This window comes from Streptomyces sp. NPDC013187, from assembly GCF_042899705.1.
Classification (GTDB): domain Bacteria; phylum Actinomycetota; class Actinomycetes; order Streptomycetales; family Streptomycetaceae; genus Streptomyces; species Streptomyces hawaiiensis_A.
Genome location: NZ_JBIBAF010000029.1, coordinates 1 through 48,445 on the forward strand (window position 1 = coordinate 1; position 48,445 = coordinate 48,445).

Annotated in this window: 26 protein-coding genes; 6 read left to right on the top strand and 20 right to left on the bottom strand. The window is 71.5% G+C overall.

Features of this window, described 5'->3' with window-relative positions:
• The 6 genes from ACFY5B_RS38095 to ACFY5B_RS38120 all read right to left on the bottom strand — a co-directional run.
• The coding region (locus tag ACFY5B_RS38095) for a type I polyketide synthase (protein ID WP_389979384.1) at nt 1–8,444 on the bottom strand (8,444 nt) is incomplete at its 3' end.
• Nucleotides 8,445–8,780: 336 nt separating this feature from the next.
• Nucleotides 8,781–10,367, bottom strand: a complete 1,587-nt coding sequence (locus ACFY5B_RS38100) for an aspartate aminotransferase family protein (protein WP_389979387.1) — start codon at nt 10,365–10,367, stop codon at nt 8,781–8,783.
• A gap of 175 nt (nt 10,368–10,542) precedes the next feature.
• Nucleotides 10,543–12,795 (bottom strand): BTAD domain-containing putative transcriptional regulator, encoded by a 2,253-nt coding sequence (locus tag ACFY5B_RS38105; RefSeq protein WP_389979390.1) that lies wholly within the window; start codon nt 12,793–12,795, stop codon nt 10,543–10,545.
• Between the two features lie 343 nt (nt 12,796–13,138).
• The gene (locus ACFY5B_RS38110; protein ID WP_389979393.1) at nt 13,139–14,002 is read right to left on the bottom strand and encodes a BTAD domain-containing putative transcriptional regulator; all 864 of its coding nucleotides are present in this window, start codon (nt 14,000–14,002) and stop codon (nt 13,139–13,141) included.
• 234 nt (nt 14,003–14,236) lie between these two features.
• The gene (locus tag ACFY5B_RS38115; protein ID WP_389979396.1) at nt 14,237–15,421 is read right to left on the bottom strand and encodes an IS701 family transposase; all 1,185 of its coding nucleotides are present in this window, start codon (nt 15,419–15,421) and stop codon (nt 14,237–14,239) included.
• Nucleotides 15,422–15,778: 357 nt separating this feature from the next.
• Nucleotides 15,779–16,561 carry a thioesterase II family protein gene (locus ACFY5B_RS38120; RefSeq protein WP_389979399.1) on the bottom strand — a complete coding sequence of 261 codons (783 nt, stop codon included), beginning with the start codon at nt 16,559–16,561 and terminating at the stop codon, nt 15,779–15,781.
• 264 nt (nt 16,562–16,825) lie between these two features.
• Between ACFY5B_RS38120 and ACFY5B_RS38125 the strand changes: the two genes are divergently transcribed.
• Nucleotides 16,826–18,004: an acyl-CoA dehydrogenase family protein gene (locus tag ACFY5B_RS38125; protein ID WP_389979401.1), complete on the top strand. Its 1,179-nt coding sequence runs from the start codon at nt 16,826–16,828 to the stop codon at nt 18,002–18,004.
• Nucleotides 18,005–18,356: 352 nt separating this feature from the next.
• Nucleotides 18,357–19,289 (top strand): ScbA/BarX family gamma-butyrolactone biosynthesis protein, encoded by a 933-nt coding sequence (locus ACFY5B_RS38130; protein WP_389979404.1) that lies wholly within the window; start codon nt 18,357–18,359, stop codon nt 19,287–19,289.
• Nucleotides 19,290–19,649: 360 nt separating this feature from the next.
• Here the strand turns inward: ACFY5B_RS38130 and ACFY5B_RS38135 are convergent, their stop codons facing one another.
• Nucleotides 19,650–20,558 (bottom strand): zinc-binding alcohol dehydrogenase family protein, encoded by a 909-nt coding sequence (locus ACFY5B_RS38135; protein ID WP_389979407.1) that lies wholly within the window; start codon nt 20,556–20,558, stop codon nt 19,650–19,652.
• Between the two features lie 419 nt (nt 20,559–20,977).
• Here ACFY5B_RS38135 and ACFY5B_RS38140 point away from each other — a divergent pair, with 419 nt between their 5' ends.
• The 3 genes from ACFY5B_RS38140 to ACFY5B_RS38150 all read left to right on the top strand — a co-directional run bounded on the left by ACFY5B_RS38140 (nt 20,978) and on the right by ACFY5B_RS38150 (nt 23,780).
• Nucleotides 20,978–21,685: a ScbR family autoregulator-binding transcription factor gene (locus ACFY5B_RS38140; RefSeq protein ID WP_389979410.1), complete on the top strand. Its 708-nt coding sequence runs from the start codon at nt 20,978–20,980 to the stop codon at nt 21,683–21,685.
• Nucleotides 21,686–21,850: 165 nt separating this feature from the next.
• On the top strand, nt 21,851–22,558 hold the full coding sequence (locus ACFY5B_RS38145; RefSeq protein WP_389979413.1) for a ScbR family autoregulator-binding transcription factor: 708 nt from the start codon (nt 21,851–21,853) through the stop codon (nt 22,556–22,558).
• A gap of 1 nt (nt 22,559) precedes the next feature.
• Nucleotides 22,560–23,780: a metallophosphoesterase gene (locus ACFY5B_RS38150; RefSeq protein WP_389979416.1), complete on the top strand. Its 1,221-nt coding sequence runs from the start codon at nt 22,560–22,562 to the stop codon at nt 23,778–23,780.
• 157 nt (nt 23,781–23,937) lie between these two features.
• Here the strand turns inward: ACFY5B_RS38150 and ACFY5B_RS38155 are convergent, their stop codons facing one another.
• A complete protein-coding gene (locus ACFY5B_RS38155) occupies nt 23,938–25,368 on the bottom strand; it encodes an endo-1,4-beta-xylanase (protein WP_389979419.1) in 1,431 nt (476 codons plus the stop codon).
• Between the two features lie 646 nt (nt 25,369–26,014).
• Here ACFY5B_RS38155 and ACFY5B_RS38160 point away from each other — a divergent pair.
• Entirely contained in the window at nt 26,015–27,484 is a 1,470-nt protein-coding gene (locus ACFY5B_RS38160) for a non-reducing end alpha-L-arabinofuranosidase family hydrolase (RefSeq protein WP_389979422.1), read from the top strand.
• Between the two features lie 253 nt (nt 27,485–27,737).
• Here the strand turns inward: ACFY5B_RS38160 and ACFY5B_RS38165 are convergent, their stop codons facing one another.
• The 12 genes from ACFY5B_RS38165 to ACFY5B_RS38220 form a co-directional block, all read right to left on the bottom strand.
• Nucleotides 27,738–29,012 (bottom strand): cation:proton antiporter, encoded by a 1,275-nt coding sequence (locus ACFY5B_RS38165; protein WP_389979425.1) that lies wholly within the window; start codon nt 29,010–29,012, stop codon nt 27,738–27,740.
• Entirely contained in the window at nt 29,009–30,214 is a 1,206-nt protein-coding gene (locus tag ACFY5B_RS38170) for an acyl-CoA dehydrogenase family protein (protein WP_389979428.1), read from the bottom strand. Before ACFY5B_RS38170 ends, ACFY5B_RS38165 begins: the two co-directional genes overlap by 4 nt.
• Before the next feature lie 181 nt (nt 30,215–30,395).
• Nucleotides 30,396–31,880: an FkbM family methyltransferase gene (locus ACFY5B_RS38175; RefSeq protein WP_389979431.1), complete on the bottom strand. Its 1,485-nt coding sequence runs from the start codon at nt 31,878–31,880 to the stop codon at nt 30,396–30,398.
• Nucleotides 31,877–33,082, bottom strand: a complete 1,206-nt coding sequence (locus ACFY5B_RS38180) for an alpha/beta fold hydrolase (protein WP_389979434.1) — start codon at nt 33,080–33,082, stop codon at nt 31,877–31,879. Before ACFY5B_RS38180 ends, ACFY5B_RS38175 begins: the two co-directional genes overlap by 4 nt.
• Nucleotides 33,079–34,041, bottom strand: coding sequence for a chlorinating enzyme (locus ACFY5B_RS38185; protein WP_389979437.1), 963 nt, complete (start codon nt 34,039–34,041; stop codon nt 33,079–33,081). Before ACFY5B_RS38185 ends, ACFY5B_RS38180 begins: the two co-directional genes overlap by 4 nt.
• A complete protein-coding gene (locus ACFY5B_RS38190; RefSeq protein WP_389979440.1) occupies nt 34,038–35,864 on the bottom strand; it encodes an amino acid adenylation domain-containing protein in 1,827 nt (608 codons plus the stop codon). Before ACFY5B_RS38190 ends, ACFY5B_RS38185 begins: the two co-directional genes overlap by 4 nt.
• A gap of 103 nt (nt 35,865–35,967) precedes the next feature.
• Nucleotides 35,968–37,131, bottom strand: coding sequence for an MFS transporter (locus ACFY5B_RS38195; protein WP_389979443.1), 1,164 nt, complete (start codon nt 37,129–37,131; stop codon nt 35,968–35,970).
• Nucleotides 37,128–37,940, bottom strand: a complete 813-nt coding sequence (locus tag ACFY5B_RS38200) for a thioesterase II family protein (protein WP_389979446.1) — start codon at nt 37,938–37,940, stop codon at nt 37,128–37,130. The genes ACFY5B_RS38195 and ACFY5B_RS38200 overlap by 4 nt, the downstream gene beginning before the upstream one ends.
• A complete protein-coding gene (locus ACFY5B_RS38205) occupies nt 37,937–39,907 on the bottom strand; it encodes a non-ribosomal peptide synthetase (protein WP_389979449.1) in 1,971 nt (656 codons plus the stop codon). Before ACFY5B_RS38205 ends, ACFY5B_RS38200 begins: the two co-directional genes overlap by 4 nt.
• On the bottom strand, nt 39,892–40,689 hold the full coding sequence (locus ACFY5B_RS38210; protein ID WP_389979452.1) for a hypothetical protein: 798 nt from the start codon (nt 40,687–40,689) through the stop codon (nt 39,892–39,894). Before ACFY5B_RS38210 ends, ACFY5B_RS38205 begins: the two co-directional genes overlap by 16 nt.
• 20 nt (nt 40,690–40,709) lie before the next feature.
• Nucleotides 40,710–43,889: a beta-ketoacyl synthase N-terminal-like domain-containing protein gene (locus ACFY5B_RS38215; RefSeq protein WP_389979455.1), complete on the bottom strand. Its 3,180-nt coding sequence runs from the start codon at nt 43,887–43,889 to the stop codon at nt 40,710–40,712.
• A gap of 1 nt (nt 43,890) precedes the next feature.
• Nucleotides 43,891–48,087, bottom strand: coding sequence for a MupA/Atu3671 family FMN-dependent luciferase-like monooxygenase (locus tag ACFY5B_RS38220; protein ID WP_389979458.1), 4,197 nt, complete (start codon nt 48,085–48,087; stop codon nt 43,891–43,893).
• Nucleotides 48,088–48,445 lie beyond the last annotated feature (358 nt).

Consider the following 48,445-nt stretch of genomic DNA (forward strand, 5'->3'; position numbering starts at 1 on the left):
GCATCCACACCACCGGCCACCAGCCGCCACAGATCCTCCGGCGACGACACCCCACCCGGATAACGGCACGCCATCCCCACGATCGCGATCGGCTCGTCCGCCCTGGCCGTGCGCCGGGTGACCGCGGCCGGGGCCTTTAGGGCGACGGCGCGGCCGAGCAGGTAGGCGGCGAGGGGGGCCGGGGCGGGGTGGTCGAAGACGAGGGTGGTGGGCAGCCGCAGACCGGTGGCCCGGGCCAGCTCGTTGCGCAGTTCCACCCCGCTCATCGAGTCGAAGCCCAGGTCGTTGAAGGCGCGGTCGGGGGCGACGGCGTTGGCTCCGGAGTGGCCGAGGACCGCGGCGACCCTGGTGCGCACCAGGTCGAGCACGGTCTCCTTCCGCTCGTCCTCGGGGAGCGCGGCGATCTGCCGGGCCCAGGAGGACTCGCCCGCGGCGTCCGGTCCGGAGGCCCGGGCGACGCGGCGGAGGCGGGCGGGGACGAGACCCCTCAGGAGCGGGTGCGGCTCGGCGGCACCGGCCCGGGACAGCCGCAGCGGTACGGGGACCAGCAGCGGGGCGTCCGAGTTCAGGGCCTGGTCGAAGAGGGCGAGTCCCTGCTCGACGGTGAGCGGCGGCATCCCGGCCCGCTCCCAGCGGGCGATCTCGGCGGGCGTGAGTGTGGCGCCCATGCCGTGCGTGGCGTCCCACAGGCCCCAGGCGAGCGAGGTGGCGGGCAGTCCCTGGGCGCGGCGGTGCTGCGCCAGCGCGTCCACATAGGCGTTGGCGGCCGCGTAGTTGGCCTGTCCCGCGGTGCCGACGAGGCCGGACACCGAGGAGAACAGGACGAATGCGCGCAGGTCGAGGCCGCCGGTCAGTTCGTGCAGGTGCCGGGCCGCGTCCGCCTTGGGAGCGAGCACGGTGTGCAGGCGTTCCGGAGTCAGCGACAGGGCGGTCGCGTCGTCGAGGACACCGGCGGTGTGCACCACCGCGGTCAGTGGGTGGGCGCCGGGCACCGAATCGAGGAGCGCGGCGACGGCCTCCCGGTCGGCGATGTCGGCCGCCTCCACGCGGACGGTCGCGCCCTGTGAGGCGAGGTCGGTGACGAGTTCGGCCGCGCCGGGTGCGTCGAGACCGCGGCGGCTGACCAGCAGCAGGTGGCGTACGGAGTGGTCGGTGACCAGGTGGCGGGCGAAGAGTGCGCCGAGCCCTCCGGTGCCGCCGGTGACGAGAACGGTGCCGTCGGGTGCGAACCCGGGCTGCTCGCCGTCGGCGCGGACGGTGTCCGTGGTGGCCAGCCGGGGCGCGTGGAACGTCCCGTTGCGCAGCGCGAGCTGCGGTTCTCCGATGGCGAGGGCGGCGGTGAGCAGCCCGGCGGTGCCGGTCTCGGTCTCCGCGGCGGCGTCGGCGTCGAGGTCGACCAGGACGACACGGTCCGGGTGTTCGGACTGCACCGAGCGGAGCAGGCCCCATACGGGGGCCGCGTCGAGGTCGGTGACGTCCTCGCCGGGCAGGGCGCCGACCGCGCCCGACGTCAGGACGGCGAGGCGGGCTGCGGCGAACCGCTCGTCGGCCAGGAATTCCTGGACCAGGCGCAGGACCCGCAGGGTCGGGGCGTGCCGGCCGTCCGCCGCGGTGGTGCCGTGCGCCCCGTACTGCCGGACGAGGACGACGTCGGCCGCCGTCACGTCGCCGAGACCGTCCCGCGCCTCGGCGACGGTCGGTTCGGGGATGCCGGTGTCCCCCTGGGGCGCGGCGAGGGCCGGCCACTTGAGGTCGTAGAGCGTGTCGGCCGCCGTCGTACGGCCCGTCGCGGCCAGCTTCCGCCGGTCGACCGGGCGCAGGGTGAGGGATTCGACCTCGGCCACGGGCGCACCGGTGCCGGAGGCCAGGGTCATCCGGTACGCGTCGGTGCCGTGCGGGCTGATCCGGACGCGCAGGTCGGTGGCGCCGAGGGCGTGCAGGGTGACTCCGGACCAGGCGAAGGGCAGCCGGATGCTGTCGTGGTCGGTGGCGTCGGCCGCCGAGAGGACCAGGGGGTGCAGGGCTGCGTCGAGGAGCGCCGGGTGCAGGCTGTAGCTCTCCGCCGCCTCGGCGGGGCCGTCGGGCAGGCGTATCTCCGCGTAGAGGTCGTCCCCGTCGCGCCAGGCCGCGGCGAGGCCCTGGAAGGCGGGGCCGTAGTCGTAGCCGAGGGCGGCGAGGCGGTCGTAGGCGGCGGTGAGCGGTTCGGGCCGGGCGCCTTCGGGCGGCCAGACGGTCAGCTCCTCGCCGTTCGTCGCCGTGGGCGCCGGCGGGGCGAGGGTGCCGGAGGCGTGCCGGGTCCACTGGCGTGCGTCGTCGGGGGCGGTGTCGGGGCCGGCGTGGATGGTGAAGGACCGGGCCCCGGCGGGGTCGGGCGCGCCGACGGCGACCTGGACGCGGATCGCCTGGCTCTCCGGTACCACCAGCGGCGCTTCCAGGGTGAGTTCGTCGACCCGCGGGACGCCGAGGCGGCCGCCGGCGGCGACGGCCAGCTCGAGGAAGGCCGTGGCGGGCAGCAGGACGGTGCCGGTGATGGCGTGGTCGGCGAGCCACGGGTGGTCGCGCGGTGACAGCCGGCTGGTGAGGACCGTGCCCTCGTTCTCCGCCAGTTCGACCACGGTGGCGAGCAGGGGGTGGTCGGCGGTGTCCAGGCCGAGTCCCCGCGCGTCGACGGGCGCCTCGGGGGCGAGCCAGTAGTGCTCCCGCTGGAAGGCGTACGTCGGCGGTTCGAACAGGGGCGTGCCGGCGCCGGCCGGGTGGAGGGACCCGCCGTCCAGGGCGGCGCCGGCCGTGAAGGCGCGGGCGAGACCGCGGGCGAACGTGTCGGTCTCGGGGCGGCCCGGCCGCAGCAGCGTGACGTCGGTGGCGGCGGAGTCCTCGGCGAGGGCCTCCTGGGCCAGGGCGGTGAGGACGGCGTCGGGACCGACTTCCACGAGGACCGTGGCACCCTGGCGGTCCAGTTCCCGTACGGCGTCGAGGAAGCGGACGGTGGCCCGGATCTGCCCGGACCAGTAGTCGGGCGAGGCCAGTTCGTCGGCGGTGGCGAGCGCGCCGGTCACCGTGGACACCAGAGGAAGGGCCGGCGCCCGGAAGCTCAGGCCCGCCGCGGTCTCGCGGAACTCGTCGAGAACGGCGTCCATGTGCGGCGAGTGGAAGGCGTGGCTCACCTTCAGCCGGCTGGTCTTGCGGCCCTCGGCCCGCCAGCGGTCGGCGATCTCCTCGGCGGCCTCCGCGTCACCGGAGATCACCACCGAACGGGGGCCGTTGACGGCGGCGATGCTCACGGCACGCTCGTGGCCCCGGAGGGATCGCAGGATCTCGTCCTCCGTGGCCTGCACGGCGATCATGGCGCCGCCGGGGCGGGCGGACTGCATGAGCCGGGCGCGGGCGGCGACGAGGGTCGCGGCGTCGTCGAGGGAGAGCACGCCCGCGGCGTGGGCGGCGGCGAGTTCGCCGATGGAGTGCCCGGCGACCAGGTCGGGGGTGGTTCCGTGCTGGGCCAGCAGCCGGAACAGCGCGATCTCGACGGCGAACAGTGCGGGCTGGGTGAAGCTCGTCCGGTGGATCAGCTCGGCGTCCGGGCCGTCCGGGTCGGCGAACACGACCTCGCGCAACGGACGCTCCAGCTTTCCGTCGAACGCCGCGCACACGGTGTCGAAGGCGGCGGCGTAGACCGGTGAGGCCGCGTACAGTTCCCGTCCCATGCCGAGCCGTTGTGCGCCCTGCCCGGTGAAGAGGAAGGCGGTGCGGCCGGCGCCGGCGGCGCTGCCGGTGACGGCGTCCGGGACGTCCGTGTAGCGGGTGCCGGCGGCCAGTGCCTCCAGTGCGGAGAGCCGGTCGGCCACAGTGGCGCCGAAGACGGCGGCCCGTTCCTCGAAGAAGGTGCGGCGGGTGGCGAGGGCATGGCCCACCGCGGCGTTGCCGGTGCCGTCGGACACGCCGCTCTCGATGAGACTGTCGCGCAGCCGGGCGGCCTGGGCGCGCAGCGCGTTCTCGTCACGGCCGGACAGCAGCCAGGGCGCGGGCAGGCCCGTGGTGCCGGCGCCCACCTGCGTGCCGCGGGGGTCGGCGGGAGCCCTCGGCGGGGCCTCGGCGGGGTCGTGTTCGAGGATCACGTGGGCGTTGGTGCCGCTGATGCCGAAGGACGACACGGCGGCGCGCCTGGGGCGGGTGACGGCGGGCCAGTCGCGGGGCTCGGTGAGGAGTTCCACGGCGCCCGTGGACCAGTCCACGTGCGGCGACGGCCGGTCGACGTGCAGGGTCCGGGGCAGCGTCGCGTGCCGCATCGCCTGAACCATCTTGATCACGCCGCCGACACCGGCCGCGGCCTGCGCGTGTCCGATGTTGGACTTCAGCGAACCCAGGTACACGGGTTCCGCGCTGTCGCGGTCACTGCCGTACGTGGCGAGGATCGACTCGGCCTCGATGGGGTCGCCGAGCTTGGTGCCGGTGCCGTGGGCCTCGACCGCGTCGACGTCCGCCGCGGTCAGCCGCGCGTCGGCGAGGGCCTGGCGGATGACCCGCTGCTGTGCGAGGCCGCTGGGTGCGGTGAGGCCGTTGCTGGCGCCGTCCTGGTTGATCGCGGACCCGCGGACGACGGCGAGGACCTGGTGGCCGTTGCGGCGGGCGTCGGAGAGCCGCTCCACGAGGAGCATGCCGACGCCCTCGCCCCAGCCCGTGCCGTCGGCTCCCGCGGCGAACGACTTGCAGCGGCCGTCGGGGGCCAGGCCACGCTGCCGGGAGAACTCCACGAACATGCCGGGCGACGACATCACCGCGGCGCCGCCGGCCAGGGCCAGGTTGGTCTCGCCGGACCGCAGGGAGCGGATGGCCAGGTGCAGGGCGGTGAGGGAGGAGGAGCAGGCGGTGTCCACGGTGACGGCGGGGCCGACGAGGCCGAGCTGGTAGGCGACGCGGCCCGACATGACGCTGGCGGTGGAGCCGGTCAGCACGTTGCCCTGCACGTTCCGCGGCGCGTCCTGCATGCGCGGTCCGTACTCCAGCGACGTGGCGCCCACGAAGACGCCGGTCCGGGTGCCGTGCAGTGAGGCGGGCAGTACCCCGGCGCGTTCGATGGCCTCCCAGGACGTCTCTAGCAGCAGGCGCTGCTGGGGGTCCATGGCGAGGGCCTCGCGCGGTGAGATGCCGAAGAAGGCGGCGTCGAACTCACCGGCGTCGTGCAGGAATCCGCCGTGCCTCACGGAGCTCGTCCCCTGCCGGTCCGGGTCGGGGTCGTACAGCTCGCCGGACCAGCCGCGGCTGTCCGGGAAGGCGGAGACGGCGTCGGTGCCTTCGGCGACCAGGCGCCACAGGCTCTCCGGTGAGGAGACTCCGCCCGGGTAGCGGCAGGCCATGCCGATGATGGCGATCGGCTCGCCGTCCTCGGTCACGCCGGCCGTGTCGGTGCTCTCCGCGCCGTCGCCGAGCAGTTCGGCCTCGATGAAGCGGGCCAGCCTGCGGGGTGTCGGGTGGTCGAAGAGGAGACTCGTGGGCAGGCGCAGTCCGGTCGCCCGGGCCAGCGCCGAGCGGAGTTCGGTGGTCATGAGGGAGCTGAAGCCCAGCTCCTGGAACGGGGTGAGCGCGTCGACGCGCTCACCGTCCGTGTGGCCGAGGACGGCGGCGATGTGCTCGTCGACCAGTTCGCCGACGGCCTGCCTGCGGGCGGTGCCGGACAGTCCGGCCAGGCGTGCGCCCAGTTCGCCGCGCGGCTGCGCGGGGGCTTCCTCGTGCCCTGTGTCGTCCTCGTACGCGGCGGCGAGGTCCGGGCCCGCGGCGGGCGCGCTGCCCGTCCGGGCCGGTCCGTCGAGCCAGTACCGCCTGCGCTGGAAGGCGTAGGTGGGAAGGTCGACGCGGCGGACCCCGGGTCCGCCGGCGAGGGCGGCCCAGTCGATGTCGGCGCCCCGGGTGAAGGCGGTCGCGAGTGCGGTGAGCAGCGTCCGCGTCTCGCCCCGCTCGCGCCGCAGGGTCCCCACGGCCACGACGGCACCCGGGTCCTCGACGGTGTCCTCGGCGAGGGCTGACAGGACGCTGTCCGGACCGGCCTCGATCAGCGTGGTGACGCCCTCGGCCTCCAGGCGGCGCACGGAGTCGGCGAAGCGGACGGCCTGGCGGATCTGGCGGACCCAGTGGTCGGGCGAGGACAGTTCCTCGTCGGTGGCGAGGTCGCCGGTGACGTTGGAGACGACGGGGATGCGCGCCGGGTGGTAGGTGAGGCGCTCGGCGACGTGGCGGAACTCGTCCAGCACGCCGTCCATGTGCGGCGAGTGGAAGGCGTGGCTCACGGTGAGCCGTCTGGTCTTCCGGCCGCGCTCGCGCAGTCGCCGCGCCACCTCCCGCACGACGTCGGCGTCACCCGATATCACGGTGGAGGTGGGTGAGTTGAAGGCCGCGATGGCGGCCTGCCCCTCCAGTCCGGCGAGTTCGGCCGCGACCTCCTCCTCGCCCGCCTGTACGGAGATCATGGCGCCGTCGTCGCGGGCCTGCTGCATGAGCCGGCCGCGGGCCGCGACCAACCGGGCCGCGTCCGCGAGGTCGAGGACGCCGGCGACGTGGGCGGCGGCGAGCTCGCCGATGGAGTGCCCGGCCACGTAGTCGGGCCGCACGCCGAGGGATTCGAGCAGTCGGTACAGGGCGACCTCGACGGCGAACAGCGCGGGCTGCGCCCAGGCGGTGTCGTCCAGTCCCTCGCCGGTGGCGATGATCTGCGCGAGGGGACGGTGCAGGTGCGGGTCGAGGGCCGCCGCGACCTCGTCGAAGGCGGCCGCGTAAGCGGGGAACGCCTCGTAAAGCTCCTGCCCCATGCCGATCCGCTGGGCGCCCTGACCGGTGAACAGGACGGCCGTGCGGCCGCCGTCGGCGGTCCCGGTGATCACGTCGGCCGCCGGGCGGCCCGCGGCCAGGGCGGCCGTGCCGTCGAGCAGGCCCGCCAGGTCGGGGGCGAGGACCACGGCCCGGTGCCGGAGGACCGTGCGGGACGTGGCCAGGGACCAGCCGACGTTCCGGGCGGACGGCCCGGTCGCGCCCACGTGGGCGTGCAGCCGCGCGGCCTGGGCGCGCAGCGCGGCGTCACCGGCGGCGGAGACGACCCAGGGCAGCACGGCGGGGACGTCGGCGGGCGGCTCGTCCTCGGGGTGGCCGGCGTTCTCGGATGCCGGGGCTTCGGCGATCACGACGTGGCAGTTGGTGCCGCCCATGCCGAAGGAGCTGACGCCGGCCACCAGCGGGCGGTCGGGGTGCGGCCACTGGGCCAGTTCGCGCTGCACGTCGAGCCGGAGGTCCGCCAACGGGATCGCGGGGTTCGGCGTCGCGAAGTTGAGGCTGGGGGGAAGCTGCCGGTGGTGCAGGGCCAGGAGGGTCTTGATCAGCCCGGCGATGCCCGCCGCGCCTTCCAGGTGGCCGATGTTGGTCTTGACCGACCCGACCCGCAGCGGCTCGTGCTCGGGGCGCCCCGCGCCGAGCACGGCTCCGAGCGCGGCGGCCTCGACGGGGTCGCCGACGGGGGTGCCGGTGCCGTGCAGTTCCACGTACTGCACGGCACCGGTGGCGATCTCCGCCCGCTGGTAGGCGGTGCGCAGGACCTGCTCCTGAGCGGTCCGGCTCGGCACGGTGAGTCCGTCCGTGGCTCCGTCGTTGTTGACCGCGCTGCCCCGGACAACACCGTAGACGCGGTTGCCGTCGGCGACGGCCTGCCGCAGTGGCTTGAGAAGGACGACGCCGCCTCCTTCGCCGGGCACGAAGCCGTTGGCGCGGGCGTCGAAGGTGTAGGTGACACCGTCGGGCGACAGGGCCCCGAACCGCTGCTCGGTGACGGTGTTCTCGGCGAGGAGGTTGAGGTTGACGCCGGCGGCGATCGCGGTGGTGGACTCGCCGCTGCGCAGGCTCTCGCAGGCCAGGTGGACGGCGACCAGGGAGGAGGACTGGGCGGCGTCCACGGTCAGGCTCGGGCCGTGCAGTCCGAGGTGGTAGGAGATGCGGTTGGCGATGACGCCGCGGTTGACGCCGGTCATGGTGTGCTGGCCGATGGCGTCGGTGCCGCGCTGGTAGAGCAGGTTGGTGTAGTCGTCCCGGAGCGTGCCGACGAACACCGAGGTGGGCGTCGAGCGCAGGGAGGCGGGCAGGATGCCCGCGTCCTCGAGCGCTTCCCACACCAGTTCGAGAACGAGTCGCTGCTGGGGGTCCATCGCGGCGGCCTCACGCGGGGAGACCGCGAAGAACGAGGCGTCGAAGTCGGCCACGCCGTCGAGGAATCCGCCGCGCCGGACAGCGGACGGTGCCCCCGCCCCCCACCGGTCCTCCGGCACCTCCGTGATCCCGCTGGTGCCGCCGAGCAGCTCCCAGAAGGCGGCGGGTCCGTCCGCTCCCGGCAGCCGGCAGGCAAGTCCGACGACAGCGATCGGCTCATTGTCCCCGGTGTGGCTGTCGATCGCCGGAGCATGCTCATTCATCATGAACTTCCGCTGCCCTTCCATAAACCGAATTCCCATGGCGCGAGCCCGTTCCGCGCCTCGTGGCGCATGTCACGCATTTCGTCGGGCCCGGCTGTACACGCATGTCGTGGCGGGAATGTGACGCGATCCCGATAAGTCGACCCTACGGGCGCGACGGAATTCCTTCCCCAATGCCGGGCCACGGCCCAGTAATTGCTGAGCGTTGGGTTCACGGGCCCAGCCCGCTTTCCCGGACAGCGCGCTGCCCGGCCCGTGACGAGCACGGGCCGGGCAGCGTGTCCGGGGCAGTGGGGGAGCCGCCGCCGGATCGGAAAAGGAACAGTGCGGGCGGACGGCTCAGGAGGACGACAGGACGAGTCGTTCCCCGGCCTGCTCCCGGAGGATGACGCACACGTCGGTGAGGGCCTCCTCCAGCCGTCCGATCTCCTCGTCGGTGAGCAGCACCGACGGCTCGAAGCGCAGCGTGTTGACGGCGCTGGCGGTGGGGAACGTCCGGATGGAGTGCCGGTTCAGCAGGTGCCCGGCGACGACGTAACCGAAGAGTCCGCCGCCGGCCGCCTCGCGGATCGCCGGGTGCTCGGCCTCCGACTGGTCGTGGAACTCGAACCCGAGCATGAGGCCCCGGCCCCGGACGTCCTTGACCACGTCCGGGAAGGCGGTGCGGACCTTCTCCAGCGTCGCCTGCAGGGCGGCGCCGCGTTCGGTGGCCTGCCGGTAGGCCCGGCCGCCGTCCCGCTCCAGCATCTGGAGGACCTTGAGCGCGAGGTGGCAGGAGAAGGCGTCCTTGGCGAAGGTCGAGCTGTGCACCAGCTCGAACTGTGCGCGGTAGCGGGTCTGGCGCACGAGCATCACGGACGCCTTGGCCAGGCCGCCGCCCAGGGATTTGGCGAGCGTGTAGTAGTCGCCGCGCAGGCCCATCTGCGAGCTGGCGAGGAGGGTGCCGGTGCGGCCGAGACCGCTCTGGATCTCGTCGAGGATGAGCGGGCAGTCCGTGGCGTCGGCGAACTCCTGGATGATCCGGGCGTCCTCGTCGGACAGCGCCTGGATGCCGCCCTCGCCCTGGATCGGTTCCAGCAGGAAGGCGCAGAAGACGGGGTGTTCGCGCTCCACGACGCGGACCTCCCCGTCCTCGACGGCGAGGCCCAGCAGGACACCGCGCTCCTGTGCCAGCACCTGGTCGAGGGCCTCGGGCCTGCCCCGCGGCACGAACCTCGCCCGGGCGCCCAGCGCCGCGAACGGGGTGCGGTAGGCCTCGTTGTGGGTGAGCTGGACACTGCCCATCAGCTTGCCGTGGAAGCCGCCCTCCAGCGCGAGGAACACCGGGGCCTTGGCGGCGCGTTCCGCGTTCCTGCGGGTGATCTCGTCGATCAGCGGTGCCAGCGGGTCGCCGGCCGGGCGCTCGGTCGCCAGTTGCGCGTACACGGCGTCGGGGACGGTCGCGGAGCCGTCACCCACGGCGGCACGGGCCCGCTCCACCCCGGCCGCGAGCTCCTCCAGTGTCTCACTCACGCGCAGCACGCGGTCGAGTTCCGCGTGCTTGACCGCCGCCTCGATGGCCTCCGCTCCGCTGTTGGCGAAGGTGGCGTAGTACGGCTCGTCGGTGCCGAGTTCCCGGTGGATGATCCGGTTGAGCTCGGCCGCGAGCCGGTTGGCGTAGGGGTGGAAGGAGAACTGGGCGTGCACGGGCACGCTGCCGTCCAGCAGTTCCCTGGCCCGGGCCACGATCTCGGGGTTGTTGTGCCCGAAGATCAGCGAGCCGTATCCGCCGGCGTAGTCGAGTACGGGGGCCTCCTCCCCCTTCGCGTCGAGGCGGTAGAGCGTGTTGCCTTCGCCCCGTACGTACTCGACATCGAGGCCGGCCGAGGTCAACAGGCCGCGCAGATACGGCTCGGCGAGCTCGGCGACGGCCGATTCGGGATTCATGTCCAGCTCCTTTTCAGCGCGGAATGCGCGTTCACCGGCAGACCGTGCCGATATTCTCTTTCGGACGTTCCAGTGGGCGGTCACGCGTCGACCATTCCCGACCATCCCTCGAATTCCGGAAATGATGGGCGTCCGGTTACCCGCGGGTGAGTGCTGTCGAGGAGCGTCGCTTTTTTCAGGTGAGGGTCCGGGTGTCCTCGTTTCCGCTGGCCGACAGCAGCAGGCGTACGAGTTGCTCGTTGGTGACCCGCTCCGGACGGTCCAGGGTGACCGTCGTGGCGTGGCTCTTCCCCCCGGCCCAGCCCGGCCTTCGCAGCAGGAGTTCGGGACCTGCCCCGACGACCACGCACAGGGGACCCGACCCTGCCGTCTCCGCCAGTTCCTCCACGGCGTCGAGCACCGCGTCAGGGGCGCGGTGGAGGTCGTCTATGCACAGCACGAGCGGCTCATGGCACGCCGCCTGCTGGAACAGCTGGGCCCAGGCGCTCATGGTCTCGGTGACGGGAGGCCCTCCGAAGCGGTCGTCCACGCCGATGCCGGCGGTGGCCACGAGCGGGCGGAGCCGGGAGACCAATAGGGCGGAGGCCCGTTCACTGGGGAAGAGCTTGCGGACCGTACGGGTCAGCGCTCCGGTCGCGACCTCCCCGGGAGCCGCGCCGCAGTAGGCGGCCAGGATCTGGGCCGCCAGCCGGAGCCGGTGGCCGTCCTCGCCGGCCGCCGGGATCCGCCCGGTCAGGATGCGTGGTGCGTCGCTCTGCGCCCTCACCCACCGCTCGAAGTCGCGCAGCAACCGGGTCTTGCCGGTACCGCGCTCCCCGAGCACCGTCACCAGGTGGGGTACGCCACGGTGCCGGGTGCGTCGCACCAGCCCGCGCAGGAGGTCCTGTTCGTACATCTCGGCGCCGCTCTCCTCGGCGTGCCCCTCGTCGCGGGCGCCCAGCGCCTCCCAGCTCCCGGAGGCCGGGTCCGGCAGCCGGTAGCGCACGGCGTGCTCGCTCGTCAGCCGGACGGAGTCGGTGACGCGTACCTGCCCGGCCGGCACCTCGGCGAGCTGTGCCTGGCATTCGTCCAGGACGCTGCCGATGACGGTGGGGGTGTCCTCGTGGCTGCGTTGGCGCAGCAGTACCTCTCCGCTGGTGACGGCACACTGCACGGCCAGCCGCGGCGCCTCGGGATCGCCGTCGGCCGGGACCTCGAGGAGGTCGCGGATGGCGAGCGCCGCGAGGACGGCATGCCGGGCGTCAGCGTCGCTGGGCCCGTCCAGCCCGAACACGGCCAGCGACATCGAGCCGATCGACGCCGTCACGGTGCCGCCGAACCGTTCGACCTGCTCCGTGACCAGGTGGCAGGCCCTTTCCAGCAGGGCGTCGACGTCCTTGGGGGCCACGTCGGCGAGGGTCGGGGCGAGCCGGGCGCGTACGGACATCGCGGAGACCGTGCGGCGGGTGGAGTCGGTACGCCCCTCCGGTACGGCCGGTTCGGACACGCGCTGCTGCGGCATGGTGAGGCCCTCCGCCGGGGGGACCCGGGTGTCGAAGGGCAGGCCGTCCGGGGCTTCCGGGGAGGCGGCGGGAACCGGGGTGGCGGCGGGGGGTGCGGTGGAGCCGACGAGGTTGTCGGCCCGGACGGTCAAGGAGTCGGGCGTGCCGGGACGGGCGAGGGACAGGGCCGCGTCCTGGACGAGGATCGCCTGCTGGAGCTGCTGCAGGCCCCGGCCGGGCTCCAGGCCGAGGCTCTCGACGAGCACGGCCCGGACCCTGCTGTAGACGTGGAGAGCGTCCGCCTGCCGTCCGCAGCGGTAGAGGGCGAGCATGAGTTGACCGCACGACCGTTCGCGCAGCGGTTCGGACTGCACCATCCGCTCCAGCTCGGCGAGGACCGAGTGGTGGTTCCCGCAGGCGAGCTGCGCGTCGAAGTAGTCCTCCATGACGTCGAGCCGGGTGTTCTCGATCGTGGCCAGCTCGGGCCACTGGATGCCGCCTTCCACCAGGTCCGCGAGGGCCGGCCCGCGCCACAGCGCGAGGGCGTCGCGCAGGAGGGCGGAGGCGGGTTCCGCGGCGCCGCGCGCCAGTTGCTCCCTGCCCTGCGTGACCCACTTGTGGAACAGCTGGAGGTCCACCCGTTCGGGATCCACCCGCATCATGTAGCCGGGCGGCTGGGTGAGCAGGGCGGCGGCGCACGGGTCACCCTCGACCCGCCCGGTGGAAAGGATGTTGCGCAGGCCGTAGACCGCGTTCTGCAGGATCTTGCGTGCCGTGGCGGGGACGTCGTCGTAGCCCCACAGCGCGTTCATGAGGTGGCTGGTGGCCACTACCTTGTTCGTCTGGAGCAGGAGGAAACCGAGGGTGGCGCGCTGTTTGGTGCCACCGAGGGGCACCTGCTCGCCATGGTCGACAACTTCTATCGGACCCAGCATTCGGAACTGCATGACTCGCCCAACTCCATCCCCGTAAAGGCGGGATACACGGGCGGGACGCGGAGTGGTCGATCCACGGCAACCGCCCGAATCCGTCAAGATCCGTCACCATCGTGCAGGGCCGTGGTCCAAGATCACACAAATCTCGGGCACATGCCGCCGTCCCGTGCCACGTCGTTGTGGGCGGGTCCCCGTCGGGGTTCACGAAGGTCACCGCCTTTTCCTGTACCGGTGACAACAACGCCCGGCGGTACCGGCGTTCACCTTCTGTGTGGTCGGCAGGAAGACACATCGCCACGCCTGACGTGCCGCGGTCCGGGACCGGGACGCCAGGGGTCCGTGACGCCTGGGGTGGTCAGCCGAAACAGGCGACGGCGGTCGGACGCAGGCTCGGGATGGGCGACAGGTGCCGTCGCGTCGTCTCCGGTGCCTCCGTGCGCAACGGTCCGGACGGCTCCTCGTGGCTGGAGGAGCCGAGGATCTCGGCCTGGAGCCGCCGCAGATCCGCCGAGGGCTCCAGGCCGAGTTCCTTCTGGAGGATGCTGTAGAGCGTGTGGTAGGCCCGCAGGGCCTCGCTCCTGCGCCCCGCCTGGTGCAGCGTCGAGATGAGCTGTCCGTGGAACCACTCGTGCAGCGGGAACTCCTCGACCAGAGCCCGCAGGTCGGGCAGCAGCTCGCGCTGCCTGCCCAGCCTGCCGGCGATCTCGATGCGCAGTTCGAGAGCGTTGATCCGCAGCTCCTCGACGCGGGCGATCCGGCCGGCGAGCACGGTACCGACCGGCACGCCGCTCAGCACCGGGCCGCGCCACAGGGCGAGGGCGCCGTTCACCTGGTGGGCGGCCCTCTCCAACTGCCCGCTGCGGGACTCGTAGCGCGCCAGCCTCAGGTACTGCTCGAAGCTGCTGACGTCCACCTCGTCGTCGTTGACCCGGAACTCGTACCCGGGTGTTCTGGCCACGAGGAGATTCCGGCCGTCGGCCGTGACTCTCTCCTCCTGGAACATGCGGCGCGCATGGTAGACGTGCGTCTGCAGTGTCTTGGCCGCGCTGCGCGGAGGGTTCTGCCCCCACAGTTCCTGGATCAGTACGGCGGTGGGTACGGCCTCTCGCGGCTGGAGCGCGAGGACCGCCAGCATCCGGCCGATCTTCGGCGCGTTGGGTGTGTGTTCCCTGCCGTCGTCGGTGATGACTTGGAGTGGGCCGATCAGGTTCAACCGCACTGCGGATACTCCTATTCCGGGGGCGTTCGAGCTCGCGTTGGTGCGTCGCCCGCCGTGGTGGTGGCGTGATGGAGGCGTTCGTGGACAGCCCGCCGACGTCACGGGGAAGCCGATCCCCTTGGTACGCGACGCCGACCGGCGGGCCAGGAGGCCTGAGGGGCCAGGGGATGTCAGCCCCTGGTTCGGGCACGTGGTCGACGGACGGACCGGGGTGATGGCGCGCCGGGCACCGTGTCACGCTGCCTTGCAGGCAGCCGCGGTACAGGAGGGCGGCTCGGCGGCGAGCACGGTGGCGAGGTGGGCGATCGAGGCGAGCGTGACGTGGCGGTGCCAGCCGGAGAAGGAGCGTCCGACGAAGTCCCTCAGCCCGACCCTGTCGCCGATGTCCTCGGCGTCCCGCGCGACGAGGTCGCTCAGCCGCGTCAGCCGCAGCAGCGCGGATGCGGAGATGCCCGTGGCGTTGGTCAGCCACAGCCGGTTCGCACCCCGGCCCGGCGCGGGCCACTCCCCGATGAGACGCAAGCCTCTCACCACGCCGCCGTGCAGGGAAGCTGGAGCCTCCACCGGGATCACCGAGGCCACGGGCCGGTCCGGGTCAGGGCCGACCGGAGCGCGCATCCGGCCGAGGTGGGCGACGAGGTCTCCGGCGCCGCGCTCACGCGAGCCATAGGCGGGCAGGACCGACCTGTCGACGCTCAGCCGGGTTCCCGAAGCGGTGCGGATGACGAACTGGTGCCCTTCCGCCTCCAGTCGGCGGGCGATCGCCACGGCGTCCGCTCCCTCCGCGTCGACGATCACCGGCCGGCTCGGCACTCCGGCGGCCTGACTCGCCTGGGCCGTCGCCTCACGGACGCACTCCTCCAGACAGTCCGCCCGAACGCCGGCGGGAATGCGAGCCCTGCGACGGAGGGGTTCCTCACGCCATCGCCGCGGCAGTACGAGTTGCCACTCGACCGGCACGGCGGCCCGTTCCGAAGCCAGCCAGACTCCCACCGCGTGCTGGCCGTTGACGGCGCGGCCCAAGTGCGGAACGTACTGGAGGTCGACGCCGATCGAGTGGGCTCCGGCCTTGGGGATCGCTGTGGGCCTGACGACCCAGGCGTCGTGTCCGAGCAACAGCCGCGCCTGCCGGGCCAGCGCGTGGCGGACCGGTGTCCACTCCCACAGGGACTCGCTGATGAAGTGGTGCATGCTCTGCTGTGCCGCGGGGCCGCCGAGGTGCGCCGCGATCTGCCCCAACGTCTTGCGTCCGGGCGTCTTGAGTAACCCCTTCACATAGTGTTCGGCCTTCTGCCGCTGGCCACTGCGGCGCAGCGAGGCGAAGAGCTCCGAATCGGCCTCCGCGACAAGACCATCAGGGCACGTGGCAGCGCCCCCCTGCGACAACTGACGCTGCCCTACGCCTGCTTCCATCGACATCCCCCTGGCGACGCGACCTCTGCCCACTGTTTAAAATAAACCAATCGATCGGTTTTTTTAAGGGCCTGCCCGTCGCCGTCTCCCCCAACGGCCCGCCCCGACATGCACGGACACCTCCCCCACCGGAGGCAAACCGCCAACGCAGGCCTTTAGCCGCCTTGTTCGGACTTTGCCATCCTCCACAACCATACCAACCGTTCGATTTTTTTCAGTGGGGCCGCTCCGCCCGCCTCGATCTCTCGTGACCGACTGATCGGCGCCGGCGTCAGCGGGGAGGACACCGGCGCCACGGGGCACCTCATGGGGAAGACGCGCGGCGGGAACAGGCGCCTCACGTCGCCCCGGCACAGTCCGGGGTCAGACCGCGACGGCCGGGCTCCGCTCGCCGTCCAGGCCCAGGGCGGAGGTGAGGACCCGGGCCACCTCCTTCGTCCTGACGTCGAGGTAGAAGTGACCGCCCTCGAACACCTCCATGTCGGTACGGGCCGTGGTGAACTCCTTCCAGCCCGCCACCGCGGCGACCGGCACCACCGGGTCCGCGTCGCCGACCAGCACGGTGAAGGGGATGTCCAGGAGGGGGCGGGGCGTCCAGACGTACGAGCCGAGCGCCCGGTAGTCGGCCCGGAGGGTCGGCATGACCATGGCCAGAACATCCGGATCGTCGAAGACCACGTCGGCCGTACCGCCCAGTCTGCGGACCATGGCCAGGACGTCGGCGTCGGTGCGCAGCCGGTCGTGCGCGTACGGCGTCGTCGAGGGAGCTCCACGACCGGACAGGAAGAGCCGTTCCGGCCCCGGCTCTTCCCGCTCGGCCAGACGCAGGGCGACCTCGTGCGCGACGATCGCCCCCATGCTGTGTCCGAAGAAGGCGTACCGGCCCGTCACTTCGCGCCGTATCTCGTCCGCGAGGGCGTCCGCGAGAAGCCCGATCCCGGCCGGCGGCTCCTCGTTACGGCGGTCCTGACGGCCGGGGTACTGCACCGCCATGACCTCAATCCCTGGCGTCACCTCGCGCGACAGCCGGAGGAACGCGCTCGCGCCGCCGCCCGCGTGCGGGAAGCAGATCAGTCTCAGCCCACGTCCGGTCGCGGAAGTCCCCTGGGAGTCCGGGACGAAGCTGCGGAACCACTCACTTCTCATATCGCTCCTCCACTCGGCGCCCCGGCGGTTCCCGCGAACCGCTCCGAGGCGGAAACGTCGCCATGATGGGTCGGGGCGGTCAAAGCTCGCCCAAACGCCCGGTACCAGGGCGTCTGCCCGAATGGGCACCCGTGGTCGGCGGAGAGCACGCGATTACCGCTCAGTGACAGCGTGTTACCCGCTCGCACCTCCCCGGCCGTTACGGTCGGCCGCGCACCGTTCCGACGGTGAAGAGCAGGCACACGATCGATGCCAGGAGGCGCCATGTCCGCGCAGGAACCCGATTTCGACTCCGTACTGGAGGCGGTACGAGAGATCGTGCCCCGGCTCCGGGAGAACGGGCCGGAGGCCGAGGACCGGCGCTGGATCCCGGACGAGAACATCGAACTGCTGGAGAAGGCCGGCGTCTTCCGGATCGCCGTGCCACGCAGGTTCGGCGGGCTCGACCTGTCGCTGCCGCAGCAGTACGCGGTGCTCTCCGAGATCGCGCGTGGCTGCGCCTCGACCGGCTGGGTCGCGGTGGCCTGGGTGTCCACCGCCTGGCTGGCCACGCTGTACCCGGACGTGACGCAGGAGGAGATCTTCGCCACGGGTCAGGTGCGGATCTCCGGCGCCTTCACCGCGGGCGGCAGCACGCTGGTTCCCACCGAGGGCGGCTACCGGCTCAACGGCACGTGGCGGTTCAACACGGGATGCCGCGGCGCGGAATGGGACCTGGTCGCGGCCACGGTGGAACTGCCCGACGGCACCGTCGACGAGGCCTACGCCCTCGTGCCGATGTCGGAGCTGTCGATCGCGGACGACTGGCACGTGTCCGCCACGAGCGGCACCGGCAGCTCGACGACGACCGCGCGTGACGTGTTCGTGCCCGCGCACCGGCTGGTCACCGTGGGCGAGGCCCTCACCGGCACCGCCGAGGGCCGCTCCAACTCCGGCGCCACCGGCCGCGACTACGGACTCCTGAGCATGGTCATCTCCGAGTCGGTGGCGATCTACCTCGGCGCCGCGAAGGGGGCCTACGAGACGTTCGTCGAGGGCCTTGGCCGGCCCATCGCCTACACCACCTGGGAGGACCAGCGCGAGCACCCGCTCACGCAGCACCAGGTGGCCGTCGCCGAGAACCGCATCGCCGCCGCGGAGGCGCTGTTCGCGGGTCAGCTGACGCTGCTCCAGGAGCGTGCCGACGTCGGTGAGCCGCTGACCGACACGGAGAAGGCGACCGTGCGCGGCCGGGCCGGACACGCGATCCAGCTGGTGAACGAGGCCGTCGAGGCGCTCAACTCGGTGAGCTCCGCGTCCTCCCTGGCCCGCAAGGGGCACTTCCGGCGGTTCCGCCGTGACATCGAGGCGCTGACCCTCCATGGTCTGATGAATCCGAACATGAGCCTGGAGGTGCACGGCAGGGTCCTGGTGGGTCTCGACCCCGGGACGCCCTACATCTAGTCCTCCAGCGACCCGCGACCGGTCGTGGATCGGACCGCCCCTGGGCCCTGTACCGGCCTGCTTCACGTCGGTACGGGGCCCAGCGTCATGCCGACACGCTTCGGGCCGCACAGGGCCCCGTGACACGCCGGCCCCCTTCGCGTTCGTTGCTCATGTCACCGATGACTCGCCTTCGATGCCGTGACAGCCGCTCCACCAAGGCGTTTTCGGGCCACACGCCGCTCTGGGGCCGTCCGCTCAGCAGTCTTAGACATTCCTTGTAAAAAGAACCGATGGATCGGTATGTTCATTCGAGTCGAGCGCGAGTTCGACGATGGCTAAGCCGACCACTGAGTCATCACCTGGGGGTTCCATGTCCGATACCACCGCACGCCAGGGAAGAGCGGGACGTCACCATGCCGACGCCGCACCCGGCCCCGACAACCACGAACGGGTACCCAAAGAGCTCGTCCACCTGAGAGACCCGCAGCGCGTACTGATAACCGACTGGAGGAGGAGCGGCCCCGACACGTTCTTATTGCGCGCCCGGTGGCCCGACCACACCGGCTCCTGGCCCTACGACCCTCGCCTCCTCACCCAGACCATCCGGCAGAGCGGACTGACCGTCGCCCACGCGGAGTACCAGGTGCCACTCACGCACCAGACGACGCTCCGCGAGTTCCACTACACGGTGGACCCGGATTTCCGGTTGCGCCCGGGCGAGGCCCCTCTCTTCGAGGTGGAGGTCTCCATACCGAGGCGCGAGCAGACCGGTCGGGCGGCACGCTCGTTGCCGATGGACATGCGGGTCTTCCGCGAAGGAGTCCTGGTGGCCGGCGCCCAGTCCGACTTCAGCTGGATATCCTCGCCCGCTTACCGTCGGCTGCGCGGCGAGCGGGTCACCGTGGACTGGGGAAACTGGCCCCTGCCCGCACCGCTCGACCCGGCATCCGTCGGCCGTGCCGCGGCCTCGGACGTCGTCCTGTGCCCGACCGGTGAGCCCCTGCGCTGGTTCCTGCGCAGCGACATCGCCAACACCCATCTCCTGGACCACCCCGTGGACCACGTGCCCGGCCTCGGTCTGATCGAAGCAGCCGTCCAGACCGCCCAGGCCGCTGTCCCCCATGGTGTCTTCCACGCGACAGCGGTCGACACCGAGTTCGAACGCTACGTCGAATTCGACGTGAGGTGCCTGGTCGAAGCCGAGCTGCTGGAGAAGGGCCCGGACATGCTGGTCGTCCGGGTGACCGGAACCCAGGACGGCCGCACCGCCTTCCGCAGCGAACTCACAGGCACCATCCTCTGATCACCCGGTTCCGCGGGCCTGTTCCGTCGACGCGAACGCCTCTTGATCTGTCTTGCGCACACCCATGGTCGAGCCCGGCACTCGGAAGAGTGCCGGGCTCGACCGGTATCCGGCGGTCCGGAGGAACTGCTTGCCCGCCTTCATGCCACAGCACCTTCGGGGATCCGGCGACACCGCACTGAACGGTTCGCCGTCATCCCGTGGAGGTGCTCACGTGGCTCACGTCGGCCGCCTCGGAAGAAGTCATGGGACCACCATAGGCGCCGGCAACCTGTACCCGCCCATCGCCGGGTAACCGCTTTCGGGCCGGCGGTCCGGGCAGGGACGCCGGTCCCGGTCGGAGCGAGAAGCAGCCACCACTCAGGGGACGAGGACCACCTTGCCCGTCGTGCGCCGCGCCAGCAGGTCCTCGTGCGCGCGCCGCGCCTCGGCCAGTGGGTAACTGGCACCCGTGACGGGCTTCAGGCGTCCTTCGACGACCAGCCCGAACAGTTCCTTCAGCGGACCGCCCATCGCGCCGGGCGCCGCCAGCGCGTGCCGCAGCCGGAAACCGACGACCGACACACCGAGTTGGTGGAGCAGTTCGGGATCGACCGGCGGGAAGCCCTCACGGGAGGCGTTGCCGTAGGTGACCAGTCGGCCGAAGGGGGCGAGCGAGTGCAGCGCCAGGCCGAAGTACGGACCGCCGCCCGCGTCCAGGACCACGTCGGCCTTCCGCTCCAGCGGGTACTCGACCACCGCGTCCGCTCCGAGCCGCAGAGCCAGCTCCGCCTTGGCCGGGGACGAGACCTGAGCGAGCACCCTGCCCGCGCCGAACTCCCTGGCCAACTGGACGGCGAGGCTGCCGACTCCGCCCGCCGCGGCATGCACGACGACGGTCTCGCCCTCGCGTAAGCGGGCCGCGGTCCGCAGCAGATGCCAGGCGGTGAGCCCCTGCATCAGCAGCGCCAACGCCTCGGCCGCCGGCATCTCTTCGGGAATGTCCACGACCGCGGACCTCTTGGCGACCACGTGCTGGGCGTAACCTCCGGTCACCCGGGCCAGCACCCGTCTCCCGTCGGGAGTACGCCCCACGACCTCACTGCCCGGGACGAACGGCAGGCTGCCGGCAATCGGATACGAACCGTCGGTCTGGTGCGTGTCGGCGAAGTTGACGCCTACCGCCTCCACCGCGACAAGAACCTCTTCCGGCCCAGGCACCGGAGGAGGAAGCTCGACGGGGGTGAGAACCTCGGGACCACCAAAGCAATCGAACTGGATAGCGAGCATACGGCATGGTATTTTCCCCACCCGCTGAGATCCAATGGGCAACAGGCAACTGAGCTCGACGTGCACGGTCCGGCGTCGAACGCGCTCGAACCTGCCAGTGTTTTCGCAGTTCAGGAACGTGAAGAAACCGGCTGAACCGAACCGGACTCGCACCCGCGTCTCCGAGCTGACCGTCCGACACGGAGTGAGAGCCAAGTAGCTGCTCGGCGACCGAGGGACAGCAAGATCGCAGAAGCGTCATGGTGCAGTCGAGCGGCAGCCCGTGACGAGACATCACCACATGAAACGTCCTCCGAGTCCGCCCGGTCTCGCAATCGTTCGCGTCAGCTGAAGAGGAAACCTTACGTTCGGTTTGTTAACGTGACCCTGTGTGTGTATGTGTGCACGGGCTCACCATCATCACTCCCGGAGCTGCAAGGATGGCCAAGCAGGACCGTGCGGTACGCACGAGGCAGGAGCTGATCTGTTCGGCGGCCGAGATCTTCGACCGACGAGGATTCATGTCCGCGTCGCTCGCGGACATCAGCACCGGGGCCGGCGTCAGTACAGGCGCGCTCAACTTTCACTTCAGCAGCAAGAAGGAGCTGGGGGAAACCGTACAGGCCGCGGCCGAGGAGGGTCTGCGGTACATCACGACCACCTGCACCGAGGCGCGGCCCTCACCGCTGCAGACCCTGATCGACGCCACTCACGTCCTGGCGACGCAGTTGGGGGAGAACGTGGTGCTTCGCGCCGGACTCGGCCTCGACAACGACGCGGCCTGGCACGACGGTGCCGAACTCTGGCTCAAGTGGCGCAGCTGGGTGCGGGGGATGCTGACCATCGCCGAGTACGAGGGGAACCTGGCCGCCGGGGTGCAGCCGGACGACGCCTGCTCCATCGTCATGGCGACCGTCATGGGCATCGAGTCACTCGGGCGCAAGGACGCCGCCCTGTACTCCCGGCGTGTGGTGACGCGCTTCTGGAAAATGGTGCTGCCCAGCCTCGCCTCACAGGAATCGCGGGCCAAGCTCGACGCCGGCGGCTCCGAAGTCGTGGCCCGCTGGGACGAGCACACGCGGGCCGGGGACGGTGTCGCGGGGCCCCTGACGGTGGCACGGTGCGGCACCCGCGTCGACGAACGATGACCGACGGCAACGCTTCGCCGACCGGACCTCCTGACCGCGCGAGTACCGTGGCGCGCCGTGGCCGGATTCGCACAGGCCGCTGCGCGACATTAGCCTGAACCACTTAACATACCGATCCGTTGGTCCTTTCGCCTTGAAGGAGACCCTGGGTAAACAAGGAGAGACGTGGCGAAGCAGGACCGGGCCGTCCGGACACGCCGGATCTTCCTGGAGGCCGCGGCAGAGGTCTTCAACGAGTACGGATACGACGCCGCGTCCATCTCCGTGATTCTGGAACGCACGCAACTCACCCGCGGCGCGCTGTACTTCCACTTCACCTCGAAGGAGACACTCGCGCAGGGCGTGCTCGACGAGGCGGTCACCACGCAGGGGTTCGCCCCCCAGGCCTACAAGGTGCAGGAGTGGATCGACCTCGCACTGCTCCTCGCCTACCGCCTCCCCCGCGAGCCTCTGCTGAGTGCGTCGATCCGGCTCTCCATCGACCCCAAGGCCCGGTCGCTGTTCGGTACCCGCTGGCCCGACTGGATCCAGCTGAGCACGGACCTGCTCGTCGCCGCGAAGGAGCGGGGGGAACTCCAGCCGCACGCCGACCCTGCCACGATCGCCCGGCTGTTCGTCGGAGCCTGGACCGGTGTCCAGCTGGTGAGCAGCTCCCTGCCGCAGGAGCAGGACCTGGTGGGCGAGGTCACGGAGCTCTTCGCTCTCGTCCTGCCCGGCATCATCGTCCCCGGGGTACTGGCGAAGCTGGACATCTCGCCCCACCGGCCCGAGCGGCTGCTGGCCGACTCGTCCGCGAGTCAGGACGCCGGTCCGGCCGGCCCGGGGGCGACCGGATACAGTGCGCGAGACGGCAGCCCGGTCAGAGAGGGGTAGCGTGCCGGACACCAGCCACGCCCGATCCGCCGGGGGTGAAGCGCACGCTCCGCGGCAGAGCCGACTGCACCGCCTGATGCGTTACCTGCCCCTGATCGCCCCCGTCCTTCTGTGGACCGTGCCCTGCTGGGTGCTCCTGTACACGGGCCAGCACTGGCCGCTGCCCGTCACCCCGGCCGGAACCGTCCTGTTCGTCCTCGGCCTCGTCGGTATGCCTCTCGCGATGGTGCGCGGCCACGGCCGGCGCCGGCAGGACCGGGCGGCGATCATCGGTGACATCCTGCTGGGCAGCAGCTGGGTCCTGTTCACCTGGTCCGTTCTGCTCGGCGTCCTGTTGCGGCTCGCCCTGACCGTGGCCGACGTCGGCGAGAGTCAGGACCGTGCCCGCATCGTCACCTGGGCCGTCCTCGGCGTCACCGCCGCGCTGCTCGCCTGGGGGTACACCGAGGCCCGCCGCGTGCCACGGGTGCGCCGACTCGACGTACGACTCCCGCGACTGGGGGCCGGGTTGGACGGGCTGCGTGTCGTCCTCATCACCGACACCCACTACGGCCCACTCGATCGCGCCCGCTGGTCGGCAAGCGTGTGCGAGACGGTGAACACACTGGAAGCCGACCTGGTCTGCCACACCGGCGACATCGCGGACGGCACCGCCGAGCGCCGCCGCGCCCAGGCCGTCCCACTCGGCACCGTGCGGGCCACCCGGGCCCGGGTATACGTCACCGGCAACCACGAGTACTACAGCCAGGCCCAGGGCTGGGTCGACCTGATGGACGAGCTGGGCTGGGAGCCGCTGCGCAACCGCCATCTGCTGCTCGAACGCGGCGGCGACACCCTCGTGGTCGCCGGCGTGGACGACGTCACCGCCGAGTCCTCCGGTCTGGCAGGCCACCGCGCCCACCTCGCCGGAGCCTTGAACGGCGCCGACCCCGACCTACCGGTCCTGCTCCTGGCACACCAGCCCAAGTTCATCGACCGGGCGGCAGCCGCCGGCATCGACCTCCAGCTCTCCGGCCACACCCACGGCGGCCAGATCTGGCCGTTCCACCACCTCGTGCGCCTGGACCAGCCCGCTCTCGCCGGCCTCAGCCACCACGGCCCCCGCACCCTCCTCTACACCAGCCGCGGCACCGGCTTCTGGGGCCCGCCGTTCCGCGTCTTCGCCCCCAGCGAGATCACCCTGCTCGTGCTCCGCTCCCCGCACCTGCCCAGCTCGCGGTAGCACTCGACGGGGTGACACGGTCACCCCGTCACCCTCGTTGGCAAACCGGCCCCCTCTCCGTCCTACGATCCGGGACAGCGTCGACGGGGTGGAGCCAGGATGATCCTGGCTCCACCCCGGGTGCATCGCTTCACCCTTTCGTAGGTGACATGTCCCCTCAGGTGCGGGTCCAGCGTTGGTTGCTGCCGTTCGAGCAGGTGTAGAGCTGGATCAGGGTGCCGTTGGCGGTGCCTCCTGCGACGGCGTCGAGGCAGAGGCCGGACTGGACGCCGACGATGGATCCGTCGGAGTTGAGGCGCCATTTCTGGTTGTCGCCACCCCAGCAGCTGTAGATCTGCACCTTGGTGCCGTTGCCGGTGCCGGCGGCGTCCAGGCACTTGTTGCCGTAGACCCTGAGCTCGCCCGCGGCCGTGTACGTCCACTGCTGGTTGGTGGCGTTGCGGCAGTCCCACAGGTGGAGCTGGGTGCCGTCGGTGGTACTGGTGCCGGGCACGTCCAGGCAGCGGCCCGAACCGACTCCCCTGATCGTTCCGGCATCCGAAGGGGGCGTGGAGGTACCGCCGTTGAGTGCGTTGAGAACGGCGGTGTAGGCGGGCTTCTTGCTGCCGTCACCGTTGAACAACAGCGGCGTCTGCTCCGATCGCCAGGAGTCGGTGTCCCGCACCCCCCAGACGGTGATGCCGAGGCAGCGCGGGACGGCCAGGCAGTCGTTGGTCACGTTGGCGTACGTCGTGGCCGGGGCGCCCTGGATGTCGAGTTCGGTGATGGCGACATCGACGCCGAGGGCGGCGAAGTTCTGCAGGGTGGTGCGGAAGTTGCTGTTGTACGGGCTGCCGCTGTTGAAGTGCGACTGGAATCCGACGCAGTCGATCGGCACGCCGCGCTGCTTGAAGTCCCGGACCATGGCATACATGGCCTGGGTCTTGGCCCAGGTCCAGTTCTCGACGTTGTAGTCGTTGTAGCAGAGCTTGGCGGCCGGGTCGGCGGCGCGCGCGGTGCGGAAGGCGACCTCGATCCAGTCGTTGCCGGTGCGCTGCAGGTTGGAGTCGCGCCGGGCTCCCGAACTGCCGTCGGCGAAGGCCTCGTTCACGACGTCCCACTGAGCGATCTTGCCCTTGTAGTGGGCCATCACGCCGTTGATGTGGTTGATCATCGCCTGGCGCAGCGTGCTGCCGCTGAGGCTCTGCATCCAGCCGGGCTGCTGGGAGTGCCAGGCCAGTGTGTGGCCGCGCACCTGCTTGCCGTTCTGCACCGCCCAGTTGTACACGCGGTCGGCGGCGGTGAAGTTGAACTGGCCCCGCTGCGGTTCGGTGGCGTCGATCTTCATCTCGTTCTCGGCTGTCACCGAGTTGAACTCGCGGCCCGCGATCGTCGTGTACGCCGAGTCGCCCAGTCTGCCCGAGGCGATGGCGGTGCCGAAGTAGCGGCCGCTCTGCGACGCCGCGGCGCCGAGTGTGTTCTCGGCGGCGTGTGCGGTCGGCGGGGCGACCAGTGCGGCGACCACGCCGAGGACGCCGACGACCAGCGCCAACAGCAGGCCACGGATCTTCCGGCGGACAGCGGGTCTGGGAACGGCATACGAGCCCATGACTGTGCCTCCAGGGTAGGAATCACGGAAGGACTGAGGTGCGGGGGATGCCTCGTCCGCTCCCTCTCGGCAGACGGACGGGGGCCGGAGCCCGGGCGTACGGAATCACCGGACGCCGCGGCCATGGGACCGGGACGATTCCCACCGCACGGACGGCACCCGGCCGGCCGTCGGGCGACGCACGGCGGGCGGAACGTGACGGTGGTGGCGCAGGCTTTGATGCGAGGGATCTGTCATGCGGCTGTGCGTGGATCTGCCGTGCAGCACTGAGATGGTTCGGCATATCGAACTATGACCGGCTCCTCAGGCAGGGATGATTGAGGTGTTGACGATGGGTCGTCAATACTCCCCGCAGGAAAAGTTTCCGCGCCTCGCCCGAAACTTCCGGCATCCGTCGACGGCGGATCCGGACGGCGAACCCCGGCGCGGCCCTCAGTGGACGCTGGTGGGACCCGAAGACAAGGCGCTGTTTGTGGACAGATCGGCGACAGGCCTTGACCGAAGGGCTCCGCATTCCTAGCTTGTGGCGTCGAAGCTTCCGGGAATTCCCCGAAAGGTTTCGAACTCGCTCCTCCCCCTCCCGGCACGCCCGCTCCGCGGTTCATCGGGGTCATCTCACCCCCGCCCCGAAGAAGGAGGCCCTCTGATGTGGTTCCGCCCCCCGTCCCCGGTCCGTACGAGACGATTACTCGCCGCCCTCGCGCCCTTGCTGCTCGTGGCCGCCTTCCTCGGTGCCCAGCCCGCCGCCGCGGCGACCGTAGACCCCAGCGCCTCGTATGTGCTGGTCAACCGCAACAGCGGCAAGGCCCTGGACGTCTACAACATGGCGACCGGTGACGGCGCCCGCATCACCCAGTGGTCCAGGAACGATCAGAATCAGCAGCAGTGGCAGTTCGTCGATTCCGGGGGCGGCTACTACCGCATCAAGTCCCGCCACTCGGGCAAGGTCCTGGAGGTCCACAACCGGTCCACCGCGAACGGGGGCTCGATCGTCCAGTGGGCCGACCTGAACGGCACCAACCAGCAGTGGCGGCTGGCCGACAGCCCGGACGGCCACGTGAGGCTCATCGCGCGCCACAGCAACAAGGCCCTCGAAGTACAGGGCGCCTCCACCGCCGACAACGCCAACGTCGTGCAGTACGACGACTGGGGCGGCACCAACCAGCAGTGGCAGCTCGTCAAGGTCGGCGGCGGCAGTACCGGCCCGTGCGATCTTCCGCCGACCTACCGCTGGACATCAACGGGCGCGCTGGCGCAGCCCAAGCCGGGGTGGGTCTCGCTCAAGGACTTCACCGTCGTCCCCTACAACGGCAGGCAACTCGTCTATGCGACGACGCACGACACGGGGACGAAGTGGGGCTCGATGAACTTCGGCCTGTTCACCAACTGGTCGGAGATGGCCTCGGCCGGCCAGAACACGATGTCGACTTCCACCGTCGCGCCCACGCTCTTCTACTTCGCGCCGAAGAACATCTGGGTGCTGGCCTACCAGTGGGGCGGGACCGCCTTCTCCTACCGGACATCGAGTGACCCCACCAACCCCAATGGCTGGTCCTCCCAGCAGGTGCTCTTCTCCGGGAGCATCGGCGACTCCGGAACAGGGCCCATCGATCAGACGCTCATCGGTGACGGGACGAACATGTACCTGTTCTTCGCCGGTGACAACGGCAAGATCTACCGGGCCAGTATGCCGATCGGCAATTTCCCGGGCAGCTTCGGCTCGACCTCGACCGTGGTGATGAGCGATACGAAGAACAACCTGTTCGAAGCCCCGCAGGTCTACAAGCTGCAGGGCCAGAACCGTTACCTCATGATCGTCGAGGCGATCGGTGCGCAGGGCCACCGCTACTTCCGCTCGTTCACGGCCACCAGTCTGAACGGCTCGTGGACCCCCCAGGCCGCGACCGAGAGCAATCCCTTCGCCGGCAAGGCCAACAGTGGCGCCACCTGGACCAACGACATCAGCCACGGCGAGCTGATCCGCACCAGCCCCGATCAGACCATGACCGTCGATCCCTGCAAGCTGCAGTTGCTGTACCAGGGGCGCAGTCCCAACTCCGGCGGCGACTACGGCCTCCTGCCCTACCGTCCCGGGCTGCTGACACTGCAGCGCTGACGGCGGGACACGAGTCCGGCTCCACCGGACGAGGGATCCGCTGGTGAGCCACTCACCGAGGAAGCCGGGCTTCTTCCAGACGCCCGGGAAGCAGGCAGGCCGGGAAGCGAGCGACGCTTCCCGGCCTCACTGTGCCACCCCCTACGTGCGGGAGCATCCCGCCATTGGATCTCCACGCCTGGTTCGGCTGATTCGGAGAGCCAGTACCCCGGGAAGACTTCCACGGCTCCCCCAAGGAGTCGTCTGGATCACCTCATGTCCTCGCCCTGTCATCCCGGGCCATCGCCGCTCCCGCTTCTGAACCGTGTCGCGTCGCCGTCACGCTCTCACGCCGCACACGGCGGAGCAGCGGACCTGTCATGGCTGTGGTGAGTACGGCCACCACGATGAGCACCGAGTAGAACTCCTCGTCGATCAGGCCCATCCGCAGCCCGACCGTGAGGATGACAACCTCGGTGAGGCCACGGGTGTTCATCAGTACGGAGATGGTCAGCGCGTCATCGCGGTGCAGGCCCGATGTCCGGGCACCGAGATAGGCGCCTGTCATCTTGGTGGAGACGGCCACGGCCAGGGCAACCACCAGCAGGCCCACGCTTGAGCCGTCGAAGGCGGCGAGGTCCACCCCGGTGCCTGCCACCACGAAGTAGACGGGCAGCAGAACTTGTGCGCCCGCCTGCTCCATGCGCTCCATGACCTCGATACGCAGCCGGTTCAGGCCGGCCCTGGGCATCGCGGCGCCGAACGCGAACGCGCCGAAGATGAAGTGGACACCCAGCCACTCCGTGGCCGCGCAAGAGGTCATGAGGCCGGTGGTCAGCGTCAGGACGGCCGGGGTCCGCAGCCCCTCCTCGGTTTCCCGGGGCCGCAGCAGCCGGGCCATGAGCGGGCGCACGACGCAGACCAGCACCAGCAGATAGAGGGGGACCAACGCCACACGCCACTGACCGCCGGTACCGAAGCAGGCGACGACTCCCGCGAGCAACACCCACGCGGCCAGGTCGTTCACGGCAGCCGCGGCCATGGTGAACCGCCCCACGGCCGTACGGTTCAGTCGCCGGTCGGCGAGGATCCGCGCCAGCACCGGGAAAGCGGTCACCGACAGGGCCACACCCGTGAACAGGACGAAGCCCGCGCTCCCCGACGGCCCGTGCTCCGCCGCGAGGGGCAGTGCCACGAGACAGCCGCCCGCCAAGGGCACCAGTGTGGAACCCGCTGCGACGTTCAGTGTGGTGCGGCCACCCGCGCGGAAGAAGGACCGGTCCATCTCGTAGCCGATGACGAACATGAACATCGCCAGACCGACATCGGCGAGCGCGCCCAGGAGCGGGCGAACACCGTCGAGCGCAACCGTCTCCCCCCAAGGCCCCCACCGGCTGGACAGCAGTGTGCTGCCGAGCAGGATCCCCGCGACGATCTCGCCGACCACGGGCGGCTGTCCCACCTTGCGTGCCGCCGCCGCGAACAGTCGGGCCAGCCCCAGGACCACCGCGAAGGCAAGGAAGAACACGGCGGTCTCGTCCCCTTTCATGCCCCCTCCTGCCCGCCGCCGCGCACGGCGGGTGAATCGGGCCGGGACCTGAGGACGGCGCGTCCGATGAGGTCGCGCATCACCTCGCTGGGGCCGGCGGCGAGGGTGGCCGCCCGTGCGTCCCGGTAGGTGCGGGCGGCGTCGGAGGAATCGAGGTAGCCGTGCGCCCCCTGCAGCTGCAGGCTCGCGTCCGCCATCCGGCAGGCCAGCTCGGTCGTGTGGAGCTTGGCCATGGAACACTCGGTGGCCGGAAGCTCACCCTGCTCGTAGAGCCATGCGGTGTGGTGGACGAGCTGCCGGGCGGCGGCCAGCTCGGTTGCCAGGTCCGCCATACGGTGGGCGGGCGCCTGCAGCGCGGACAGCGTGCCGCCGGTGAGGCGACGTTCGGTCAGGCAGCGGCGGGTGTCGTCGAGACAGCGGTCCATGCCGCCCAGTGCCAGGGTCGCCGCGACCAGCCGCTCCAGTTGCAGCCCACGCATCAGGTAGTAGAAGCCGGCGTCGACCCGCCCGATCAGACGGTCCGCCGGTACACGGACATCCTCGTACGCCACGGTGGCCGTGCCGGCCGCGCGCCAGCCCAGGGTGGGAGTGGGCGTGGTGGTGATGCCCGGCGCCCCGGAGTCGATGACCAGCAGGGACAAGCCGGTCGTGCCGTGCGGCCCGGAACCGGTGTCGGGCGAGGTGCGCACGGCGACGACGTGGAAGTCCGCCGCTGTGCCGTTGCTGACCATCGTCTTGACCCCGCGTACCACGAAGTGGCCGCCGTCGCGCTCCGCCGTGGTGGTCACTCCGGAGAGGTCGGCGCCGGTGCCTGGTTCGGAGATCGCCAGAGCCGCCACCCGCTCGCCCTCGACGGCGGGGGCGAGGTAGTCCCGGCGCAGCCCGGGGCTGCCGGCCGCGGCGAGGTAGTGGGTGGCCATGTAGGCGTGCACGGAGACCGCTGCCCGCAGGCCGCCGAATCCGGTGCGCCCGAGCTCCTCCAGGAACACCACCGACGTGAACAGGTCCCGCTCGCCGCCGCCCGCGCTGCGCGGATGCAGCAGTCCGAGATAGCCCTGCTCGCCCAACGATTTCCACAGGGACCGGGGCAGGCCGCCCTCCCGGTCCCAGGCGGTCGCGTTCGGCATCACCTCCGCGGTCAGGAACTCCCGGGTACGTTCACGGAACGCCGCGTGGTCCTGGGTGAAGTACGGGGATCGCATGTTCGCTCTCTTCCTGATCTATGTCCGCCGGGCGGTGTCACCGCGCAGCAGTGCGCAGACCTCGTCGGCCGAGTCGTGGAGAAAAGAAGTGGCCCCCGGCCACTCCATGGCTGCGGAAACCTTGGAGCGCCAGAGAGCGCCAGACCGCCACCGCGGCTCGGGGAGCAACCTCGTCGTCGACTCACCGGTCTCCGTGGCTGAGGGTGCGCTCTTCGGCCCCGGTTCGCCGTGCGCCTGCCGTGGCGGAAGCCCGCTGAGGCGCGGATGCCTCGATCGCCGCGGCCAAGGCACCGAACGTGCTGTCCGTGAAGACCATGTCCGGGGTCAGGGCATCCTCCCCGAGTCGCCCCTCCACCTGTGCCAGCAGCCGTACGGCGGTGAGCGAGTCGCCGCCGAGGTCGAAGAAGTTCGCGTCCGGCCGTACGGCTTCCGCACCGAAGAGACCGGCCCAGATCTCGGCGAGGTGCGCGGTGCGGCCCGTGGCACCCGACACCCCGGCCGGAACGGCCGGAGCGGCCGCAGCCGCTGACTCGGCCATCACCTCGTCCAGGCCGGACACCACCACGAATCGCCCCGGTACTTCGGCCGACGGATCCGTCTGTGTGAGGAGTTCACGCAGCTCCCGCTCGAGCATCCGCAGATTCGGGCCGAGATCGCCGGAGGTCGCCGTCCCGCTCGACGGACAGGTGTCGTGGGCCGTGACCCCGGGACGATACGCGTACACGTGGTGACAGGGCGTCAGGGTCAGCCTGGGGTCCTGCTCGTGTGTGACGGAGAAGCCCTGTGCGCTCAGCGTGCCGAGGACGGCTGCCAGTCGGCCATCGATGTCATGAACTTCCATGACGACGCGGTCGATACGCGGCCAGAGCGCGGCATCGATGCCTTCGAGCACCGCCGCTTCGGCCTTCTCCACATCGATCTTGAGCAGGTCGATCCCGGTCAGGCCGTGCTCGGCGGCGATGCGGGTGAGGGTGGTGGCCGGAACGCGCCTGCGCACCGCGGTCATCCGGTCGGTGACGAGCCGGTCCAGCTGTGCCCCGCCCTCGGCACCTTCGCCGGTGAGGAGATACCCGCGCAGCACGTCGAAGTCCTCGTCGGCTCGGGCGAACCCGCCCGACATCACGCTGTTGTGCGGGTAGTAGGTGAAGTCGACCTCCGACTCCTCCCGTCCGAGAGCGCACGGCAGCACGGTGGCGTCCACGCCGTGCAGCTCCGCGTTGACCGTGACGGCTCGGGCGAGTTCCTCCACCGGTTCGACGGCGATGACACGCGCGCCGGGGCTGCGCCGCGCGGCGTCCAGCGTGAACATGCCGATGTTGGCCCCGGCATCCACGACGACCGCGCCCGGCGGAAGCGTGATGCCGTGCTTGAAGTAGGAGTGCTCGGCGAAGATCTCGCGGTACAGGAAGTCGGTTTCGCCGCGGTTCACCCCGGCCACCCGGAGATCATCGGCGGGTTCGTGCCAGGCGAGCGTGCCGAGCCGGCCCGCTGCCTCCAGGCAGGCCGCACGGTGCAGCAACGGGGCATGGCTCTGATCGGGCACCAGCCACGCGACGCTCTCCCGGCCGTCCGCCCCCGCTGTGACGGTGGCTTCGGTGACCGCGGGATGCGTGCACAGTAGCTGGGCCACGACGCGCGTGCGGTGGCTGTTCATCGGGTCGCTCACGTGTCCTTCCGGTGGGATGCGGTGACGTCGTGGAGGAATTCCTCGGCCAGGCGGACCACTTCCGGGCCCGCGTCGAAGGCACTGAGGTGATCGCCGTCGGCCAGCATGTGCAGGTCCGCCCGCGCGAGCCGCGTCGCGACGTACTCGGAGCCCGCGGGGTGGGCCGTCGTGTCGGTGAGGCTGCTGACCACCAGAGCCGGCTGGCCGGCTGCCAGGAAGGGCCGGCAGTCGGTTCCCATGATCGCGCCGTTGAGGAGGCCGTAGCGGTGCAGCAGGTCGGGCGTCGCATAGGGGTGAATGAGGTGGTGAGCGAGGTCGGCCCGCATGCCGTCCAGCACGGACGGGCGCCGCATCAGCCGGTGCAGCCCGGTGGCCTGTTTCAGGTTCCGGGAGGCCATGGCGAGCAGTGATTCGACGTCTCGCTGATGGTCGGTCTTGGGTGCCGCACCGCCCAGTTCGTAGTCTCCGTGCCACAGGCTCATGGACATCACTCGTGCAGAGCAGGAAGCGGCGGCCAGCGCGATGGCCGCGCCCCCGCACAGTCCCATGACGTGCGCCCGCCGGATGCCGAAACCGTCGAGCACCGCCGGCAGATCACGGGCCTGCGCGGCGAGACTGTGGTCCCCGAGCGCGGCCGGACCGGGCCGGCTCTCCGTGGCGAACAGCCCACGGCTCTCCCAGGTCACCACCCGGTAGGAGCCGGACAACGCCGTCATCCAGCGTGTCACAAGGCCCACCGGCATACCGCACGCCGTCACGAGGGCGACGGCCGGCCGGTCCTCCCGCCCGGCCGACCAGCAGCGCAGCGGGCTGCCGTCGTACGCCGGCACCACGACCGGCCGGCCGGGGAGAGCCGCCGCCGCGGACCGTGCGACGCCCTCGACGTCCTCGGACACACCCCGGCCCGCGACCGCGTCGTACCCGCCGGAACCCGGCATCAGGCGCCTGCTGAGCGCGAGTTCCACGGACCACAGACCGGCAGGCTCCGGCACCACGTCGAGCCGGGGCAGCTCCAGTGCGTCGGTGAGCCGGTTCAGCAGACCCTGGAGCGGCGGTACCGCGCCCGGTGGGACCCCCTCGACCGGTGCCACCCGCAGCCGTTCCGGAACGGCACGGACGAGGGAGGCGCTGTCGACCAGTGCCGCCGCCAGCCGGTGCAGGGCGTCGTCGGCCGCTTCGGCGGCGCCCTCGGATTGCGTCACTCCTGTGCTCCATGCCCGGGACGGTGCCGGAACGGCTGGTCACGGGTGGTGCGGTCCACCAGGCGGTTGTGTCCGTAGGTGTCCCTGCCACCGACCAGCACCGCCCCGTAGCGGTCGAGGCCGACGCGGCCGCCGTACTCCTCGATGACGGAGGTGCCGGGGTACACCTCCACGGAGGTGGGCACGTAGCGGGAGGCGAAGCCCATCCGCATGTCCTTCGTCGTTCCGGCGTGCGGATGTGAGGCGTGCATCAGCGTGGACCAGAAGACGATGAACTGGCCCGCCTTCATCTCCATGGAGACGGCCTGTGATTCGTCCGGCTTCCACTCCGGGTCGATCTGCAGTTCGCGGTAGTCGTAGCCGAAGAAGCCACGCCGGACACCGTCCTTCTCCACCGCGGTGTTCCGGTCGGGCGCGTAGTGCATCCGCTTGGTTTCGTCGTAGAACATGGTGCGGTGCGTGCCGGGAATGAACTGCAGGCAGCCCATGTCGACGGTGGCGTCGCTGAACGCGCACCAGACGGTGATGGTGCCGCCGAAGTCGGAACCGCCCGGCCACCGGATCTGCGGGGCTCCCGAAGCGTTGGCGAAGGTGTCCGCCTGGTGCCAGTCGGTGCCCTCGTCCCCCGGGTACTTGGGGAAGAACTCGGTGCGCCAGCACAGCACGTCGGGGCCGAGGATGCTGCTGACCCGGTCGACGATCTCCGGCCTGCCGATGTGCTCGGCCAGGAAGCCGTGATCCAGGTGACGGTCGTAGTTCGAGATGTTCGTGGCACCTGAGACGGCGGCGCCGTCCTGGTACACGGCGGCGCTGCGGTCGAGGAGTTCCAGGCGGGTCCGTCCCCATGCCGCCTTGATCTCTGACGGTTCGTAGAGGGTGAAGGGTCCGGCGAAGCCCTGCCGGTGGAAGGCGGCCAGTTCTTCCGCGCTGAGGGAGAAGTCGGTGGTCTGCGTGGTCATGTGGTCTCCTCGGTCGGTGACGCGGAAAGCGCGGCGTCGACGTGCCGCCCGAGCAGGCGGACCGTCGCGCCGTCGATGAGCACGGTGATGTCGAGGTCGAGCCCGAACACCTCGTTGACGCGGTTGAACATGCGCAGCAGCGACAGCGAGGTGCCGCCGAGCTCGAAGAAGTCGGCGTCGCGCTCCACGCGGGGGACGTCCAGAACGACGCGCCACACCTCGGCGATCCGTTCTTCCGTGCCGGCCGGAGCGGAGCCGGGCGCGCCCGGGTCGGGGGCGGACGCCCCGGTCCGTTCCGGTGAGGGCAACCGTGTTGTGTCCACCTTGCCGTTGAGCGTGAGCGGCAGCTCGGGGAGTACGACGTACCTGGACGGACGCATGTACGCCGGCAGCGCGGCGGCGGTCCGCTCGGCCAGCACCGTCGCGAGCGCCGGACCTGCCGTCCGGGACGCGACATAGGCGATGAGCCTGACGTCGTCGTCGCCGTAGTCGTGCGGCAGGACGACGGACTGCGCTACGTCCGGGTGGCGGGTGATCAGTGACTCGACCTCCCCGGGCTCCACCCGGTGGCCGCGGATCTTCACCTGGTCGTCCGTGCGGCCGAGGTAGCCGTAACCGCCGCCGGGCAGGGCGACGATCCGGTCACCGGTGCGGTAGCAGCGGTGCCGTACGCCGTCGGCGCCGAAGAGCTCGATGAACCGCTCTTTGTCCAGTTCGGGGCGGCCCAGGTAGCCGCGCGCCAGTCCAGGGCCTTCGATGTACAGCTCGCCGGGTTCGCCCTCCGCCACGGGGTGTCCGTCCTCGTCCAGGACATGGAAGGCGAGATCGGGCAGGGGTTCTCCGATCGGGCTGGGTCCCGCCCCTTCTAGGTCGGCACGGAGCAGCGGGCGGTACGAGCTGTGCACGGTCGCCTCGGTGATGCCGTACATGTTCACCAGGCGGGGGTGTTCGTCGCCGTGCCGTCGCATCCAGGGGCGCAGCGTGGCGGGGTCGAGCTTCTCGCCGCCGAGCACGACCGTCCGCAGACACGGCGGCGGCTGCGCATCCCGCGCCTCCACCGCTGCGAGCCGCCGGAAGGCGGACGGCGTCTGGTTGAGCACCGTCACTCCCTGCGCGAGGAGCAGCGCGTGGAAGTCCTTCGGTGAACGGGCCGTCTCCTGAGGCACCATCACCAGCCGCCCGCCGTACAGCAGCGCCCCCCAGATCTCCCACACGGAGAAGTCGAAGGCGGCCGAGTGGAATGCCGTCCAGACGTCGCTCTCGTCGAAGCCGAAGAGCGGCTGCGTCACGTCGAAGAGGCGGACCACGCTGCGGTGTTCCACTTGTACGCCCTTGGGCAGCCCGGTGGACCCGGAGGTGTAGATCACATAGGCGAGGTCGTCGCTGCCGGCGGAAGGCAGCTCCCCGCGGTCCGCCCGGGCCGGGGCGGCGGGGAGACCGTCCAGCAGAACGACGTCGGCGTCCAGACCGGCGAGCGGCGCGCTCAGCGCCGAGGTGGACACGACCACGGGCGACTCGCTGTCCCTGATCGTCCACCGTATGCGGTCCGCCGGAGAGCCGGGATCGATCGGCAGGTATGCGGCGCCCGACTTGAGGATGCCGAGCATGCCCACGAGCAGGTCCGCGTCCCGGGGGGCCAGCAGAGCCACCACCGCTCCCGGCCGCACCCCCCTGCGGATGAGCTCGTGCCCGAGCGCGTCGGCCCGTTCATTCAGCTGCCGGTAGGTGAGTTCGCCCAGCGCCGTGGTCACCGCGGCCTTCTCGGGGAACCGCTCCACCACGTCCTGGAACATGTCCGTCAGCGTGCGTCCTCTTGCTCCCATGGGTTCTCTCCTGCCTGTTCGGTCGGTTCGGCGGTACGCGGCGTGGTCCCGCCGCTCCGAGGTCGGTGGCGGCGCGCGTCCGGGCGCGTGACGGACACATTCCTCACAGGGGTACGGTCGCGGGCTCGGTGGGCCGGTCCTTGCGCAGGAGGCGGAGCTCGGTGACCACCGCCGAGGCGCACAGCACCGCTGCCAGAAGCGGAAGCCATCGCGGTGCCACCCGGCCCAGGAACAGTCCGCCGACCGCGCCCCCGAACGCGGCGCCCACGTAGATGACGGAGCTGTTCAGGGACACGGCAAGGGGGCCCGCCGGTCCGGCCAGGCGGAGCAGGCGGTGCTGCTGTGGTGCGGCGTACATCCAGCCGCTGACACCCCACAGCAGCATGGCGACGAGCGCGCCCGGGAACGACCCGCTCAGCTGTGGCATCGCCAGGAAGACGACGGTCATGCCGGCCACCGAGACCAGGACGAGTCGCCGGCCCGCGGGCCGGTCCATGTACGCGCCGGCGAGGGCGTTGCCGGCCAGGCCGCCGAGTCCGAAGGCGAAGAGCAGCACCGCGAGGCGACCCCCCTGGCCGGCGGTCGCCTCGGCGAACACCGTTGCGGCGTAGGTCAGCACCGCGTACTCCGCGATCACTGCGAAGACCGTGACGGTCAGGACCATGCGGACCAGTGGTCCACGCAGCGCGGCGAACCGTTCCCGGGGCCGGTGCGCGGTGTGCTCGGAGTCGACGCCGCGCAGTCCGGCCGCGAGGGGCACGGCCACGGCGGCGGTGGCCGCTGCGAGGACCGCGAGGGTGGGCCGCCAGCCGAAGACGTCCGCCGCCCAGGTACCCGAGGGCACCCCCACCACCGACCCCATCACCAGACCGCTGGTGACCAGCGCGAGGGCTTTGCCGCTGCGTCCTTCCGGGGCGAGGGAAGCCGCGAGCGCGCACGCGTGCGGAGTGAACTGACAGGCTCCGGCGGCGACGAGCAGCCGCCCGGCCATGGCGGCCGGCAGCGAGCCGGCGACCGCGCACACCAGGTTCCCGGCGGCGACGGCGACCAGCGCCGCGGTGAGCGCGACCCTGGGTGACCGGCGGCTGAGGGGTGTCGCGAGCAACGGGCCGAGAACTGCGTACCCGACGGAGAACACCGTCATGAGCTGTCCCGCCGCCGATACGGAGACGTTCAGCGAGTCGCCGATCTGGGGAAGCATGCCGGCGATGACGAAGACGTCGGTGCCGATGAGGAAGGTTCCCACGGCCAGCAGGAGAAGCCTCATATGTCCTTCCTGGTCCGGGTCCGCACGATCGCGCCGGTGGTACGGGTGACCGCGGTGCGTACCGCCTCCACGATCAGTGGCGGAAAGCCGTTCAGATAGAAGTGGCCGCCGGCGAAGTCCCGGGTGTGGAAGGCGGCGGTGGTGTGCTCGGCCCAGGCGTGTACGTCGCCGTGGGTGAGTCCGTCGTCCCGGCCCGTCCAGGCGGTGACGGGGCAGGAGAGCAGTGAGGGGCAGCTGCCGGGCCGGTAGGCGGTGGCCGCCCGGAAGTCGCTGCGCAGCGCTGGAAGGATCATCGCCCGCAGTTCGGGGTGGCCGGCGACGGCCGGGTCGGTGCCGCCGAGCCTCAGCAGCGCGTCGAGAGCGGCCTCCTCACCGTCGCCGGGCAGTCGCGAGGCCGTGCGCCGGTACGGCGCCTGCATGCCGGAGACGATCAGTCCCGCGGGCGCGGCGTCGTACCGGTGCTCGAGCCTGGCTGCCGTCTCGAAGGCGACCAGGGCGCCCATGCTGTGTCCGAACAGGACCGGCGAGGAGGCCGGTCGCGGTGCGGCGAGCAGTCGTGCGATCTCGTCCGCGAGCAGCGCGACGTCCTCGAAGGCGGGCTCGGCACAGCGGTCTTGACGCCCCGGGTACTGCACCGCCAGGACCCGGACGTCGGGCGCGAGCGCAGCGGAGAGCGAGAAGTACTGGCCCGCGGTGCCACCGGCGTGGGGGAAGCACACGAGCGTACGGGCCTGTTCGTGGGCATCGTGGAAGACCCGGAGCCAGGCGGCGCGTTCGCGTGACTCACCCTGTGCGGTCGGAAGGGTCATGCGGCGACTCGTTCCGTGATCAGTGCGGTGATCGCGTCCACCCGGGGGTCGTACAGGAATTCCTGCACGGACACCTGGACTTGGAAGCGCTGCCGGAGGCGGGTGACGACGAGCGCGGCGGAGAGCGAAGTGCCGCCCAGATCCGAGAAGTGCCGGTCGGGAGGTATGTCGGCGACGCCGAGGACCGTCGACCAGATGACGGTGACCTCCGACCGCACGTCGCCGGGGGCCGGGAGCGGGCCGGCGCCGTCGTTCGCCTCGCCGGAGGCCGGGAGCGGGCCGGCGCCGTCGTTCGCCTCGCCGGAGGCCGGGAGCGGGCCGGCGCCGTCGTTCGCCTCACCGGAGGCCGGGAGCGGGCCGGCGCCGTCGTTCGCCTCGCCGGGGGCCGGCAGGCGTCGGCGGTCGATCTTCCCGTTCGGGGACAGCGGCAGCTCGGGCGTGAGGACCACGTGGTGCGGGACCATGTAGTCGGGCAGCAACCGGGCCGCGTGCTCACGCAGTTCGGCCGCATCCGGTGCCGGCCCGGGCCCGGCCACGACATGGGCGACCAGTTTGCGTTCCTCACTGCCGGGCGGTGTCCAGGCCACCACCGCGCACTCCCGCACCGCGGGGTGGCGGAGCAGCGCCGTCTCGATGTCTCCCGGCTCGACCCGGTAACCGCGGATCTTGAGCTGTCCGTCGGTCCGTCCCAGGTACTCCAGGACTCCGTCGGGCCGCTCGCGCACCAGGTCACCGGTGCGATACGCGCGTACGGTCCGGCCCTTGATCCGTGTGCTGCGGAACCGCTCCTGCGTCTGCCGGGGGTCGTCCACATAGCCATGGGCGAGTCCGGCCCCGGCCAGCCACAGTTCGCCGCCCTCCTCCAGGGGTGCGACGTGCGCCGTCATGCCGGGAAGGGGACGCCCGATGGGGGGAAGGTCGGGCCAGGAGTGCGGCGGACCGGGGAGCGTGTGGGCGACGGCGACATGGGTCTCCGCCGGACCGTAATGGTTGTGCAGACGCGCCCCGGGCAGCCGGGCGAACATGTCCCTGATGGCGGGCGTGATGTGCAGCGCCTCACCGGCCACCGCCACCTCGCGCAGCGCGCCGGGCAGGATGCCGAACTCGACGGTCAGGTCCGCCAGTCGGCGCAGTGCCACGGGAGGCAGGAAGATCCGCTGGATCTCCCAATCCCGGCACAGCTCCCACACGCGCTGCAGGTCGACGCGTTCGGCGTCGGACGGTGTGTACAGGCAGCCCCCGCTGCACCAGGCCGTGAAAACCTCCTGGACGAACACGTCGAAGCCGAGCGGGGCGAACATCAGCGTGCTGAGCGGCTCGGAGGACGTACTGGCCAGCGTCCACTCGATCAGGTTGTCCACGCAGCGGTGCGGCATGGAGACCGCCTTGGGCCCTCCGGTGGACCCGGACGTGAAGACCAGATACGCGGGGTCCTCGCTGCTCGGCTCGGGTAGGTGAGGCTCCGGGGCGGGCTCCGGGGCGCCCTGCACGGTGTCGGACGTGGCGGGCTCCCGAAGGGGAATCACGACGGGCCGATCCGGCCCGTCCGGCCCGTCCGGCCCGTCCAGTCCGTCCAGCCCGTCCAGCCCGTCCAGCCCGTCCAGCCCGTCCAGCCCGTCCAGCCCGTCCAGGGTCCGTAGACCCGGCTCGACCAGCGCGAAACGGGCATGGCTGCGCTGCCACATGTGCCGGATGCGGTCCGCCGGATACTGCGGGTCCACCACACAGAAGGCGCCTCCCGAGCGGACCACCGCGAGGACGGCCACGCCCAGCGCGACTCCGCGGAACGCCTGGATGAGCACGACGTCCCCGGGGCGCACTCCCCGTCGCCTCAGCTGCCCGGCCAAGTCGGACGATCTGCGGTCGAGTTCGGCATAGTCGAGCTTGCCGTCGGGTGCGACCAGCGCGGCGGCACGGGGGCGGCGCCTGGCCTGGGCGGCGATCAACTCCACTACGCGGCCGGGCAACGCGCTGTCCTCTCCCCCGTGCCCGCCGTCGGCGCGATGCCCAACGTCTCGAGGACCGCCGCACGCGTCTCCTCGGACCTGAGCAGCTCGAACCGGTCGCAGCCGAGGCGCAGTGCGCGCTGCCGCCCGGCACAAGTGAAACCGAACGGGTCGGTGTCCGCGGAGGACAGACGCAGCACCTCCCCCTCCCAGGGCGACGTACGCGCGTGGTGAGCCGCCACCAGGTGGCTGAGCCAGTCCGTGTACGCACTCACCATGTGCGTGGCGCTTGCCGCGCTCTCCGCCTCATCGGCGCCTGCCGCACGCAGCGCCCCGCGGGCCCGGCGGGCCAGGTCGCCGGCGAGCTCGGCGACGAAGCGCCCGGGGTCGTCGGCCAGCGCGTCGGCGTCGGCCCGCTCGCACAGTTCCCGCTCGTCCGGTGGGACGCCGAGACCGCCGAGCCGCGCGCGGTAGTCCGCCGTGATCGAGTCGAGGGATGTCGCCTCGGCGTCGAACAGCACGATCGCCGGTGGCTCCCCGCCCAGGGCGGCGGCCACCTCGAAGGCGAGCGGTGCCGAGGCGCAGTATGCGGCGACCGCCGCGACCGGTCCGGATCCGGACGGCACGTTCGCCAGCAGGCGGGCCGCGTACCCGGCGCCGCTCACCGCCCGCGGCAGGGGGCCTCGCAGCAGGCCGTGGACACGGACCCCGTGCCGGTCCAGGCCCAGTTCCTCGATCCGGGCCTCCTTCCGGTATCCGGGGTAGTCGAGTGCGAGAACCAGCGGGTCTTGGCTCTGGTGCATGGACGAGGTCCTTTCGCTGCTCACTGCGGGTCTCCGCCGACGAGGACGGACAGCGCGCGCAGTTGTGCGTTCATGAGGTCGTGGGCGCCGTCGACGAGGTCCTCCAGGGAGGCGAGCTGCTGCCCGGCGACCGCGGTGAAGGCGCGTGGGGCGGATGCCGGGGCGGTCGTGACCGGGGTGGGCGCGGATGCCGGGACGGCCATGACCGGAGCGGCTGAAGGTGCCGAGGGCACCGTGACGACGGCGGCCGGAGCGGGGGCCGCGCCCGAGGGCGGGATCGGCCCGGACGCCGTGCCCGCCGGTGGAGGCGCTTCATCCTCCGGCCTCTTCGCCCGGCTGAGCCAGGGCAGTTCCGGCGTGGGGTACGGCTCGCGGCGGAAGGGATAGCCGGGCAGCCGGACCCGGCCGCCGCCCGCGCCCACCGCACGCCAGTCGAGATCCAGGCCCCGGCGGTACAGCTCTGCCAGCGCCTCGTGCAGCCCGGCGACACCGGTCGACCGCGCGGACCGGCTCGCGGTCCAGTGACTGCTGGGCAGCGCCGTCCTGGCCAGCGACGTGAGCACGTCGGCCGGCCCGATTTCGAGGAAGTCTGCGTGCCCCAGGGCGTGCACGGCGGCCAGCGTCCGCTGGAACAGCACGGGCCGGCGCGCCTGACGCACCAGATGTTCCGCGTCCACGACGGAGCCGGCGGGGAGCACCTCGCCCTGCGCGCTGTCGCCGCACGGCAACCGCAATGGAGTGAAGGTGAGGGACTCGGCGGCCTCCCTCAGCGCGTGGAGCACCGGGTCGAGCAGTGCGGAGTGGAAGGCCCGGTCCACGTCGAGCGGTCGGCAGGCGATGTCCTGTGCGGCCAGCACCCGGTGAGCCTCCTCGATGGCCGCGGGGTCACCGGACAGCACGAGGGAACGCGGCCCGTTGATCGCCGCGATCTCCACCCGTAGTCCCGCGCACAGCTCCGTGACGGTGTCGGCGTCGCCGTGCAGGGCCAGCATGCGGCCGGGAGCGGCGGTCCGCATGAGGTCCTCGCGAGCGGCGGTGAAGCGCAGCCCGTCGGCGAGCGAGAAGGCGCCCGCGGTGCAGAGTGCTGCGATCTCGCCGAGGCTGTGCCCGAGCACGCACTCGGGCTCGACGCCGAACTGCCGCCACAGCCGCACGAGTGCCATCTGCAGAGCGAACTGGGCTGCCTGCGTGACCGTTCCCGCACCGTCCGAAGAGGGTGTCAGCAGTACGTCGAGCAGGCTGCCGTGTGCCGCTTGCCGGTACGTCTCCTCGCATTCGTCCAGGACCTGGCGTACGACGGGGTACTGCCGGTACAGATCCCGCGCCATTCCCTCGGTGGCCTGGCCCTGCCCGGAGAAGGCGAAGGCGATCGGCCCCGCGACGGCCGGGGTCTCCTCGTCGGGTGGCTGCAGGAACCGGTCCAGTGCGTCGGCCAGTTCGGCAGCGGTCCGGCCGTGCACCACCGTGCGGTGGGAATGGTGCGTGCGGCCGAGCGCCAGCGTGGTGTGAACGTCGGCGACGCCGATGCCGGGGCGGGCACGCAGCTCGTCCCGCAGCAGCGTGGCGACCTCGCGCAGGGCTTCCTTCGATCGCGCGCTGATCGGGACCGGAAGCGGATGCGCGGGTTGCGGGCGGACCGTCGCCGGCGGCGCTTCCTCGAGGAGCACATGGGCGTTCGTACCGCCGAACCCCAGTGCACTGACCCCGCCGCGGCGCGGGACGCCCGGCGGCGTCCGCCACGCCTCGGCCGCGGTGGCCAGGCGGAACGGACTGGTCTCCCAGGGCAGCCGGGGACTCGGCCGCGTCACGTTCGCCGTGGGCACGATGGTGCCGTGCCGCAGCATCAGCACCGTTTTGACGAGCCCCGCCATCCCGGCACAGGTGTCCAGGTGCCCGAGGTTGGGTTTGACGGAGCCGAGGGTGCAGAATCCGGTCCTGCCCTGCTGCGAGCGGTACGCCCGCGACAGCGCCTCGAACTCCACCGGGTCGCCCAGCTCGGTTCCGGTGCCGTGGGCCTCCACGTGGCCCACGGAATCCGCGTCGACACCCGCGCGGGCGAGTGCGAGCCGGACGACCTCCGTATGGCCCTGCACGCCGGGCGCGGTGAAACCGGCTTTGGCGGCACCGTCGTTGTTGACCGCGGAGCCGAGAATGACCGCTTGGATGTCGTCCCCGTCGGCAAGGGCGGCATCCAGCCGCTTGAGCAGCACGACGGCGACGCCGTTGCCCCCGACCGTGCCGTCCGACGCGGCGTCGAACGCCCGGCACACCCCGCTCGGGGACAGGATGAATTCCGGGTCGGGCGCGTACCCCGCGTCCTGGGGCACCTGCACGGCCGCGGCCCCGGCCAGGACCAGGTCGTTCTCGCCCGACAGCAGTGACTGGGCAGCCAGATGGACCGCGACGAGTCCGGTCGAGCACGCGCTCTGGACGGCGACGGCCGCACCGGTGAGACCGAGGCGGTAGGCGGCCCGGGTGGCCAGGAAGTCCTGCTGGCCGCCGATCAGCCCCTGCATCTCCTCCATGACGTTCGCCGAGGGCGCGGCCCCGCCCATGCCGTGCCGGGCGAAGTACGGCAGGACGGGGCCGTACAGGTTCATCCCGCCGCCCGCGTAGACCCCGATGCGGTGGCCGTGGGCCCGGCCTGCGTACCCGCCGTCCTCCAGGGCGTGGGCGCAGCACTCCAGGAACAGCCGGTGCGCCGGATCGGTGAGGCCTGCCTCTTTCCGGCTCATGCCGAAGTGTTCGGCGTCGAAGCACTCGGCGTCGTCGATGACCCCCGCGACCCGCATCCGCCCGTCGGCCTGCGGGGTGCCCAGGCTGCGCACGCTGCTCCGGCCGGCGAGCAAGTTCTCCCAGAGGGCGGCTAGGTCCGGCGCGCCCGGCAGGCGTGCGGCCATGCCGATGACGGCGATCCGTCCGTCGGTGGCCGCCGACGCGGGTCCGTGGCCCTGGGGTGCCTCGGCCGTGCCGGGGGCGAGGTGTGCGGCGAGCGCGGCGATGCTGCTGTGTTCGAACAGGGTCGTGTCGTCCAGGGTGAGGCCGAGCGCGGTTTCCAGGCGGACCTTGACCCGCATCAGCGCCAGAGAGGTGAGTCCCAGGTCGAAGAACGAGGTCTGCGGATCGGCCGTGCCGCCGAGCACCTCCTCCACGAGCGCCCCGATGCGCTGTCGCAGCTCCCGCTCGCTGAGCGCTTCCATGTCAGCGCTCCCCTTCCTGCAGGACGGTCAGGCGGTGTGCGACCCCGCGGACCGTGGGGGCGGCGAAGAAGTCGGCCACGGGGATGCGCTGCCCGAACTCCATGAAGACGCGCTCCAGGACGCGGACCGCAGACAGCGAGTTGCCGCCGATGTCGAAGAACGAGCGGTCCGGCGCGATCGGGTCGACGCCCAGCTCGGCCGCCCAGAGCTTGTGCACCCGTCCTTCCAGCTCATCGAGCTCGAAGTCCGTCGCCGTGGCGACCGGTTCGGCCCGCAGGGTGAGGAGTTCGTCGCGGGCGAGTTTGCCGGTGGCGCCGTACGGGATCCGGTCGAGCCGTACCCAGGACTGCGGTACGAGATAGTGCGGCAGCACCGCGGCCAGCTGCGTGCGCAGCGGGGCGCTCCAGTCGGCGAGGGGTTCGTGCGTCGGCGACAGCACCACGAAGGCGGCGAGTTCGGTGTCACCGGACTCGTCGGGACGGGCCAGGACGACGGCCTCACGGACACCGTCGAGGCGGCCGAGCGCCCATTGGGCCTCCTCGGGCTCCACCCGGTAGCCGCGGATCTTCACCTGGTCGTCGATGCGGCCGATGTACTCGAGGACGCCGTCGGCACGCCACCGCACCAGATCCCCGGTGCGGTAGCGCCGTTCACCCGAGCCGGGCGCGTCGAAGAAACTGCGCGCGGTGGTGTCGGGGTTGTTGTGATAGCCGTGCGAGACGGCGACACCGCCGATGACGAGTTCGCCCGGGACCCCGAGCGGCACCGGCCGTCCCGAGTCGTCGACGACGACGAGCGTGACATTGTCCACGGGCCGTCCGATGGGTACCACCGTCTCCGTCGCCGGATCCACCTGGTGCGAGGTGACCACGACGGACGTCTCGGTGGGCCCGTACTGGTTGTACAGCCTCAGCTCGGGGCACTGCGCGGCGAGTTCGCGCAGCTCGGGGGTGAGTGTCAGCTTCTCGCCGCCGATGAGCAACTGGCGCAGGGACGGCACCGTCCCGAGCTCGTGGACCAGGTACTTGAGCGGCGTGAACGGCACGCTCATCCGCTGCACCTCGAAGTGGCGCAGTTGCGCCGCGACGGCTGCCGGGTCGTAGCGTGTCTCGTCGTCGATGGTGATCAGCGCCTCCCCCGAGGCGAGCGTGGAGAAGATCTCCTGGACGCTCACGTCGAAGCCCGCCGAAGCCCACTGCACGGTCCGCATGGCGCCGAGCGTGCGCAGCTGCCAGCGGATCAGGTTCACCGGGCCCCGGTGCGGTACGGCCACCGGCTTGGGGCGGCCACTGGAGCCCGAGGTGTAGATGAAGTAGGCCGTGGCCTCGTCGTCCACGGTCCGGTCCAGCGGCCCGTCCGCACCGCCGGGCGGCACGTCCTCCAGCCACTGCACCGGGCAGGGCAGGCTGTCGGCCACGTCGCCGTCGAGCGTCCGGTCGGCGATGACGAGCCGGGCCCCGCTGTCCGTCAGCATGAAGGCGCGCCGCTCGGCGGGCAACGCGCGATCGACCGGCACATAGGCCGCGCCGCATTTGAGCACGGCGAGTACCGCCGTCACCAGGCCCGGGCCGCGCGGCACGCTGACCGCTGCTACCTCGCCCTCGGCCAGACCCCGGTCGGCGAGTCGCCGTGCGAGGCGGTTGGCCGCGGCGTCCAGCTGCGCGTAGGTGAGCGGGTCGCCCACGCCGGCCACCGCGAGGGCGTCCGGTGTCAGAGCGGCCTGCTCCTCGAACAGCCCGTGGAGCGTGGCGGGTTCGGGGGTGGTGCGCTCGCCCTGGAAGCCGGCCAGGGCCCGCTCGTCCTGTGCGGTCAGCGCCGGCAGCTCGCCAAGGGCGGCGCCGGGAGCCTCGACCGAGCCGCGCAGCAGGTGCTCGACGTAGTCGACGATCCGCCGCACCGTCGACTCGTCGAAGAGGCCGGCATCGTATTCGACGGTGCAGCGGATGCCCGCCGCGTGGTCGGTGAAGTAGAAGGTCAGCCCGAACGGCGCCTGGTCGCGCGGCACTTGCCGGAACTCAGCCGACAGCCCTGGGGCCTCGAAGACGGCGTCCAGCTCCTCCTCGTACTCCACCATGACCTGGAAGAGCGGGTTCGCGCCACTGGCCCGGTCGGGGTTGACGGCCTCCACGATCCGGTCGAACGGAACGTCCTTGTGGTCCATGGCCTCGGCGGTACGGGCCTTGACTCGGTGCAGCAGCTCACGAAAGCCGATGCCGCCGGACAGGTCGAGCCGCAGCGCGACCGTCTCGACGAACATGCCCACCACGTCGGCGGCGTCCTCGGGCCGGTTCGTGACCGCCGTGCCGATGACGACGTCGTCCTGCGCGGCGAACCGGCCGAGGGTGGCGGACACCGCACCGAGCAGTGCCATGAACACGGTGCAGCCCTCGGCTCGGGCGAGACCACGGACGCCGCCGCTCAGCTCGCCGTCGATCTCGTGCATCAGCGTCGCTCCGCGCACCTCGTGCCCGGCTGAGCGCGGCCGGTCGGTGGGCAGGGTGAGGGGGGTGGCGTCCGCCAGCTCCCGCTGCCAGTAGGCCAGTCCGTCGGCAGTGGTGGTCTGCGGTGCGCCGGAGGGCCACACGGGCAGTTCGGGCAGATCGGTGGGCTCGCCCGGCCAGGCACGGTAGTACGCGGCGAGGTCCCGGCACAGGATGCGGGTGGACAGGGCGTCGAGCACGGCGTGGTGCGCCACGAGGTACAGCAGATGGCGCTCCGCGTCGAGCCTGCCGATCCTGGCGCGTATCAGCGGGCCGGTGGCGAGGTCGAAGTCCGCTTCGTCCTCGAGGTCCCGCAGCCGCGGCAGTGCCTCCGTGGCGTCCAGGCCGGTCAGTTCCGTCACCGGGCAGCCCACCGCGACGGTGTCGAGCACGACCTGTTCCAGCCGGCCCGCGTGCTCCCGGAAAACGGTGCGCAGTTGAGGATGGCGTGCCACGACACGACGCAGGGCGACCCGCAGCGCGTCGGTGTCGAGCGGACCCTCGATGAGCAGGGCCTTGGGCTCGTAGTAGGTGTGGCTCCCGGGATTCATCCGGTCGAGCAGCCACAGCCGGCGCTGCAAGGGGGTCGCAGGGGCGGTGCGGGACGCGGCTACAGGGACGGGGGCGGTTCCCGTGCGGGGCTCGGCGGACGCGATGCGCAGCCTGTCGAGCTCGGGCAGCCCGCCGAGCATCCGCTCGGGGGCGACCCCGAAGTCGATGAAGCATCCGATCTCGTCCGCGCCCGCCGCCGTCAACGAGTCGAGGACGGGGCGCACTTCGGCGGCGCTGCCGATCAGGGCCCGGGTTTCGCAGTAGCGCTCGTAGGCCATGTCGAGCACGTAGTCGAGGTCGTCCTGGTGCGTGGTCAGCAGGTCCACGTCGATGCCGAGGCTGTTGGCGGCGTTGTCGAACAGGTCGATGGAGGAGCGCAGATAGTCGCAGAACGGCTTGCGGGCCTCCTGCCTCGCGCGTTCGGCGTCGGGCCCGAGGTAGGTGTGCACCAGGACCACGACGCGTCCGGTGGCGGGATCGAGGCCGTGGGCCGCGCGGGCGGCACGGTAGCGGGCGATGTTCGCGGCGAGGTCCTCGACGCTCTGGGCCATGAGGTTGGTGACGATGCCGAGCCCGGCGCGTGCGGCCCGCTCGTAGCTCTCGGGGTTGGACAGGACCGCGGCGAACAGCGGGACGTCGTCGCCCTGTACGGGCCTGGGGTGCAGGCTCACCTCGGTCGCTCGGCCGGAGCCCGAGGTCAGGGTCAGCGGCCGGCCGGACCACAGGTGCCGGAACGTGTCGAGGTGTTCGTACATGATGTCCCGCTGCCGGCCGTAGTTCTCCGGCGCCAGAACGAAGTCGGTGGAGTGCCAGCCACTGGCGAACCCGAGGCCGACCCGCCCTCCGGAGAGGTTGTCGACGACGGCCCACTCCTCGGCCACCCGGACGGGGTGGTGCAGGGGCAGTACGACGGAGCCCGCGTGCAGTCGGACCCGGGAGGTGCGGGTGGCCAGAGAGGCCGCCAGGACGGAAGGGTTGGGGAACAGCGCGCCGAACGAGTGGAAGTGCCGTTCCGGCAGCCACAGGGCGTGGAAGCCGTGCTCGTCGGCGTACTCGGCGGCCTGCAGCAGGTGCTGGTAGGCGACGGCGCTGTCGGGCGCGGGGTAGTCGCCGAAGAAGTAGAGGCTGAAGTCGGGGGACGTGCGCGTGGCGGAGCCGACGGGCACGGAGGCGGAAGACAAGGGGCCGGGTGCGGCAGGGCCGGAAGGCGCGAGGGCGGGTGCGGCGGGGCCGGAAGGCGCGAGGGCGGGTGCGGCGGGGCCGGAAGGGGCGAGGGCGGGTGCGGCGGGGCCGGAAGGGGCGAGGGCGGGTGCAGCGGGGCCGGAAGGCGCGAGGCCGGGTGCGGCGGGGCCGGAAGACAAGGGGCCGGGTGCGGCAGGACCGGAAGGCGCGAGGGCGGGTGCGGCGGGGCCGGAAGGGGCGAAGGCAGGTGCGGCGGGGCCGGAAGGGGCGAAGGCAGGTGCGGCGGGGCCGGAAGGGGCGAAGGCAGGTGCGGCGGGGCCGGAAGGGGCGAAGGCAGGTGCG

Excerpts from the sequence above, each read along its gene's own strand:
- ACFY5B_RS38170 (WP_389979428.1), bottom strand. The coding sequence starts at position 30,214 with ATGCGATCCCCGTACTTCACCCAGGACCACGCGGCGTTCCGTGAACGT.
- ACFY5B_RS38165 (WP_389979425.1), bottom strand. The coding sequence starts at position 29,012 with ATGAAAGGGGACGAGACCGCCGTGTTCTTCCTTGCCTTCGCGGTGGTC.
- ACFY5B_RS38160 (WP_389979422.1), top strand. The coding sequence starts at position 26,015 with ATGTGGTTCCGCCCCCCGTCCCCGGTCCGTACGAGACGATTACTCGCC.
- ACFY5B_RS38130 (WP_389979404.1), top strand. The coding sequence starts at position 18,357 with ATGTCCGATACCACCGCACGCCAGGGAAGAGCGGGACGTCACCATGCC.
- ACFY5B_RS38140 (WP_389979410.1), top strand. The coding sequence starts at position 20,978 with ATGGCCAAGCAGGACCGTGCGGTACGCACGAGGCAGGAGCTGATCTGT.
- ACFY5B_RS38185 (WP_389979437.1), bottom strand. The coding sequence starts at position 34,041 with ATGACCACGCAGACCACCGACTTCTCCCTCAGCGCGGAAGAACTGGCC.
- ACFY5B_RS38190 (WP_389979440.1), bottom strand. The coding sequence starts at position 35,864 with ATGGGAGCAAGAGGACGCACGCTGACGGACATGTTCCAGGACGTGGTG.
- ACFY5B_RS38155 (WP_389979419.1), bottom strand. The coding sequence starts at position 25,368 with ATGGGCTCGTATGCCGTTCCCAGACCCGCTGTCCGCCGGAAGATCCGT.
- ACFY5B_RS38215 (WP_389979455.1), bottom strand. The coding sequence starts at position 43,889 with ATGGAAGCGCTCAGCGAGCGGGAGCTGCGACAGCGCATCGGGGCGCTC.
- ACFY5B_RS38105 (WP_389979390.1), bottom strand. The coding sequence starts at position 12,795 with ATGCAGTTCCGAATGCTGGGTCCGATAGAAGTTGTCGACCATGGCGAG.
- ACFY5B_RS38115 (WP_389979396.1), bottom strand. The coding sequence starts at position 15,421 with ATGTCGATGGAAGCAGGCGTAGGGCAGCGTCAGTTGTCGCAGGGGGGC.
- ACFY5B_RS38100 (WP_389979387.1), bottom strand. The coding sequence starts at position 10,367 with ATGAATCCCGAATCGGCCGTCGCCGAGCTCGCCGAGCCGTATCTGCGC.
- ACFY5B_RS38120 (WP_389979399.1), bottom strand. The coding sequence starts at position 16,561 with ATGAGAAGTGAGTGGTTCCGCAGCTTCGTCCCGGACTCCCAGGGGACT.
- ACFY5B_RS38195 (WP_389979443.1), bottom strand. The coding sequence starts at position 37,131 with ATGAGGCTTCTCCTGCTGGCCGTGGGAACCTTCCTCATCGGCACCGAC.
- ACFY5B_RS38125 (WP_389979401.1), top strand. The coding sequence starts at position 16,826 with ATGTCCGCGCAGGAACCCGATTTCGACTCCGTACTGGAGGCGGTACGA.
- ACFY5B_RS38210 (WP_389979452.1), bottom strand. The coding sequence starts at position 40,689 with ATGCACCAGAGCCAAGACCCGCTGGTTCTCGCACTCGACTACCCCGGA.
- ACFY5B_RS38200 (WP_389979446.1), bottom strand. The coding sequence starts at position 37,940 with ATGACCCTTCCGACCGCACAGGGTGAGTCACGCGAACGCGCCGCCTGG.
- ACFY5B_RS38135 (WP_389979407.1), bottom strand. The coding sequence starts at position 20,558 with ATGCTCGCTATCCAGTTCGATTGCTTTGGTGGTCCCGAGGTTCTCACC.